General features: G+C 65.5%; 54 protein-coding genes (2 of these 54 running past the window's edge). 27 read left to right on the top strand and 27 right to left on the bottom strand.

Going from position 1 to position 56,322, the window contains the following annotated elements; translation table 11 throughout:
- From EDE08_RS35055 to EDE08_RS35035, 5 genes are all read left to right on the top strand, one after another.
- On the top strand, positions 1-397 hold the end of the coding sequence (locus EDE08_RS35055) for a murein hydrolase activator EnvC family protein (protein WP_131874095.1). Its footprint begins 941 nt before the window's first position; 397 of the gene's 1,338 nt are visible here — the last part of the coding sequence; its start codon lies beyond the left edge, outside the window; its stop codon occupies positions 395-397.
- On the top strand, positions 394-1,755 hold the full coding sequence (locus EDE08_RS35050; protein WP_131874097.1) for a S41 family peptidase: 1,362 nt from the start codon (positions 394-396) through the stop codon (positions 1,753-1,755). The genes EDE08_RS35055 and EDE08_RS35050 overlap by 4 nt, the downstream gene beginning before the upstream one ends.
- Before the next feature lie 145 nt (positions 1,756-1,900).
- On the top strand, positions 1,901-3,124 hold the full coding sequence (locus EDE08_RS35045) for a divergent polysaccharide deacetylase family protein (protein ID WP_131874098.1): 1,224 nt from the start codon (positions 1,901-1,903) through the stop codon (positions 3,122-3,124).
- 76 nt (positions 3,125-3,200) lie between these two features.
- Positions 3,201-3,707, top strand: coding sequence for an RNA pyrophosphohydrolase (locus tag EDE08_RS35040; RefSeq protein WP_131874100.1), 507 nt, complete (start codon positions 3,201-3,203; stop codon positions 3,705-3,707).
- 106 nt (positions 3,708-3,813) lie between these two features.
- Positions 3,814-4,314, top strand: coding sequence for an RNA pyrophosphohydrolase (locus EDE08_RS35035; RefSeq protein WP_131874102.1), 501 nt, complete (start codon positions 3,814-3,816; stop codon positions 4,312-4,314).
- 170 nt (positions 4,315-4,484) lie between these two features.
- Here the strand turns inward: EDE08_RS35035 and EDE08_RS35030 are convergent, their stop codons facing one another.
- The 5 genes from EDE08_RS35030 to EDE08_RS35010 all read right to left on the bottom strand — a co-directional run bounded on the left by EDE08_RS35030 (position 4,485) and on the right by EDE08_RS35010 (position 9,601).
- Positions 4,485-4,892, bottom strand: a complete 408-nt coding sequence (locus EDE08_RS35030; RefSeq protein WP_131874104.1) for a F0F1 ATP synthase subunit epsilon — start codon at positions 4,890-4,892, stop codon at positions 4,485-4,487.
- An 87-nt stretch (positions 4,893-4,979) separates the two neighbouring features.
- Positions 4,980-6,413, bottom strand: coding sequence for a F0F1 ATP synthase subunit beta (gene atpD, locus EDE08_RS35025; RefSeq protein WP_131874106.1), 1,434 nt, complete (start codon positions 6,411-6,413; stop codon positions 4,980-4,982).
- 82 nt (positions 6,414-6,495) lie between these two features.
- Positions 6,496-7,368, bottom strand: a complete 873-nt coding sequence (locus EDE08_RS35020) for a F0F1 ATP synthase subunit gamma (RefSeq protein WP_061880208.1) — start codon at positions 7,366-7,368, stop codon at positions 6,496-6,498.
- A 143-nt stretch (positions 7,369-7,511) separates the two neighbouring features.
- Positions 7,512-9,041, bottom strand: a complete 1,530-nt coding sequence (gene atpA, locus EDE08_RS35015) for a F0F1 ATP synthase subunit alpha (RefSeq protein ID WP_131874108.1) — start codon at positions 9,039-9,041, stop codon at positions 7,512-7,514.
- Positions 9,041-9,601, bottom strand: coding sequence for a F0F1 ATP synthase subunit delta (locus EDE08_RS35010; protein ID WP_131874110.1), 561 nt, complete (start codon positions 9,599-9,601; stop codon positions 9,041-9,043). Before EDE08_RS35010 ends, atpA begins: the two co-directional genes overlap by 1 nt.
- Positions 9,602-10,252: 651 nt before the next feature.
- On the opposite strand from EDE08_RS35010, the gene EDE08_RS35005 reads away from it, so the two are divergent.
- Positions 10,253-10,756: a septal ring lytic transglycosylase RlpA family protein gene (locus EDE08_RS35005; RefSeq protein WP_131874112.1), complete on the top strand. Its 504-nt coding sequence runs from the start codon at positions 10,253-10,255 to the stop codon at positions 10,754-10,756.
- Positions 10,757-10,984: 228 nt separating this feature from the next.
- Here the strand turns inward: EDE08_RS35005 and EDE08_RS35000 are convergent, their stop codons facing one another.
- Positions 10,985-13,192 (bottom strand): primosomal protein N', encoded by a 2,208-nt coding sequence (locus EDE08_RS35000; protein ID WP_131874114.1) that lies wholly within the window; start codon positions 13,190-13,192, stop codon positions 10,985-10,987.
- Between the two features lie 111 nt (positions 13,193-13,303).
- Between EDE08_RS35000 and EDE08_RS34995 the strand changes: the two genes are divergently transcribed.
- On the top strand, positions 13,304-14,269 hold the full coding sequence (locus EDE08_RS34995; RefSeq protein ID WP_131874116.1) for a tyrosine recombinase XerC: 966 nt from the start codon (positions 13,304-13,306) through the stop codon (positions 14,267-14,269).
- Positions 14,270-14,273: 4 nt separating this feature from the next.
- Here EDE08_RS34995 and EDE08_RS34990 read toward each other — a convergent pair whose 3' ends face one another.
- Positions 14,274-14,783: a hypothetical protein gene (locus EDE08_RS34990; RefSeq protein ID WP_245524980.1), complete on the bottom strand. Its 510-nt coding sequence runs from the start codon at positions 14,781-14,783 to the stop codon at positions 14,274-14,276.
- Positions 14,784-14,959: 176 nt separating this feature from the next.
- Between EDE08_RS34990 and EDE08_RS34985 the strand changes: the two genes are divergently transcribed.
- Positions 14,960-15,553: a DUF4337 domain-containing protein gene (locus tag EDE08_RS34985; RefSeq protein WP_131874120.1), complete on the top strand. Its 594-nt coding sequence runs from the start codon at positions 14,960-14,962 to the stop codon at positions 15,551-15,553.
- Between the two features lie 103 nt (positions 15,554-15,656).
- Here the strand turns inward: EDE08_RS34985 and EDE08_RS34980 are convergent, their stop codons facing one another.
- The 10 genes from EDE08_RS34980 to zapE form a co-directional block, all read right to left on the bottom strand.
- Complete coding sequence (locus EDE08_RS34980; RefSeq protein WP_131874122.1) at positions 15,657-16,187, bottom strand: hypothetical protein; 531 nt, start codon at positions 16,185-16,187, stop codon at positions 15,657-15,659.
- 34 nt (positions 16,188-16,221) lie between these two features.
- Positions 16,222-17,622 carry a dihydrolipoyl dehydrogenase gene (gene lpdA / locus EDE08_RS34975; protein WP_131874124.1) on the bottom strand — a complete coding sequence of 467 codons (1,401 nt, stop codon included), beginning with the start codon at positions 17,620-17,622 and terminating at the stop codon, positions 16,222-16,224.
- Positions 17,623-17,680: 58 nt separating this feature from the next.
- Complete coding sequence (locus tag EDE08_RS34970) at positions 17,681-18,430, bottom strand: SDR family oxidoreductase (protein ID WP_165936336.1); 750 nt, start codon at positions 18,428-18,430, stop codon at positions 17,681-17,683.
- Positions 18,431-18,496: 66 nt separating this feature from the next.
- Positions 18,497-19,741, bottom strand: coding sequence for a 2-oxoglutarate dehydrogenase complex dihydrolipoyllysine-residue succinyltransferase (odhB, locus tag EDE08_RS34965; RefSeq protein ID WP_131874128.1), 1,245 nt, complete (start codon positions 19,739-19,741; stop codon positions 18,497-18,499).
- A 158-nt stretch (positions 19,742-19,899) separates the two neighbouring features.
- Entirely contained in the window at positions 19,900-22,869 is a 2,970-nt protein-coding gene (locus tag EDE08_RS34960) for a 2-oxoglutarate dehydrogenase E1 component (RefSeq protein ID WP_131874130.1), read from the bottom strand.
- Positions 22,870-23,006: 137 nt separating this feature from the next.
- Positions 23,007-23,891 (bottom strand): succinate--CoA ligase subunit alpha, encoded by an 885-nt coding sequence (sucD, locus tag EDE08_RS34955; protein ID WP_028177730.1) that lies wholly within the window; start codon positions 23,889-23,891, stop codon positions 23,007-23,009.
- A 33-nt stretch (positions 23,892-23,924) separates the two neighbouring features.
- Entirely contained in the window at positions 23,925-24,404 is a 480-nt protein-coding gene (locus EDE08_RS34950) for a DUF1579 family protein (RefSeq protein ID WP_131874132.1), read from the bottom strand.
- Between the two features lie 4 nt (positions 24,405-24,408).
- On the bottom strand, positions 24,409-25,605 hold the full coding sequence (gene sucC, locus EDE08_RS34945; protein WP_131874134.1) for an ADP-forming succinate--CoA ligase subunit beta: 1,197 nt from the start codon (positions 25,603-25,605) through the stop codon (positions 24,409-24,411).
- Between the two features lie 218 nt (positions 25,606-25,823).
- On the bottom strand, positions 25,824-26,792 hold the full coding sequence (gene mdh, locus EDE08_RS34940) for a malate dehydrogenase (protein WP_028177733.1): 969 nt from the start codon (positions 26,790-26,792) through the stop codon (positions 25,824-25,826).
- Positions 26,793-27,037: 245 nt separating this feature from the next.
- Positions 27,038-28,225, bottom strand: a complete 1,188-nt coding sequence (gene zapE / locus EDE08_RS34935) for a cell division protein ZapE (RefSeq protein WP_061880192.1) — start codon at positions 28,223-28,225, stop codon at positions 27,038-27,040.
- Between the two features lie 174 nt (positions 28,226-28,399).
- On the opposite strand from zapE, the gene EDE08_RS34930 reads away from it, so the two are divergent.
- Positions 28,400-28,654, top strand: coding sequence for a type II toxin-antitoxin system VapB family antitoxin (locus EDE08_RS34930; protein ID WP_131874136.1), 255 nt, complete (start codon positions 28,400-28,402; stop codon positions 28,652-28,654).
- Positions 28,654-29,058: a type II toxin-antitoxin system VapC family toxin gene (locus tag EDE08_RS34925; protein ID WP_131874138.1), complete on the top strand. Its 405-nt coding sequence runs from the start codon at positions 28,654-28,656 to the stop codon at positions 29,056-29,058. Before EDE08_RS34930 ends, EDE08_RS34925 begins: the two co-directional genes overlap by 1 nt.
- A 16-nt stretch (positions 29,059-29,074) precedes the next feature.
- Here EDE08_RS34925 and thpR read toward each other — a convergent pair whose 3' ends face one another.
- On the bottom strand, positions 29,075-29,611 hold the full coding sequence (gene thpR / locus EDE08_RS34920) for an RNA 2',3'-cyclic phosphodiesterase (protein ID WP_131874140.1): 537 nt from the start codon (positions 29,609-29,611) through the stop codon (positions 29,075-29,077).
- A 174-nt stretch (positions 29,612-29,785) separates the two neighbouring features.
- Positions 29,786-30,421 carry an arylesterase gene (locus tag EDE08_RS34915; protein ID WP_165936337.1) on the bottom strand — a complete coding sequence of 212 codons (636 nt, stop codon included), beginning with the start codon at positions 30,419-30,421 and terminating at the stop codon, positions 29,786-29,788.
- 55 nt (positions 30,422-30,476) lie between these two features.
- On the opposite strand from EDE08_RS34915, the gene EDE08_RS34910 reads away from it, so the two are divergent.
- The 4 genes from EDE08_RS34910 (at position 30,477) to EDE08_RS34895 (ending at position 35,626) form a co-directional block, all read left to right on the top strand.
- Positions 30,477-31,199 (top strand): ABC transporter ATP-binding protein, encoded by a 723-nt coding sequence (locus EDE08_RS34910; RefSeq protein WP_131874144.1) that lies wholly within the window; start codon positions 30,477-30,479, stop codon positions 31,197-31,199.
- Positions 31,196-33,766, top strand: a complete 2,571-nt coding sequence (locus tag EDE08_RS34905) for an ABC transporter permease (RefSeq protein ID WP_131874146.1) — start codon at positions 31,196-31,198, stop codon at positions 33,764-33,766. The genes EDE08_RS34910 and EDE08_RS34905 overlap by 4 nt, the downstream gene beginning before the upstream one ends.
- A gap of 269 nt (positions 33,767-34,035) precedes the next feature.
- Entirely contained in the window at positions 34,036-34,827 is a 792-nt protein-coding gene (locus EDE08_RS34900; RefSeq protein WP_061880287.1) for a Bax inhibitor-1/YccA family protein, read from the top strand.
- Between the two features lie 268 nt (positions 34,828-35,095).
- On the top strand, positions 35,096-35,626 hold the full coding sequence (locus EDE08_RS34895; protein WP_131874151.1) for a GNAT family N-acetyltransferase: 531 nt from the start codon (positions 35,096-35,098) through the stop codon (positions 35,624-35,626).
- 143 nt (positions 35,627-35,769) lie between these two features.
- Here EDE08_RS34895 and EDE08_RS34890 read toward each other — a convergent pair whose 3' ends face one another.
- The 3 genes from EDE08_RS34890 to acnA form a co-directional block, all read right to left on the bottom strand.
- A complete protein-coding gene (locus EDE08_RS34890) occupies positions 35,770-36,141 on the bottom strand; it encodes a DUF2794 domain-containing protein (RefSeq protein ID WP_131874153.1) in 372 nt (123 codons plus the stop codon).
- Between the two features lie 599 nt (positions 36,142-36,740).
- Positions 36,741-37,517, bottom strand: a complete 777-nt coding sequence (locus EDE08_RS34885; protein WP_131874155.1) for a DUF1223 domain-containing protein — start codon at positions 37,515-37,517, stop codon at positions 36,741-36,743.
- Between the two features lie 233 nt (positions 37,518-37,750).
- Positions 37,751-40,471, bottom strand: coding sequence for an aconitate hydratase AcnA (acnA, locus tag EDE08_RS34880; protein WP_131874157.1), 2,721 nt, complete (start codon positions 40,469-40,471; stop codon positions 37,751-37,753).
- A 241-nt stretch (positions 40,472-40,712) separates the two neighbouring features.
- Between acnA and ccmA the strand changes: the two genes are divergently transcribed.
- The 5 genes from ccmA (at position 40,713) to EDE08_RS34855 (ending at position 43,910) form a co-directional block, all read left to right on the top strand.
- The gene (gene ccmA / locus EDE08_RS34875; protein WP_131874159.1) at positions 40,713-41,315 is read left to right on the top strand and encodes a heme ABC exporter ATP-binding protein CcmA; all 603 of its coding nucleotides are present in this window, start codon (positions 40,713-40,715) and stop codon (positions 41,313-41,315) included.
- A 277-nt stretch (positions 41,316-41,592) separates the two neighbouring features.
- Entirely contained in the window at positions 41,593-42,261 is a 669-nt protein-coding gene (gene ccmB / locus EDE08_RS34870; RefSeq protein WP_061880182.1) for a heme exporter protein CcmB, read from the top strand.
- Positions 42,262-42,352: 91 nt separating this feature from the next.
- Positions 42,353-43,138 (top strand): heme ABC transporter permease, encoded by a 786-nt coding sequence (locus EDE08_RS34865; protein ID WP_061880181.1) that lies wholly within the window; start codon positions 42,353-42,355, stop codon positions 43,136-43,138.
- On the top strand, positions 43,135-43,320 hold the full coding sequence (ccmD, locus tag EDE08_RS34860; RefSeq protein WP_028177747.1) for a heme exporter protein CcmD: 186 nt from the start codon (positions 43,135-43,137) through the stop codon (positions 43,318-43,320). The genes EDE08_RS34865 and ccmD overlap by 4 nt, the downstream gene beginning before the upstream one ends.
- The gene (locus EDE08_RS34855) at positions 43,317-43,910 is read left to right on the top strand and encodes a DsbE family thiol:disulfide interchange protein (protein WP_131874161.1); all 594 of its coding nucleotides are present in this window, start codon (positions 43,317-43,319) and stop codon (positions 43,908-43,910) included. The genes ccmD and EDE08_RS34855 overlap by 4 nt, the downstream gene beginning before the upstream one ends.
- A 137-nt stretch (positions 43,911-44,047) precedes the next feature.
- Here EDE08_RS34855 and EDE08_RS34850 read toward each other — a convergent pair whose 3' ends face one another.
- A complete protein-coding gene (locus EDE08_RS34850; protein ID WP_028177749.1) occupies positions 44,048-44,650 on the bottom strand; it encodes a septation protein A in 603 nt (200 codons plus the stop codon).
- A gap of 127 nt (positions 44,651-44,777) precedes the next feature.
- Complete coding sequence (gene ftsY / locus EDE08_RS34840; RefSeq protein ID WP_131874163.1) at positions 44,778-45,725, bottom strand: signal recognition particle-docking protein FtsY; 948 nt, start codon at positions 45,723-45,725, stop codon at positions 44,778-44,780.
- A 44-nt stretch (positions 45,726-45,769) separates the two neighbouring features.
- Between ftsY and EDE08_RS34835 the strand changes: the two genes are divergently transcribed.
- Both EDE08_RS34835 and EDE08_RS34825 read left to right on the top strand, forming a co-directional pair.
- Positions 45,770-46,471, top strand: coding sequence for an RluA family pseudouridine synthase (locus tag EDE08_RS34835; protein ID WP_165936341.1), 702 nt, complete (start codon positions 45,770-45,772; stop codon positions 46,469-46,471).
- 303 nt (positions 46,472-46,774) lie between these two features.
- Positions 46,775-47,884, top strand: a complete 1,110-nt coding sequence (locus EDE08_RS34825; RefSeq protein WP_131874265.1) for a DUF2336 domain-containing protein — start codon at positions 46,775-46,777, stop codon at positions 47,882-47,884.
- A 216-nt stretch (positions 47,885-48,100) separates the two neighbouring features.
- Here the strand turns inward: EDE08_RS34825 and mtaB are convergent, their stop codons facing one another.
- Positions 48,101-49,354 carry a tRNA (N(6)-L-threonylcarbamoyladenosine(37)-C(2))-methylthiotransferase MtaB gene (gene mtaB, locus EDE08_RS34820; RefSeq protein WP_131874267.1) on the bottom strand — a complete coding sequence of 418 codons (1,254 nt, stop codon included), beginning with the start codon at positions 49,352-49,354 and terminating at the stop codon, positions 48,101-48,103.
- The gene (dapF, locus tag EDE08_RS34815; protein ID WP_131874167.1) at positions 49,354-50,229 is read right to left on the bottom strand and encodes a diaminopimelate epimerase; all 876 of its coding nucleotides are present in this window, start codon (positions 50,227-50,229) and stop codon (positions 49,354-49,356) included. The genes mtaB and dapF overlap by 1 nt, the downstream gene beginning before the upstream one ends.
- 250 nt (positions 50,230-50,479) lie before the next feature.
- On the opposite strand from dapF, the gene EDE08_RS34810 reads away from it, so the two are divergent.
- Positions 50,480-51,208 carry a GyrI-like domain-containing protein gene (locus EDE08_RS34810; protein ID WP_131874169.1) on the top strand — a complete coding sequence of 243 codons (729 nt, stop codon included), beginning with the start codon at positions 50,480-50,482 and terminating at the stop codon, positions 51,206-51,208.
- 5 nt (positions 51,209-51,213) lie between these two features.
- Entirely contained in the window at positions 51,214-51,918 is a 705-nt protein-coding gene (locus EDE08_RS34805; protein ID WP_165936338.1) for an SIMPL domain-containing protein, read from the top strand.
- Between the two features lie 246 nt (positions 51,919-52,164).
- Here the strand turns inward: EDE08_RS34805 and EDE08_RS34800 are convergent, their stop codons facing one another.
- Positions 52,165-53,145 (bottom strand): MBL fold metallo-hydrolase, encoded by a 981-nt coding sequence (locus tag EDE08_RS34800; RefSeq protein ID WP_165936339.1) that lies wholly within the window; start codon positions 53,143-53,145, stop codon positions 52,165-52,167.
- 502 nt (positions 53,146-53,647) lie between these two features.
- Here EDE08_RS34800 and ffh point away from each other — a divergent pair.
- The 4 genes from ffh to trmD all read left to right on the top strand — a co-directional run.
- Positions 53,648-55,195 (top strand): signal recognition particle protein, encoded by a 1,548-nt coding sequence (ffh, locus tag EDE08_RS34795; protein WP_131874173.1) that lies wholly within the window; start codon positions 53,648-53,650, stop codon positions 55,193-55,195.
- Between the two features lie 86 nt (positions 55,196-55,281).
- Positions 55,282-55,614 (top strand): 30S ribosomal protein S16, encoded by a 333-nt coding sequence (gene rpsP / locus EDE08_RS34790; RefSeq protein ID WP_061880170.1) that lies wholly within the window; start codon positions 55,282-55,284, stop codon positions 55,612-55,614.
- Positions 55,615-55,623: 9 nt separating this feature from the next.
- Positions 55,624-56,175 (top strand): ribosome maturation factor RimM, encoded by a 552-nt coding sequence (rimM, locus tag EDE08_RS34785; protein ID WP_131874175.1) that lies wholly within the window; start codon positions 55,624-55,626, stop codon positions 56,173-56,175.
- A gap of 126 nt (positions 56,176-56,301) precedes the next feature.
- A protein-coding gene (trmD, locus tag EDE08_RS34780; protein ID WP_131874177.1) for a tRNA (guanosine(37)-N1)-methyltransferase TrmD crosses the window boundary here: on the top strand, positions 56,302-56,322 show its start. It continues 735 nt past the right edge of the window; the window shows 21 of its 756 coding nt (coding positions 1-21); the start codon lies at positions 56,302-56,304; its stop codon lies off the right edge, out of view.

The raw sequence follows: 56,322 nt of genomic DNA, 5'->3' as shown, positions 1-56,322 counted from the left end.
TAACAAGATCAGGGATTTTGGCGGTTCCGACGGGGTTGGCGGGGTCCAGAAGGGGATTTCGCTGGCCACGAGGCCCGGCTCCCAGGTTACGACGCCGTGTGACGGCTGGGTGGTCTATGCCGGGCCGTTCCGCAGCTATGGACAACTCTTGATCCTAAACGCCGGTGGCGGGTATCATGTCCTGATCGCCGGGATGGAGCGCATTTCGGTCAACATCGGACAGTTTGTGCTCACGGGGGAGCCGGTCGCGACCATGGGGTCGACCTCTCAAGTCGCCTCCATTCTCGCCACGAACGCGAGTCAACCTGTGCTGTATGTCGAGTTCCGTAAAGACGGCACTCCAATCGATCCAGGCCCATGGTGGGCCGCAAATGAAGGCGAGAAGGTTCGCGGATGATGCGCAAGACTTCAGTAATCCTCCTCAGCGCCGCCACCGGTGCAGCGCTGACGCTGTTCGTGACCCAGCCGCGCGCGGTCTTCATGGGCTCCAGCGCGCGAGCCGCCACCGCGGACACCTATCGCCAGCTCAATCTGTTCGGCGACGTCTTCGAGCGCGTGCGCTCCGACTATGTCGAGAAGCCCGACGACACCAAGCTGATCGAATCCGCCATCAGCGGCATGCTCACCGGCCTCGATCCGCATTCGAGCTACATGGACGCCAAGAGCTTCCGCGACATGCAGGTGCAGACCCGCGGTGAGTTCGGCGGTCTCGGCATCGAGGTCACGATGGAAGACGGCCTGATCAAGGTGGTCTCGCCGATCGACGACACGCCCGCCTCGCGCGCCGGCGTCATGGCCAACGACATCATCACCAACCTCGACGACGAGGCGGTGCAGGGCCTGACGCTGAACCAGGCGGTCGAGAAGATGCGCGGCCCGGTCAACACCAAGATCAAGCTCAAGATCATCCGCAAGGGCCAGGACAATCCGATCGACGTCACGCTCGTGCGCGACAACATCCGCGTCCGCTCGGTGCGCGCGCGCGTCGAACAGGACGATATCGGCTACATCCGCATCACCACCTTCAACGAGCAGACCACCGAAGGCCTGAAGCGCGAGGTCGGCAACCTCACGAACCAGATCGGCGGCGACAAGCTCAAGGGCTTCATCATCGACCTGCGCAACAACCCGGGCGGCCTGCTCGAGGAGGCGGTCACCGTCTCGGACTCCTTCCTGGAGAAGGGCGAGATCGTCTCGACCCGCGGCCGCAATGCCGAGGAGACCCAGCGCCGCACCGCGCATGCGGGCGACCTCACCAAGGGCAAGCCGGTCATCGTGCTGGTCAATGGCGGCTCGGCCTCGGCGTCGGAAATCGTCGCCGGCGCACTGCAGGACCACAAGCGTGCGACCATCGTCGGCACGCGCTCGTTCGGCAAGGGTTCGGTGCAGACCATCATCCCGCTCGGAAGCGGCAACGGCGCGCTGCGGTTGACCACGGCCCGCTACTACACGCCGTCGGGCAAGTCGATCCAGGCCAAGGGCATCGTGCCCGACATCGAGGTGCTGCAGGACGTGCCGGACGAGCTGAAGTCGCGCACCGACACCAAGGGCGAGGCCTCGCTGCGCGGCCATCTGAAGAACGACGGCGACGAGAAGACCGGCTCGCAGTCCTACGTCCCGCCTGATGCCAAGGACGACAAGGCGCTCAAGCTCGCCGGCGACCTGCTCCACGGCATCAAGAACAGCGCGTCCGCGGCGCCGACGCCGGGCAACGACAACAAGGCCACGGCCGACAAGCCCAAGGCGGCGAACTGAGTCCTCGCATTCTGCGATCTGACGAAAAGGGCGGCTCCTGGAGCCGCCCTTTTTGCGTGGGGCTCCCGACCTCTCCGGCCTATCCCGGCCTGCCGCCGCTTGACCTCGGCATGGTATCGTCGGCTGGAGTGATTCGGGATCTCGCATGACTGAAACGGCCGATGATCTGAGCGCGCCGCTCGGACGGGACAAGCCGCGCCGGAAACGCCGGCTGCGGCTGCCGTTCACGGCCATGCAGCTGCTTGCCGTCCTGCTCGGACTCTTCCTCCTCACCTTTGCCGGCTTCGCCATCTTCAACAAGGATCCGCTCGGCGGCGAGCCGATGACCCGGATCGCGATCCGCGCTCCCGATGCCACGGACGAGAAGCCGGCGGCCTCCGGCCACGGCTCGGAGAGCAGGCCGGAGGGCAAGCACGAGACCAAGGAGACGCCGAAGCAGGCCGCCCCCGGCGAGCAGAAGACCATCACCATGATCGACGGCTCGACCGGCGCCCGCCACGACGTGGTGATCGGCGGAGGCGATGCCGCCGACAAGGGCGAAGCAGCATCCGCCCCGCCGCCCGTCATGGCCGGAATCAATCCGAAGCTCTTGGAGAAATCGCGCTACGGCATGATCCCGGTGGCCGCCGACGGGCTGAAGCCGTTCGACGTCTATGCGGCGGACGCCGACCGCGCCAAGGCCGCCAAGATGCCCGTGGTTGCGATCGTGATCGGCGGCCTCGGCGTCGGCGCCGCCAAGACCCTGGACGCGATCATGAAGCTGCCGGCGGCGGTGACGCTGGCCTTCACGCCCTACGGCGCCGACCCCGGCAAGCTCGCCGAGCGCGCCCGCGCCCAGCGCCACGAGATCTTCCTCCAGATCCCGATGGAGCCCTACGACTTCCCCGACAACGATCCGGGGCCGCAGACGCTGCTGACCTCGCTCAGCCCCGACCAGAACATGGACCGCCTGTACTGGCACCTCAGCCGGATGCAGGGCTATGCCGGCCTCACCAATTTCATGGGCGCGCGATTCATCGCGACCGAGCCGGCGATGCAGCCGATCATCCGCGAGGCGGCCAAGCGCGGCCTCGGCTTCTTCGACGACGGTTCCTCGCCCCGCAGCATTGCGCCCCAGGCCGCGGCGAACCAGGCCATGCCGTTCGGCAAGGGCGACATAGCCATCGACGTGGTGCCGACGCCGACCGAGATCGACCGCGCCCTCAACAAGCTCGAATCGACCGCACGCGAACGCGGCATCGCTGTCGGCACGGCCTCCGCCCTGCCCGTCTCGATCGAGCGCATCGGCGCCTGGACCAAGACATTGGGCGACCGAGGTATCCTTTTGGTGCCATTGACAACCGCGATGCTGAAATCAAAATCCAGCTAAATCAACGAATTGGTACGGCACGGCTCCCGCGGGGCCGCATCAAGCCGGACCTAGGGCATGCGAGAGGTCTGGCGGAATGGCGCGTTACGAGGATCTGCCCTACCGGACCTGCGTCGGTGTGATGCTGCTCAATCCAAAGGGACTGGTGTTCATCGGCCGCCGCGCCGGCGGCATCGAGCATGTCGACGACACCCATGTCTGGCAGATGCCGCAGGGCGGCGTCGACCCCGGCGAGGACACCTGGGAAGCCGCCAAGCGCGAGCTCTACGAGGAGACCAGCGTGCGCTCGGTCGAACGGCTCGGCGAGGTCCCGGACTGGCTCACTTACGACATTCCGCGCACGGTTGCGGGGCGCGCCTGGAAGGGCCGCTACCGCGGCCAGCGCCAGAAATGGTACGCGGTGCGCTTCACCGGCAAGGACAGCGAGATCAACGTCGAGAAGCCCGGCGGTGGCGGCCACAAGGCGGAATTCGTGAGCTGGCGCTGGGAGCCGATGCAGAATCTCACCGGGCTGATCATCCCCTTCAAGCGCCCGGTCTATGAGCGCGTGGTGAAGGAATTTTCTGCGCTGGCAGAGGTTTGAATGGTTGCCGTCGTTCCGGGGCGATGCGACAGCATCGAACCCGGAACCTCGAGATTCCGGGTTCGCGCTACGCGCGCCCCGGAATGACGACGAGAGAGATTTGCAAGTGACCAATGAAAAGCCCTACCGTCCCAACGTGGGCATCGCGCTGTTCAACACCGACGGCCGAGTGCTGATCGGCCACCGCTTCAAGGGCGACGGGCCGGAGATCATCCTGCCGGGGCTCGACTGGCAGATGCCGCAGGGCGGCGTCGACGAGGGCGAGGATCTGCGCGATGCGGCGATGCGCGAGCTCTGGGAGGAGACCAATGTCGTGAGCGCCGACTTTCTCGGCGAAACCGATTGGTTGGCCTACGAGTTCCCACCCTACGACGGGCCGCAGACGCACCGGCTGGCGAAATTCCGAGGCCAGCGCCAGAAATGGTTCGCGCTGCGCTTCACCGGCCGCGACGACGAGATCGATCCGCTGACACCGCGCAACGGGCAGCCCGCGGAGTTCGACGCCTGGCGCTGGGAGCGCCTCGACCGTGTCGTCGATCTCGTGGTGCCATTCCGCCGCGACGTGTACCGCGCCGTGGCGCGAGAGTTTGCTGCCTTCGGAAACTGAAGGTGCGAAAACAACCCCATGCACAGTAGCGAAGTGTTTGACACGTCACGATAAAATCGGCGGCAGCTCCAGCGATCCCGCAATAAAGTTTCAACGCCCGCCACTTCCGTGACGAGCGCTGAACCTGTTCAGGAATCTGGAGCTTGAGCCCCGGAGCGGTGCCCCGGGGCTTAGTGCATAGCCGTGGAGCTGAGCTGCTGCTGGATGCTCTTGAAGTGGTCGAGCCGCTCAATGGCGTGATCGAGCTCGCCGCCTTCGTGCTCCTTCAGTCCCTCTTCCATCTCCGCGATCGTCTCGGCGAACTGCGCACGGTCGAGCTCGTCCAGCGAGGTCGCGACGTCGGCGAGCACGGTCAGGCCCTTGTCGGAGACCTCGGCGATGCCGCCGAGCACGATGATCTTCTCGTGCCTTCCCCCGGCGGTCACCGTGAGAATGCCCGGCCGGATCGCAGCCACGACCGGCGCATGCCCTGCCAGCACGCCGAAGTCACCCTCGACGCCGGGAATGTCGACCTGGTCGACCTCACCCGAGAAGGCGAGCTTTTCCGGAGAGACAAGATCGAAATGGAAAGTGGCCATTGAGAACCTGCGAATGGTGAGTAGCGAATGGCGAGTGGCTGAAACAGGGAGCAGCTATTCGCCACTCCCTATTCGCTGTTCGCCAGCTTACGCCGCTTCAGCGGCGAGCTTCTTGCCCTTCTCGACCGCTTCTTCGATAGTCCCGACCATGTAGAAGGCGGCCTCCGGCAGGTGATCGTACTTGCCTTCGACCAGGCCCTTGAAGCCCTTGATGGTGTCGGCGAGCTCGACGAACTTGCCCGGCGATCCCGTGAAGATTTCGGCGACGTGGAACGGCTGCGACATGAAGCGCTCGACCTTGCGGGCGCGGGCCACGGTCAGCTTGTCCTCTTCCGAAAGCTCGTCCATGCCGAGAATGGCGATGATGTCCTGGAGCGCCTTGTAGCGCTGCAGCACCTGCTGGACCTGACGGGCGACCGCGTAGTGCTCCTCGCCGACGACCAGCGGGGAGAGCATGCGCGAGGTCGAGTCGAGCGGGTCCACCGCCGGGTAGATGCCCTTTTCGGCGATCGAGCGCGACAGCGTCGTGGTCGCGTCAAGATGCGCGAACGAGGTCGCCGGCGCCGGGTCGGTCAAGTCGTCGGCCGGAACGTAGATGGCCTGCACCGAGGTGATCGAGCCCTTCTGCGTGGTGGTGATGCGCTCCTGCAGCGCGCCCATGTCGGTCGCGAGCGTCGGCTGATAACCCACGGCCGAAGGAATACGACCCAAGAGCGCCGACACTTCCGAGCCGGCCTGGGTGAAGCGGAAGATGTTGTCGACGAAGAACAGCACGTCCTGGCCCTTGTCGCGGAAGTCTTCCGCGATGGTGAGGCCCGTGAGCGCGACGCGGGCGCGGGCGCCCGGCGGTTCGTTCATCTGGCCGAACACCAGCGCGCACTTCGACTTCACGCTCGGATCCGGATTCTTCGGATCGGCGTTGACCTTGGACTCGATGAACTCGTGATAGAGGTCGTTGCCCTCGCGGGTACGCTCGCCGACACCGGCAAACACGGAGTAGCCGCCGTGCGCCTTCGCGACGTTGTTGATCAATTCCTGAATCAGCACGGTCTTGCCGACGCCGGCGCCGCCGAACAGGCCGATCTTGCCGCCCTTGGCGTAGGGCGCGAGCAGGTCGACGACCTTGATGCCGGTGACGAGAATTTCAGCTTCGGTCGACTGGTCGGTGTAGCTCGGCGCTTCCTGGTGGATGGCGCGCAGGCCTTCCGACTTGACCGGGCCGGCCTCGTCGATCGGCTCGCCGATGACGTTGATGATGCGGCCCAGCGTGCCTTCGCCGACGGGAACGCGGATCGGAGCGCCGGTGTCGGTCACTTCCTGGCCGCGGACCAGACCTTCGGTGGTGTCCATCGCGATCGTGCGCACGGTAGATTCGCCGAGATGCTGGGCGACTTCGAGCACCAGGCGGTTGCCGCCGTTCTTGGTCTCGAGCGAATTGAGAATGGCCGGGAGGTGGCCTTCGAACTGCACGTCGACGACGGCGCCGATGACCTGGGTGACGCGACCGACCTGGGCTGCCATTGAATGTCTCCTTCGATCCGAACTTCTAGACCACGGTCAGTGACCGGGATGTTTGCGTATGGTGGGTGCCGACGCGCCTTGATCAGACGGCCTCGGCGCCCGAGATGATTTCGATCAGTTCCTTGGTGATCTGCGCCTGACGCGTGCGGTTGTAGACCAGCGTCTGCTTGCGGATCATTTCACCGGCGTTGCGCGTCGCGTTGTCCATCGCGCTCATCTGCGCACCGTAGAACGAGGCGTTGTTCTCGAGCAGCGCGCGGAAGATCTGGACCGCGAGGTTGCGCGGCAGAAGGCGGGTGAGGATCTCGTCCTCTTCAGGCTCGTATTCGTAGGACGTGGTGCTCGCAGCAGCGCTCTCCTCGACGACCAGCGGGATCACCTGCTGGGCGGTCGGGATCTGCGCGATCACCGACTTGAAGCGCGAATAGAACAGCGTGCAGACGTCGAACTCGCCGGCCTCGAAACGGGCCAGGACCTTCTTGGCAATGTCCTCGGCGTTGACGAAGCCGAGCTGGCGGACACTGCGCAGATCGAGATGCTCGACGATCTGCTTGTCGAACTGGCGGCGCAGCTGCTCGTAGCCCTTGCGGCCGACGCAGAAGAACTTCACGTCCTTGCCCTGCGCCATCAGCGCCAGGGCGCGCTCGCGGGCGAGACGCACGATCGAGGAGTTGAAGGCGCCGGACAGGCCGCGCTCGCCGGTGCAGACCAGCAGCAGATGCACCTGATCCCTGCCGGTGCCGGCCAGCAGAACCGGCGCGCCGGGCGAGCCCGCGGCGGCGCTGGCGATGTTGGAGATCACCGCGCTCATCTTGTCGGCATAGGGACGCGCCGCTTCCGCGGCGGTCTGCGCACGGCGCAGCTTGGAGGCTGCGACCATCTGCATGGCCTTGGTGATCTTCTGCGTCGCCTTGGTGGAGGCGATGCGGACGCGCATGTCTTTAAGTGACGCCATTCTTCGTCCCCAGCGATCAGCCTATGGCTCAACCGCGACCCTATCCTCTCGTCATGCCCGGGCCTGTCCCGGGCATCCACGTCTTCTGCCCCCACGCGGTGACGCGTGGACGGCCGGGACGAGCCCAGCCATGACGGGCACTCTTAAGCGAAGCTCTTCGCGAAACCTTCGACCACCGACTTCAGCTTGGCAGCGGTGTCGTCGGAGAGATCGCGGCTGTCGCGGATCGCGTTGAGGATGTCGACGTGCTTGCCGCGCAGCAGCGAGAGCAGGCCGTCCTCGAACGCACGCACCTTGTTGAGCGGGAGCGGATCGAGATAGCCGTTGGTGCCGGCCCAGATCACGCAGACCTGCTCTTCCATCTTCAGCGGCGAGAACTGCGGCTGCTTCAAGAGCTCGGTCAGGCGCGAACCGCGGTTGAGCAGGCGCTGGGTCGAGGCGTCGAGGTCGGAGCCGAACTGCGCGAACGCCGCCATTTCGCGGTACTGCGCGAGCTCGCCCTTGATCTTGCCGGCAACCTTCTTGGTGGCCTTGGTCTGCGCCGACGAGCCGACGCGCGACACCGACAGACCGACGTTCACGGCAGGACGAATGCCCTGGAAGAACAGGTCGGTTTCCAGGAAGATCTGGCCGTCGGTGATCGAGATGACGTTGGTCGGGATGTAGGCCGACACGTCGTTGGCCTGGGTCTCGATGACCGGCAGCGCGGTCAGCGAGCCCGAGCCCTGGTCCTTGTTCAGCTTCGCCGCGCGCTCAAGCAGGCGGGAGTGCAGATAGAACACGTCGCCGGGATAGGCTTCGCGGCCCGGCGGGCGGCGCAGCAGCAGCGACATCTGGCGATAGGCGACGGCCTGCTTGGACAAGTCGTCATAGATGATGACCGCGTGCATGCCGTTGTCGCGGAAGTACTCGCCCATGGTGCAGCCGGTGAAGGGCGCGATGTACTGCATCGGCGCCGGATCGGATGCGGTGGCGGCGACGACGATCGAGTATTCGAGCGCGCCCTGCTCTTCCAGCACCTTCACGAACTGGGCGACGGTCGAACGCTTCTGGCCGACGGCGACGTAGACGCAGTACAGCTTGATGTTCTCGTCGGGCTGCGCGTTGAGCGGCTTCTGGTTCAGGATGGTGTCGAGCGCGATCGCGGTCTTGCCGGTCTGGCGGTCGCCGATGATCAGCTCGCGCTGGCCGCGGCCGATCGGGATCAGGGCGTCGATGGCCTTGAGGCCGGTCGCCATCGGCTCGCTCACCGACTTGCGCGGAATGATGCCGGGCGCCTTGACGTCGACGCGCATGCGCTTCTCGGCCTGGATCGGACCCTTGCCGTCGATCGGGTTGCCGAGCGCGTCGACGACGCGGCCGAGCAGCCCCTTGCCGACCGGCGCGTCCACGATGGCGCGGGTACGCTTGACGGTCTGGCCTTCCTTGATCTCGCGGTCGGCACCGAAAATAACGACGCCGACGTTGTCGGTTTCGAGGTTCAGCGCCATGCCGCGGGTGCCGTTCTCGAACTCGACCATTTCACCGGCCTGGACGTTGTCCAGACCGTAGACGCGGGCGATACCGTCGCCGACGGACAGCACCTGTCCGACTTCGGAGACTTCAGCTTCCTGGCCGAAATTCTTGATCTGGTCCTTGAGGATCGCGGAAATTTCCGCGGCGCGGATGTCCATCAGCCTGCCTCTTTCATCGCGTGCTTGATCGAATTGAGTTTGGTGCGAAGCGAACCATCCACCATGCGGCTGCCCAGCTTGACGACGAGGCCACCGATGATCGAGGGATCGACTTTCACGTTCAGCGCGACGTCCTTGCCGGTCACCGACTTCAGGGCAACCTTGAGGGCATCGAGATTCTTGTCCGAGAGCGCTTCCGCCACGGTGACGTCGGCCGTCGTCTCGCCCTTGAACTTGGCGACGAGGGCGCGGTAGCCGCGGATGACGTCGGCCACCACGAACAGGCGGCGGTTGGCGGTCAGCACCTTGAGGAAGTTGGCGGAGATGCCGGCGATGCCGGCCTTGGCCAGCACGGCCGAGAGGGCCCGAGACTGGGCGTCGGCCGCGAACACCGGGCTGCGGACGAGGCGCTTGAGATCCGCGCTTTCGTTCAGCAAGGCATCGAATTTGTCGAGATCGGCTTTGACCTCGTCGACCACTTTCTGGTCGCGGGCCAGTTCAAACAAGGCCGTTGCATAACGGCCGGACACACCTGAAACGGACGTATCTTCTGCAGCCACAGACGCGCTCTTTTTGCTGTCAAACTCGCAAGGGAAAAACCGTCGCCACGAAGCGGCGCCTAGCGATCCAAGCCCTTGGAATTCAAGCGGGACTTCGATTTTCGACCAGCACGGGAGGTGCCGGGCTCGTTAAAATCGCGGCTTTGCTAACATAGCAGGCGCGCACGTGCAACATGACGCCAAATTAAAGGCACGAGGTTCTCTCGCCAGTTCGTCGCAGCGGACGACGCCACGAGGGCGTCGCTGACGCGCTCGGGCGGATGACTCCCGCGTTGCGGAAATTGCCGGGAGCCTGCCCCGGCGGTTGGTTCCCGCCCCTAGCGCATGGCGGCCATGAACACGGATCGCTGAGGCGTGATTTCGAAGTCGCCGGTTCCACTGGCCGAATACTTACCGAATTCTGAACAATCGAAGCAATCACTTCGCTTTACAGTATTACGAAGTAATCATGCGGTTAATGAATCGTTAAAGCCGAAGATTAAGGAACATCCTCTGATTATCGCACAACGGTAACAAGATGTTTCATGACGAAACATACCCGATTTACTGCCCAATTCACGCCTCATTGGGAATCGAAACGCCAAACCGCTCACAAACTGATGGGGGCTCCACTAGCCACACATGTGGCAATACTAGCTTAGGGACCAATAAATGCTGTCTTTGAAGACGCTGGGCTCCGTGACCCGGCCGCGTACGGCGATCGCTTTCGTCGCCGCAACCCTTCTCATCGGTGGAACCGCCACCGAAGCGTCCGCCAAATCCCGGCATCACCGGCACCATCATCATCACCGCCACCACGCCCAGACCGACACCAACGCGACCTCCGATTGGCGCAACGCCAATGCGTCGATGACGCCGACCTCCGGGACGGGCCGCAGCTTCTCCGGCATGGCTTCCTTTTACGGCAACGAATCCGGCAGCCGGACGGCGTCGGGCCAGCGCTTCAACCAGAACGCCATGACTGCGGCGCACCGTTCGCTGCCGTTCGGCACCAAGCTGCGCGTCACCCATGGCAGCCAGAGCGTCATCGTCACCATCAACGATCGTGGCCCGTTCATTCGCGGGCGTGTGCTCGACCTCTCCACGGGTGCCGCCCGCGCCATTGGCCTCACCAGCCGCGGCGTCGGCCGCGTCACCGCGGAAGTCGTTTCCTAAAGGGGCGCTTCAGCGCCTCTCCTCACACGCGCAGTTTTCATCAGTTTGCTGCGCGCGTGAGACAAGCCCGTGGTCTTGGGGGACCGCGGGCTTTTTTTGTCGTCATTCCGGGGCGCGCGCAGCGCGAGCCCGGAATCCATCGCGCGGCAGAGTTGGTGGAAGAATGGATTCCGGGCTCGCGCTGCGCGCGCCCCGGAATGACGACCAAGCGTTTGGTGACAGTGGCGCCTACAAGAAGCTCTGCGGATCGACGTCCACTTCGAGCTTCTGATTGCCCGTCGGCTTCGGGCACACCGCGAGCCAGCTGCGCAGGTAATCCGACAGATCGAAGCCCCGCGCCGATTTCACCAGGATGCGGAAGCGGTAGCGGCCCTTGATGACGGCGAGCGGCGCTTCCGCCGGCCCCAGCACCACGACACGCTCGTCGCGCGGCGCCAGCGCGACGAGCTTGCGGCCAAAACCCTCCGCGCTCGGGCGGTCGCCTGCCGAGATGATCAGGCTCGCGAGCCGGCCGAACGGCGGATAGAGCGTCTTCTCGCGCAGGTCGATCTCGCTGTCGTAGAAGGCCTCGCGGTCGCAGGCGATCAGCGCCTTCATCACGGGATGATCGGGCTGATGGGTCTGGAGGTAGCCGACGCCGCGGCCCTGCTCGCGGCCGGCGCGGCCGATCACCTGATTGAGCAATTGCCAGGTGCGCTCCGCCGCCCGCGGATCGCCGTTGCTGAGGCCAAGATCCGCATCGACCACGCCGACCAGATTGAGCCGCGGGAAATTGTGGCCTTTTGCGACGAGCTGCGTGCCGATGATGATGTCGACGCGGCCCTCCGCGATCTCGGCGAGCTCGCTTCGCATCGTCTCGATCGAAGTGATGAGATCGCTCGACAGCACCATGGTGCGCGCTTCCGGGAACAGCGCCGCCGCCTCCTCCTGCAGGCGCTCGACACCGGGCCCGACCGCGACCAGCGATTCCTCGGCCGAGCAGTTCGGGCAGATGTGCGGGCGCGGCATCGAGAAGCCGCAATGGTGGCAGACCAGCCGCTGGCGAAAACGGTGATCGACCAGCCAGGCATCGCAGATGGTGCAGGCGAAGCGATGGCCGCAGGCACGGCACAAGGTCAGCGGTGCATAGCCACGCCGGTTGAGGAACAGCAGCGCCTGCTCGCGCCGCTCGATGGCCGTCCTGATCTCGCCGGCAAGCCGCGGCGAGATGAAGCGGCCGCGCGCGGGCGGCTCGCGGCGCAGATCGATCGCCTCGATATGCGGCATGTGCTGGCCGCCGAAGCGCGAGGGCAGCGCGATGCGCTGGTAGCGGCTCTTGCGCGCATTGACCTCGGACTCCACCGACGGCGTCGCGGAGGCCAGCACGACCGGGATTTTTGCGATATGCCCGCGCACCACCGCCATGTCGCGGGCGTGATAGTGCACGCCGTCGTCCTGCTTGTAGGCCTGGTCGTGCTCCTCATCGACGACGATCAGGCCGAGATCGGCATAGGGCAGAAACAGCGCCGAGCGAGCGCCGACCACGACCGGCGCGGTGCCGCTGGAGATCGCGGCCCAATTGCGCGCGCGGGTGCGCGGCGTCAATTCAGAATGCCATTCGATCGGCCGCACGCCGAAACGCTGCGCGAAGCGGTCGAGGAACTGACCGGTCAGCGCGATCTCCGGCATCAGGATCAGCGACTGCTTTCCGCGACGGATCACCTCGGCCACGGCTTCGAAATAGACCTCGGTCTTGCCCGAGCCGGTGACGCCGTCGAGCAGCGCGACATGGAAGGTGCCGTTGGCCGCGAGCGCGCGCATCGCATCCACGCCGGCACGTTGCAGCGGCGAGAAATCCGGCCGGCCGAAATCCGGATCGGGCGCGGGCGGCGGCGGGGCCGGCGGCATCGGCTCGACCGTGAGCGTGCCTTCGTCGACGAGGCCGTCGATCACGCCTGAGGAGACGCCCGCTTCCTTGGCCGCCTCGGACTTGCCGTGCAGCAGCCGATCGGACAGCACCGCGATCAGGCGCTGCCGTGCCGGCGTCAGGCGCTTCGGGGGATCGCCGACCAGACGAACGCCGGCGCGCACCCGCTCCGGGCCGAGATTCTCGCCCATGCGCAGGCACATGCGCAGCACCATGCCGCGCGGACTCAGCGTGTAATTGGCGACCCAGTCGACCACCGAGCGCAGCTCGGGCTTCAGCGGTGGGATATCGAGCTTCTCGCTGACCTCCTTGAGGCGATTGTGCAGGCGCGGATCGGGATTGGCATTCTCGCCCCACACCACGGCGAGCACCTCGCGCGGGCCCAGCGGCACACTGATGAGATCGCCCGCCTTCAGCTCCATGCCGCGCGGCACCTTGTAGGAATAGGTCTGGTCGAGCGCGACCGGCACCAGCACGTCGACCATGCCGGTCGCGTGGGCGGAGGCGGTGCTGCGCGGTGTGTGATCCATGGGTGGAGAATCGGAACTCGGGGACTTCAGGCTAGCGCCGCGGGCCGGCCTTAGCGAACGATAAACGAGTGTGATGCGATATACTGCGTGGAATCACCACGTCCAGAGCGCATGAGCAAAGCGGCCGCCCCAAGACTCGAGCTCGCCAGCGCCGATCCCTCGATCGCGCAGGAGATGGCACGCTGGCTGTCGCATCTCGGCGCCGAGCGGCGGCTGTCGCCGAAGACGCTGGAGGCCTATGGCCGCGACTTGCGGCAGTGCCTGGATTTCCTCAGCAATCATTGGGGCGAGCGCGTCACGCTGGCGCGCTTCGCGGCGCTGGAGGCCACCGACATCCGCGCCTTCATGGCGATGCGCAGGGCCGACGACATTGCCGGCCGCAGCCTGATGCGCGCGCTGGCGGGCCTGCGCTCGTTCGGTCGCTTCCTCGAACGCGAGGGCAAGGGCAAGGTCGGTGCATTGTCCGTAATCCGTGCGCCAAAAGTTGCGAAGAGTCTGCCGAAACCGCTGCCGATGGCCTCCGCAAAACGCCTGGCCGACGCCGACGAGCGCGCCGGCGAGGACCGCGAGACCTGGATCCTGGCGCGCGACGCTGCGGTGATGGCGCTGCTGTATGGCTCGGGCCTGCGCATCTCCGAAGCGCTCGGCCTGAAGCGCCGCGAGGTGCCGCGTCCCGGCGAAGGCGACGTGCTGGTCGTGACAGGCAAAGGCAACAAGACCCGCATGGTGCCGGTGCTGCAAAACGTACTGGAGCTGGTGCAGGAGTACGTTTCGATGTGCCCGTATCCGCTACCCGCGGAGGGGGCGATCTTCGTCGGCGCGCGCGGCGGGCCCCTGAGCCCGCGCATCATCCAGCTCGCGATGGAGCGGCTGCGCGGCGCGCTCGGCCTGCCCGACAGCGCCACGCCGCACGCGCTCCGGCACTCCTTCGCCACACACCTGCTCTCGCGCGGCGGCGACCTGCGCGCGATCCAGGAATTGCTCGGCCATTCCTCGCTCTCGACCACGCAGATCTATACCGGCATCGATTCCGAGCGGCTTCTCGAAGTCTATGCGAGCGCGCATCCGCGGCGATGACGCTTCAGTTGGCGAGATACTCGATATCGTAGACGTAGTTCGAGCCGCGTCCGACCTCGACACGAACTATCGGCCTGAATTTCTCCAGCCGTTCGTAAAGCGGCGCGGTCACCTTGACCGTTCGTCCACCGATGTCGACGAGATAGTCAGTTCTGCGGCTGCCTGACGTCCTTGGCTTTTCGACGCGGCCTTCGATCACGAGCCGGGGCGAGAGGAAGTCGAGATAAAGCATCCGCCCGGTCATCCAGATCAATCCTCCACCGAGGGCCATGGTCAAGATCATCACGCCAAGCGCTTTCATCTTGTCCTGCCATGAGCCTTGAAGGTCCAAGATGAAAAGCCGATGGCCCAAGATAGCCAAGCCCAGAACGACTCCGCCGATATGGACGTCGTTCACCGCGATCACCGAGCTCTTGCCATAAAATATCAGCAGGACAGCGTAGATGACGGCAATGGCGACTACGAGCTGTGCAATGAACCCCGCTGCACCGGTGTTGCGGACCTTCCAGAGCACGAGCACAGCAACGACGACGAAAGGCCAGAAGCAAGCTGCGATGAATTCCGCTGTTGTCATATAACAGAGCTAGAACAGTCTGAGCGCAAAACCCTTAATTGCAAACGCCACGGGTGCTGGCACTTGCGCCTGTCGCGCGGTTCGGTCAATCGTTGGTAAACAGTCAGGAGAGATTGATGGGCGCCCACGAAAGCATGGAGCACGCCGAGCACGCTGAGCACGCGTCCGGCTCGAACAAGAAGATCGCGCTTCTGATCGCTGTGCTGGCGCTGTTCCTGGCGATCTCCGAGACGCTCGGCAAGGGCGCCCAGACCGAATCGATCAGCAAGAACGTCGAGGCCGCCAATCTCTGGGCATTCTTCCAGGCCAAGAGCATCCGCCGCACCGTGGTGATCACTGCGGCCGAGCAGGGCAAGCTGACGCTGGGTTCGCTGGCCGACGACGCCGCCATGAAGCCGGCGGTGCAGAAGCAGATCGACGACTGGACCAAGACCGCACAGCGCTACCGCTCCGAGCCGGAGACCGGCGAAGGCACCGAGCAGCTCGCCGAGAAGGCCAAGCACGCCGAGCATGCGCGCGACGAGGCGACCGCGAAATACCACCATTTCGAGCTGGCGTCAGCGGCGTTCCAGATCGGCATCGTGCTGGCGTCGGCCACCATCATCACCGGCATGCTAGCGCTGGCTTACGTCAGCGGCGTGCTGACGATCGCCGGCCTGTTCATGACCGCGCTCGGCCTGTGGTGGCCGCATCTGTTGCATTTGCATTGAGGTTGTAGCCCGGATGAGCGCAGCGATATCCGGGAAGCCACGGCGGAAGACCCCGGATGTCGCTGCGCTCATCCGGGCTACCTGAGCGTCATGATGGCGCAGCTCACCGCGCCTGGTGCACGCTCCTGCGGAAGCGCTGGATCATGCGCAGCGTGCGGTAGGACCATCCCTCTCCGCCGCCGGCGATCAGCTCGCGAATGCGGCGCTTGATCGGATCGACCAGTTCGGCGGCCTTGGCGCGCACCTTCAGCACCAGATCGTAGATCCGCTCGAACCAGTGCATCTCCAGCAGCTTGTGGCGCGTGACGTCGAACACGAAGGCGGTGACGCCGACGCCGACGAGCTTTCCGAACACGATCGTGAAGAACGCGCCGGTCCAATATTCATGCGCGAGCAGCCAGAGGCCGACCAGCTTGAGTGGAAACAGCGGGACGACGGGGACCGCGAACACGATCAGCGTCATGGCCGGCGACAGCGCATCGACGCGCTCCGTCAGCCAATGCTTGAACCGCGCCAGCGGGATGGCCGCGACGACCTTGGCAACGATCGGCTCGAGATGGTCCCACAGCCAGGCTTCGATCAGGAAGATGATCGCGAGCAGGACCCAGACCGGTTGAAGAAGGCGGCGCAGCATATGTCTCCCGCCCGATTCGGTGCTGGGCACATCGTTACATATGGATGGCCCGCTTGCCGACCGCAAGCGCGGCTTCCTTGACGGCCTCCGAGCGGGTCGGATGGGCGTGGCAGGTGCGCGCGAGATCCTCCGCACTGCCGCCGAATTCCATGAGAACGCAGGCTTCATGGATCATTTCGCCGGCTTCGCGGCCGATGATGTGCACGCCGAGCACGCGATCGGTCTTCGTATCTGCGAGAATCTTCACAAAGCCGTCAGTGGTCTGGTTGACCTTGGAGCGGCCATTGGCGGTGAACGGAAACTTTCCGACGGCGTAACCGATGCCCGCCTGCTTCAGTTCCTCCTCGGTCTTGCCGACGGAGGACACTTCCGGCGTGGTATACACGACGCCCGGGATGACATCGTAGTTCACGTGGCCGGCTTGTCCGGCAATGATCTCGGCGACGGCAACGCCTTCATCCTCGGCCTTGTGCGCGAGCATCGGGCCCGCGACGACGTCGCCGATGGCGTAGACGCCCTTCAGGCTGGTGGCAAAATGCGGATCGATCTGCACGCGGCCGCGCGCGTCGAGCGCGACGCCGGCTTCCTTCAGGCCGAGACCGTCGGTGTAGGGCACGCGGCCGATGCAGACCAGCACGACGTCGGCTTCCAGCGTCTCGGCCGCGCCGCCGGCGGCGGGCTCGATCGTCGCCTTCAGCGTCTTGCCCGAGGTGTCGACCGCGGTGACCTTGGCCCCCAATTTGAACGCAAAGCCCTGCTTCTCGAGGATGCGCTGGAATTGCTTGGCGATCTCGCCGTCCATGCCGGGCAGGATGCGATCGAGGAATTCGACCACGACGACGTCCGCACCGAGACGATGCCAGACCGAGCCGAGCTCGAGGCCGATCACGCCGGCGCCGACGATCAGGAGCTTGCCGGGGACCTTGTCGAGCGACAGCGCGCCGGTGGACGACACGATGCGCTTCTCGTCGATCTCGACGCCCTTGAGGCGCGCGATGTCGGAGCCGGTGGCGATCACGATGTTCTTGGTCTCGATGACCTGCGACTTGCCGTCGGCGGAGACCTCGACCTTGCCGGTGCCGAGGATCTTGCCGGTGCCCTTGAGCACGTCGATCTTGTTCTTCTTCATCAGGAACTCGACGCCCTTGACGTTGCCGTCGATGCCCTGCTGCTTGAAGTTCATCATCGCCGGCAGATCGAGCTTCGGCGACGAGACCGACACGCCCATCTTCGCGAAGGAATGGCCGGCTTCCTCGAACATCTCGGAAGCGTGCAGCAGCGCCTTCGACGGCATGCAGCCGACATTGAGGCAGGTGCCGCCGAGCGTGGCGTTCTTTTCGACCACGGCGACTTTCATGCCGAGCTGGGCCGCGCGCACCGCGCAGACGTAACCGCCCGGTCCGGTGCCGATGACGACGAGATCGTAGGTAGCCATGAGAGAAAGTCCCGTGAGGTTTGGCGTGATGAGGATGTGTCAGCGTCCGCGCGGTGCGTCAGCGACCGCCGGACACATCGAGAATGGCTGAAGTGACGTAGGAGGCCTCGTCCGACATCAGCCAGACGATGGCATTGGCGATTTCCTCGGCGGTGCCGACGCGCTTCATCGGCACCATGTGGGCCAGGCGATGGGCGCGATCGGGCTCGCCGCCGGCAGCGTGGATCTCGGTGTCGATCAGGCCGGGACGGATGGCGGCAACGCGGATGCCTTCGCCCGCGACCTCGTAGCCGAGGCCGACGGTGAAGGAATCCACCGCGCCCTTGGACGCGGCGTAATCGACATAGGTGTTGGGTGCGCCGAGCCTGGCAGCAACGGACGAGAGGTTGACGATGACGCCGCCCTCGCCGCCGTGCCTGGTCGACATCCGCTTGATGGCTTCGCGCGCGCAGAGGATGGAGCCGGTGACGTTGACCGCCATCACGCGCTGGATGCGCTCGGCCGACATTTCGTCGACGCGCACGCCGCTCTTGCCGACGATGCCGCCATTGTTGACGAGCGCGCCAAGCGTGCCCAGCTTGTCGGCTTCCTTGAACAGGGCGAGGATGTCGCTTTCCTCGGCGACATCGCATTTCACCGCGATGGCCTTGCCGCCCTTGGCCTCGATCTGCGCGACCACCTCGTCGGCGGCCTTCTTGTTGCTGGCATAGCCGACCACGACGCGATAGCCGCGCGCGGCCGCCGCGATCGCGGTCGCCCGCCCGATGCCGCGGCTGCCGCCGGTGATGACAACGACCTTATCCGTCATGCGCACCTCCATGGTTCGACACGCGCCGCCGCGTTGATCGCGACGGCGCTCGCAAAGCGACAGGGATCAGAGATCGAGCACCAACCGCGCCGGATCTTCCAGGCTCTCCTTGACGCGGACCAGGAAGGTGACGGCTTCCTTGCCGTCGATGACGCGGTGATCGTAGGACAGGGCCAGATACATCATCGGGCGAACCTCGATCTTGCCGCCGACGACCATCGGCCGCTCCTGGATCTTGTGCATGCCGAGGATGCCGGACTGCGGTGCGTTCAGGATCGGGGTCGACATCAGCGAGCCATAGATGCCGCCATTGGTGATGGTGAAGGTGCCGCCCTGCATCTCGTCGATCTTGAGCTGGCCGTCACGGGCGCGGCGGCCGAAATCGGCGATGCTCTTCTCGATGTCGGAGATCGACTTGTGGTCGCAGTCGCGCACCACGGGCACGACGAGACCCTTGTCGGTGCCGACGGCGACGCCGATGTGGTAGTAGTTCTTGTAGATCAGGTCGGTGCCGTCGATCTCGGCGTTGACCGCCGGGATGTCCTTCAGCGCCTGCACGACGGCCTTGGTGAAGAAGCCCATGAAACCGAGCTTGGCGCCGTGCTTCTTCTCGAACGCGTCCTTGTAGTGCGCGCGCAGCGCCATGACGTTGGTCATGTCGACCTCGTTGAAGGTCGTCAGCATGGCCGCGGTGTTCTGCACGTCCTTGAGGCGGCGCGCGATGGTCTGGCGCAGGCGGGTCATCTTGACGCGCTCTTCGCGGGCGGCGTCATCGGCCGGCGAAGGCGCGCGGACCTGAACCGCGGCAGCCGGCTGGTTGACCGGGGTCGGCGCGGACGCAGCGCGCTCGATCGCAGCCAGCATGTCGCCCTTGGTGACGCGGCCGTCCTTGCCGGAGCCCGGAACGGTCGAGGCGTCGATGCCGGTCTCGGCCGACAGTTTTCGCACGGAAGGCGCGAGTGGGGCGTCGGCCGGCGGCGTCTTCGGCGCAGCGGCAGCGGCAGCAGGAGCCGCAGCGGCGGCAGCCGGAGCAGCGGCAGCCTTGGCCGGCGCGGCGGCCGGCTTGGCTGCACCGGCACCTTCCGTGATCTGGCCGAGCAACGCGCCGACCGCAACGGTCGCACCGTCGGCCGCGATGATCTCGCTCAAGGTGCCGGCGGAAGGCGCGGGGACTTCGATGGTGACCTTGTCGGTCTCGAGCTCCACCAGGGGCTCGTCGACGGCGACGGGATCGCCGGCCTTCTTGAACCAGCGGCCGATAGTGGCCTCGGTGACGGATTCGCCGAGCGTCGGCACACGAATTTCAGTCATGGTCTCTTCCTTAAGGGATCGCCAATGCGGTCATGAATTCAATACGTCATTGCCCGCGAAGGCGGGCAATCCAGTACGCCGTGACCTTCGTGATAAAAACGAACGCCGCGGAGTACTGGATGCCCCGCCTTCGCGGGGCATGACAAAGTCCTAGTTTCTCAGCTCAGTGCTTCGTCCAGGAACGCCTTCAGCTGCGCCTGATGCTTGGACATCAGACCCGTGGCGGTCGCGGCGGAAGCGGCGCGGCCGACATAACGCGGACGCCGGCTCACGCCGTTCACCTGGTTCAGCACCCATTCCAGATAGGGCTCGATGAAGTGCCATGCACCCATGTTGCGGGGCTCTTCCTGGCACCACACCATCTCGGCCTTCTTGAATCGCGAGAGCTCGGCGACCAGCGCCTTCAGCGGCACAGGATAGAGCTGCTCGACGCGCATCAGGTAGATGTCGTCGATGCCGCGCTTCTCGCGCTCCTCGTAGAGGTCGTAATAGACCTTGCCGGAGCAGAGCACGATGCGGCGGATCTTCTCGTCCGGAGCGAGCTTGATCGCCTCGCTGGGCAGCATCTGGGCGTCATCGTACAGGATGCGGTGGAAGGTCGTTCCCTTCGCCAGCTCTTCGAGACGCGACACCGCCCGCTTGTGACGAAGCAGCGACTTCGGCGTCATCATGATCAGCGGCTTGCGGATCTCGCGATGGAGCTGGCGGCGCAACGCATGGAAGTAGTTCGCCGGCGTGGTCGGATAGACCACCTGCATGTTGTCTTCCGCGCACATCTGCAGGAAGCGCTCGAGGCGCGCCGAGGAGTGCTCCGGCCCCTGGCCCTCATAGCCGTGCGGCAGCAGGCAGACGAGACCGGACATGCGCAGCCATTTGCGCTCGCCCGAGGAGATGAACTGGTCGAACACGACCTGCGCACCGTTGGCGAAGTCGCCGAACTGGGCTTCCCACAGCGTCAGCGTGTTCGGCTCGGCGAGCGAATAGCCGTATTCGAAGCCGAGCACGGCTTCTTCCGACAGCAGCGAGTTGATGACCTCGTAGTGGCCCTGCTGGCTGCCGAGATGGTTGAACGGCGTGTAGCGGCTCTCGTCTTCCTGGTCGATCAGGACCGAGTGGCGCTGCGAGAAGGTACCGCGCTCGGAGTCCTGTCCGGACAGGCGGACGTGGTGGTTTTCGTTGAGCAGCGAGCAGAACGCCAGCGCCTCGCCGGTCGCCCAGTCGATGCCGACGCCGTTGTCGATCGCCTTGGCGCGATTATCGAGGAAGCGCTGAATGGTGCGGTGGACGCGGAAGCCGTCCGGCACCTTGGTGATCTTGCGGCCGATGTCTTTCAGGATTGGCAGGTCGACGCCGGTGACGCCGCGGCGCGCATCCTCTTCCTGGTCGGCGATCTTGAAGCCCGCCCATTTGCCGTCGAGCCAGTCGGCCTTGTTCGGCTTGTAGGAGGTGCCGGCCTCGAACTCGGCATCGAGCCGGGCGCGCCAGTCGGCCTTCAGCTTGTCGACCTCGCCCTCGGTAACCACGCCTTCGGCGATCAGGCGCTTGGAGTACAGCGTGAGGGTCGACGGATGGGCCGCGATCCGCTTGTACATCACCGGCTGGGTGAACGCCGGCTCGTCGCCCTCATTGTGGCCGTAGCGGCGGTAGCACCACATGTCGATGACGACGGGCTTGTGGAACTTCTGCCGGAATTCGGTCGCGACCTTGGCCGCGAACACGACGGCCTCCGGATCGTCGCCGTTGACGTGGAAGATCGGCGCGTCGATCATCTTCGCCACATCGGATGGATAGGGCGAGGAGCGCGAGTAGCGCGGATAGGTCGTGAAGCCGATCTGGTTGTTGACGATGAAGTGCACGGAGCCGCCGGTGCGGTAGCCCTTCAGGTCCGACAGGCCGAAGCACTCGGCGACCACGCCCTGGCCGGCGAACGCGGCGTCGCCATGCATCAGGAGCGGCATGACGGAGATACGCATGTCCGGCGGATCGCCGTGCTGGTCCTGCTTCGCACGCACCTTGCCGAGCACGACGGGATCGACGATCTCGAGATGCGAGGGGTTGGCGGTCAACGACAGATGGATCCGGTTGCCGTCGAATTCGCGGTCCGAGGAGGCGCCGAGGTGATATTTGACGTCGCCGGAGCCTTCAACCGCGTCGGGATTGGCCGAGCCGCCCTTGAATTCGTGGAACAGCGCGCGGTGTGCCTTGCCCATCACCTGGGTCAGCACGTTGAGGCGGCCGCGATGCGGCATGCCCAGCACGATCTCCTTCACGCCGAGATTGCCGCCACGCTTGATGATCTGCTCCAGCGCGGGGATCAGCGATTCGCCGCCATCAAGGCCGAAGCGCTTGGTGCCGGTGAACTTGGTATCGCAAAACTTCTCGAAGCCTTCGGCTTCGATCAGCTTCATCAGGATGGCTCTGCGGCCTTCGCGGGTGAACGAGATCTCCTTGTCGGGTCCCTCGATGCGCTCCTGGATCCAGGCCTTCTGCGCGGCATTGCTGATATGCATGAACTCGACGCCGAGCGTCTGACAGTAGGTGCGCTCGCAGATCGCGGTGATCTCGCGCAAGCTGCCGTATTCGAGCCCGAGCACGTGATCGAGGAAGATCTTGCGGTCGAAATCGGCTTCGCTGAAGCCGTAGGTGCGCGGGTCGAGCTCTTCACGGTTGCGCTGGGCCTCGATGCCGAGCGGATCGAGCTTGGCGTGGAAGTGGCCGCGCATGCGGTAGGAGCGGATCAGCATCAGGGCGCGAACGGAGTCGCGCGTCGCCTGGAGCAGGTCGGCGGAGGAAATGTCGCCTCCCTTATCGCCGCCCTTGGCCTGCGCCCTGGCGGCGATCTTGGCACCGACCGCCTTCTCGACCTCGGCCCAGTTGCCGTCGAGGGCGGAGGTCAGATCATCCTTCGGCGTCAGCGGCCAGTTGTCCCGCTCCCAAGACGGCCCTTCCGCGTTCTTGCTGATGTCGGCGGGCGCGTCGTTCAGGCTCTTGAAGAACTCCTGCCACTCGGCATCGACCGAGGACGGGTCCTTCTCGTAGCGGGCGTAGATTTCGTCGATATAGGTGGCGTTGGTGCCCTGCAAAAAGGAAGACAAGGCAAAGGCTGCGTTCGCGTCCTGGCGAGACATACTGGAGTTCCTGGCGATTTCGGTTCGCGCATAACAAACGGCGCTGGCGCCGAGCTCCCCGGCAGAGGCTCGGCGCGACAGGCACCCTTTACCCTATTTGCTGCGAAACTTCGCCCGGAAAAGCACGAAGGAGTGAATTAGCCTTTCAACTTTTCGGCAAGCGTATGGCCGAGGCGCGCGGGCGACGGGGACACTGTAATCCCAGCCGATTTCATTGCTTCGGTCTTGGAACCGGCATCGCCCTTGCCGCCCGAGATGATCGCGCCGGCATGGCCCATGCGGCGGCCGGGAGGGGCGGTGACACCGGCGATGAAACCGACCATCGGCTTCTTGCGACCGCGCTTGGCCTCGTCCTTGAGGAACTGGGCGGCGTCCTCCTCGGCGGAACCGCCGATCTCGCCGATCATGATGATCGATTCGGTCTTGGGATCGGCGAGCAGCATCTCCAGCACGTCGATGAACTCGGTGCCCTTGACCGGGTCGCCACCGATGCCGACCGCGGTGGTCTGGCCGAGGCCTTCCTGGGAGGTCTGGAACACGGCCTCATAGGTCAGCGTGCCCGAGCGGGAGACGATGCCCACCGAGCCGGTCTTGAAGATGTTGGCCGGCATGATGCCGATCTTGCACTCGCCGGCGGTCATGACGCCGGGGCAGTTCGGCCCGATCAGGCGCGACTTGGAGCCGGCCAGCGAACGCTTCACCCGCACCATGTCGAGAACAGGAATGCCCTCGGTGATGCAGACGATCAGCGGGATCTCGGCGTCGATGGCTTCGCAGATCGCGTCCGCCGCGCCCGGCGGCGGCACGTAGATCACCGACGCATCGGCACCGGTCTTCTCACGCGCCTCGCGCACGGTGTCGAACACCGGCAGGCCCAGATGCGTCGAGCCGCCTTTGCCGGGCGAAGTGCCGCCGACCATCTTGGTGCCGTAGGCGATCGCAGCCTCGGAATGAAAGGTGCCGTTCTTGCCGGTGAAGCCCTGGCAGATGACCTTGGTGTTCTTGTCGATCAGGATGGACATGAGGTCTGCTTTCGCGAACTAACGAGTGAGAGGTCAGTGGATGCGGCGGTAGACGCCGGTGAGGACGTCGGCCCAGCCTTCCGCGTCCGGCGAGAACTGGATCTTCAACGAATAGGAATCGTCGTCGATGATCTCGTAGACGTGGCGCGCATTGCCGCGGAGCGAGCCGCGCACCAGCGTGAGGGTGTTGCCGGCCCACCCGCCCGAGGCGGGCGAGGGCGGCGTGTAGCCGAGCGAGTCGTACCAGAACAATTTGTAGGTCCGGTCGTCACGATCGTAGGTGAAGATGCCGTGAGTGGCGAAGACCTGTTTGCCGTCGCGCATCTGAACCGAGTCCTGGATCAAGTAGAACCCGTTGAGGTCCATGCGGGCGACGACGCGAGAGGTCGCCGGCCCGCCCTCGGTCCAGCGCGACGGGAAGACCATCTCTTCGCCATTCCATTCGCCGGCGAACGCGGCGAGACGCGCGTGCTCGGGAAGCGGAGATGATGCGGCGAGATGGTCCTGGGCCATGGCCTTAGCCTCCCTTGACGGCCTTCACGATCTTCTGCGCGGAATCGTCGAGATTGTCGCCCGCAACGACGTTCAGCCCGGATTCATCGATGATCTTCTTGCCGAGCTCGACATTGGTGCCTTCGAGGCGAACCACCAGCGGCACGTTGAGGCCGACCTCGCGAACCGCCGCCGTGACGCCCTCGGCAATCACGTCGCACTTCATGATGCCGCCGAAGATGTTGACCAGGATGCCCTTCACGTTGGGATCCGCGGTGATGATCTTGAAGGCGGCCGCGACCTTCTCCTTGCTGGCGCTGCCGCCGACGTCGAGGAAGTTGGCCGGCGACATGCCGTAGAGCTTGATGATGTCCATCGTCGCCATGGCAAGTCCGGCGCCGTTGACCATGCAGCCGATGTTGCCGTCGAGCGTGACGTAGTTGAGGTCGTACTTGGACGCCTCGATTTCCTTGGCGTCTTCCTCGGTCTCGTCGCGCAGCGCGAGCACCTCGGGGTGACGGAACAGCGCGTTGTCGTCGAACGACACCTTGGCGTCGAGCACGCGGAGCTGGCCCTGCCTGGTCACCACCAGCGGGTTGATCTCCAGCATCGACATGTCCTTGGCGACGAAGGCGGCGTAGAGCTGCGCGGTGAGCTTCTCGGCCTGCTTGGCGAGATCGCCGGAGAGCTTCAGCGCGTTGGCGACGGTGCGGCCGTGATGGCCCATGATGCCGGTGGCGGGATCGACCGAGAAGGTGACGATCTTCTCGGGCGTGTTGTGCGCGACGTCCTCGATGTTGACACCGCCCTCGGTCGACACGACGAAGGAGACGCGCGAGGTCTCGCGGTCGACCAGGATCGAGAGGTAGAACTCCTTGTCGATGTCGGAGCCGTCTTCGACGTAGAGGCGGTTGACCTGCTTGCCGGCCGGGCCGGTCTGCACGGTCACCAGCGTCGCGCCCAGCATCTGCTTGGCGAATTCGGCGACCTCGGCGGCCGACTTGGCGATGCGGACACCGCCCTTGTCGCCGGCAGAGGCTTCCTTGAACTTGCCCTTGCCGCGGCCGCCGGCATGGATCTGGCTCTTCACCACCCAGACCGGGCCAGGCAGCGCCTTGGCCGCAGCTTCAGCGTCGGCGACTTTGAGGACCGGGACGCCCTTGGAGATCGGCACGCCGAACTCGCCCAGCAGCGCTTTGGCCTGATATTCATGGATATTCATATGGTCGCTCCCTGAACCCGCGGGCGGTGACCTCATGGGCCCACCTCAGTCTTGTGGCTGGCATACCATATACCACAGGAACTGCAACCTGGATTCTTTGACTTCGAGATCTGGACTGCGCCGGAACCCGCCAGCCTTCGACAAGTCAGTCAGCCGGGCTCCGGAAGTGAAACCGCCGAAGACCGGGTTTCGATCTTCGGCGGGGTATTGCTTGCGGCTTAGCGGCCGAGAAGATCGGGGGCGATCTTCTTGCAGGCATCGACCAGGCCCTGCACGGCGCCGACCGACTTGTCGAAGGCCTCGCGGTCCTTGCCGGCGAGCTCGATCTCGACCACGCGCTCGACGCCCTTGGACCCGATCACGACGGGGACGCCGACATACATGTCCTTCACGCTGTACTCGCCGTTGAGATAGGCGGCGCAGGGCAGCACGCGCTTCTTGTCCTTGAGATAGCTCTCGGCCATCGCGATCGCGGACGCGGCCGGGGCATAGAAGGCCGAGCCGGTCTTGAGCAGGTTGACGATCTCGGCGCCGCCGTTACGGGTGCGGTCGACGATCTCGTCGAGGCGCGCCTGCGAGGTCCAGCCCATCTTGACGAGGTCGGGCAGCGGGATACCGGCGACGGTGGAGTACTTCACCAGCGGCACCATGGTGTCGCCATGGCCGCCGAGCACGAAGGCGGTGACGTCCTCGACCGAGACGTTGAACTCGTCCGCCAGGAAGTAGCGGAAGCGGGCCGAATCCAGCACGCCGGCCATGCCGACGACCTTCTTGTGCGGCAGGCCCGAGGCCTTCTGCAGCGCCCAGACCATGGCGTCGAGCGGGTTGGTGATGCAGATGACGAAGGCGTCGGGCGCGTACTTCTTGATGCCGGCGCCGACCTGCTCCATGACCTTGAGGTTGATGGAGAGGAGGTCGTCGCGGCTCATGCCGGGCTTGCGCGGCACGCCGGCGGTCACGATGCAGACCTTGGCGTTGTCGAGTGCCTCGTAGGAATTCGCGCCGCTGTAGTGTGCGTCGAAGCCGTCGACCGGCGAAGATTGCGCGATGTCGAGCGCCTTGCCCTGCGGCACGCCCTCGGCGATGTCGAACATCACCACGTCGCCCAGCTCTTTCAGGCCGATGAGATGAGCCAGCGTTCCGCCGATCTGACCGGAGCCAATCAAAGCAATCTTGTCGCGCGCCATGTGAACCTGTCCTTTAGACACGTAAGGAGGGGAAAACTGAGACGGGTGGTTATCCCTTTCGCCTCCCCCGTTCAAGTCGCCGAATGCCCAATTGTCGGGCTTGGCGCGGCCACGGGCACGCAGCCCTGTCATTCCGGGGCGAGCGGAGCACGAACCCGGAATCCATCGGACGGCAGAGTTCGTGGCGCAATGGATTCCGGGCCTGCGCCTGTCGGCGCATCCCGGAATGACGGCGTGGATAGGACTTAAGTCTCGACCAGGCCCTTGGTCGACCCGCTGGCGGTGGAATCCTTGCGGCCGTGAGCCAGCGCCAGATAGGATTCCGAGCTCATCTCGATCAGACGCGAGGCGGTCCGCTTGAACTCCATGGCCTCGACGCCCTCATGGGCGAGGTACAGCGAGATCGGGTTGGCGTCGGCCGAGGCCATCAGCTTCACCGCATTGTCATAGAGCGTGTCGATCAGCGTGATGAAACGCTTGGCGGCGTTGCGCTGGGAGACGTCCATCACTGGAATATGATCGACCAGGATGGTGTGGTAGTCGTGCGCTAGCCTGAGGTAATCCGATGCGCCGAGCGGCTTCTCGCAGAGATCGGCGAAGGTGAACCGCGCCACGCCGTGGGCCGAGCACGGCACGTGCAAGGTACGGCCCTTGATGGTGATGTCGCGCGACTTGCATTTGGCGTTGCCGGTCATCTTGGCCCAGGCGCGGTCGAGCGCGGCGTCCGCATCGCCGTCGGCCGGCGTCAGCCACATCGGCACGCCCTGGAGCTTTTCGAGCCGGAAGTCGGTGCGCGCATCGAGTCGCGCGACGTCCATGTGGTCGGTGATCTGCTTGATGAAGGGCAGGAACAACGACCGATTCAGGCCGCCTTTGTAGAGATCGTCGGGCGCGACGTTGGAGGTCGCGACCACCACGGTGCCGAGCTCGAACAATTTCGCGAACAGGCGCCCCAGGATCATCGCGTCCGCGATGTCGGTGACGTGGAATTCGTCGAAGCAGAGCAGCCAGCTCTCCTCGAAGATCGCGTTCGCGGTCAGCGCGATGACGTCGGCGTCGGCGATCTCGCCGCGCGCGATGCTCTGGCGGTAGTCGTAGATGCGCTCATGCACGTCGGCCATGAATTCGTGGAAATGCGCGCGGCGCTTGTGCTCGACATCGGAGTGCTGGAAGAACAGATCCATCAGCATGGTCTTGCCGCGGCCGACCTCGCCATGGATGTAGAGCCCGCGCGGCACATCGTCCCTGTCACCACCGCCGAACAGGCGGCTGAGCAGGCCCTGCTTGCGCTTGGGGCTGTAATTCGCAAGCCGCAGGTCCAGCGCCGCATAGGCCTCGGCGACCTCGGCCTGCGCAGCGTCCGGCTCGATCGCGCCGGAGGCGATCTGGGCCTGATAGGCTTCGCTGAAGGGGGAACTGGGGGTCGAGAGCATGGCCCTTTACCGCCAGAGACCGGCGGAAATTGCAACCGCGTATTGTCGCAACGGCTTATGCGCGCCCTTCTCCGGCAGAAACTCCCATATGGCGGGGCGCGGGTCCGTCGTCCAAATGGAACTTGCAGCGCTCCGAGGTAGAATATACCTATTCAGGAACCAAGGAGCCGCGATATGGCGCTGAGCATCAAGGACCCCGAAACTGAGCAGTTGGCGCGGCGTCTGGCGCAATTGACTGGCGAGAACATCACGACCGCGACGAGGCGCGCCATCGAGGAGCGATTGCGCCGGCTCAATGCTCAAACGAGCAAGGACGCGCTGCTCGAAGATCTGGCCGAAATCAGGCGGCGCTGGAGCGAAATGCGCGTCGTGGACGACCGCACGCCGGAGGAAATTCTCGGATATGACGAGCATGGATTGCCACGCTGATGGTGATCGATACGTCGGCGATCGTGGCAATCGCTCTGAACGAAGCCGATGCAGGCGATATTGAACGCTTGATTGTAGACGATCCGATCCGTTTGATCTCTGCAGCGACTGTGGTTGAAGCGACGATGGTGATCGAGACGCGGCTTGGGGAAGCAGGCGGGCGTGAATTCGATCTCTGGCTCGTCAAGATGGGCGCGGAGATCGTTGCCGTCGATGCCGCGCAAGCCGATGCAGCGCGGCGGGCCTGGCGGCGCTACGGAAAGGAACGACACGCCGCGTCGCTCAACTACGGTGATTGCTTCTCTTATGCGCTGGCTATGACCCGCGGCGAACCCTTGCTGTTCAAAGGTGAGGACTTCGCAAAGACCGGCATCAGGCGAGCAGGCGCGGCGCTGCCGCGGTAATGCCGCCGAGTTGGGCCTACTCACACAGCTCGTAGGCGTCCTCGACCACATACGGTCCGCCGCCCGTCGATGCGCGCGACGAGAACAGCACGAAGCGCTCGGCCATGAATGCCTTGCTCGGGAAGTAGCCGCGCAGCGACAGATAGTCGGCGACGTCGCGGTCGGAGGCGTCGTGCAGGCGCGCCAGCGTCACATGCGGGATGAACTTGCGCCCTTCCGGATCAAGGCCGATCCGCTGCATCATGCGTTCGAGCTCGGCCTGCAATTCCATCAGGGGCTTGCTCGGCGCGATGGTGGCGACCACCGCGCGCGGCTTGCGGCCGCCGAAGCTCGTGAGCCCCTGCACCTTCACCTCGAACGGCTTGCGGTCGACGCGAAACAGCAAGGAGGCGATCTCGTTGGCGGAGACGCCGTCGATATCGCCGATGAAGCGCAAGGTGACGTGATAATTTTCGGGATCGATCCAGCGGGCGCCGGGGAGGCCGCCCCTCAAGTTGGAAAGCGACTGGCCGATCTCGGCCGGAATTTCCAGACCCGTGAACAAACGCGGCATCGTTTCGCACTCCCGATGCTTGGGTACAGCCCTTAAGGCAAGGACCATATCCAAATTAGAGCCGGCGACGAATCACCGGTACCCTGATTCCTATCGCAGTTGTGTGACTCTGCGAAGCATCGCTCGCCTCACTCCGGTAAAACCCTGGGAATTAGGGTTAGCGCTGCCTGCTTTTCAACGCCGCTGCTCAGCGATCGTGCCAAGAAATGCCTCCACGGTGGGCATGATGTTGCCGACGATGATGTCGACGCCTTCAGCCGTCGGATGAATGCCGTCGGCCTGGTTGAGCCTGGCGTCGGCGGCAACGCCTTCGAGGAAGAACGGATAGAGCGGCACGTCGAATTTTTTCGCCAGATCCGGATAAATCGAATTGAAGCGCGCGGCATAGTCGGCGCCGTAATTCGGCGGCGCCAGCATGCCGCAGAGCATCACCGCGATGTTGCGCGCCTTGAGCCGCTGGATGATGTCGGTTAGCGCGGCGCGCGTCAGGTCGGGATCGATGCCGCGCAACGCATCGTTGGCGCCGAGCTCGACGATGACGCCATCGGTTCCATCGGGCACCGACCAGTCGAGCCGGTCGCGGCCGCCGGAGGAGGTGTCGCCGGACACCCCGGCATTGATCATGTCGACCTCTATGCCTTTGGCCTGCAAAGCTTTTTTCAGCTTCTGGGGGAACGCCTCCTGGGCCGGGAGGCCGAGACCGGCGCTGAGGGAATCGCCGAGAACGACGAGTCTGATCGGCTTTGCGGCTTCCGCCCAGGCGGGGGGCGCGATCGTCATCAAAGCGAGCATCAACACGGCTATGTGCATGAACAATCCGTAACGCCCCTCGACCGCGCTATCGAAGTTGCCATATGACCGGACCATGGACACTCGCATCGACCCCTCTTCGCTCGCCGCTACCGCCGCGGACACCATCGCCATCTCCAACGTCAATCTCTCATTGGGCACGGGCGCGGCACGCGTTCACATCCTCAAGGATATCAGCCTGCGGGTCGCCTCGGGCCAGACGATCGGCCTGATCGGCCCGTCAGGCTCGGGCAAATCCACGCTGCTGATGGTGATGGCGGGGCTGGAGCGTCCTGATAGCGGAGAGGTGGTGGTCTCAGGCACGCCTTTCAATGCCCTCGACGAGGACGCGCTGGCCCGCTTCCGCGGCCGCCAGGTCGGCATCGTCTTCCAGTCCTTCCACCTGATTCCGACCATGACGGCGCTGGAGAACGTCGCCGTGCCGCTCGAGCTGGCCGGCAATCCCGATGCCGCGCGGCGCGCGGCACAGGAGCTGCAATCCGTCGGGCTCGGCGACCGCCTGCATCACTATCCGACGCAGCTCTCCGGCGGCGAGCAGCAGCGCGTTGCGCTCGCGCGCGCGCTGGCGCCCGATCCCGCGATCCTCGTCGCCGACGAGCCGACCGGCAATCTCGACGAGACAACCGGAAAGCAGATCGTCGATCTGCTGTTCAGCAAGCACGCCGAGCGCGGCATGACCCTGGTGCTGGTCACGCACGATTCCTCGCTCGCGCATCGCTGCGATCGCGTCATCCGCCTGCGCTCGGGGCGCATCGACACGCAGTCTGCGCCGGCATGAGCGCGGCGGTCGAACCATTCGCGAGGCCGGGCGGCGTCGCGCTGTCGCTGCGCTATGCCTTACGCGAATTGCGCGGGGGCCTGCGCGGCTTCTATGTCTTCATCGCCTGCATCGCGCTCGGCGTGATGGCGATCGCCGGCGTCGGCTCGGTGTCCGCGAGCCTCTCCGACGGCCTCGCGCGCGAAGGCCGCACGCTGCTCGGCGGCGACGTCTCCTTCGTATTGTTCCAGCGCGAGGCCAAGCCCGAAGAGGTCGCCTTCCTGCGCTCGCGCGGCACGCTGTCGACGGCGGCGACCTTGCGCGGCATGGCGCGCACGACCGACGGCAAGCTGGCGCTGGTCGAGATGAAGGCGGTCGACGACACCTATCCGTTGCTGGGACAGCTGACGCTGACGCCGCCCCTGCCGATGTCCGACCTGTTCGCGGAGCGTGACGGCGCGTTCGGCGCCGCCGCCGATCCGACGCTGCTGGCGCGGCTCTCGCTGAGGACCGGCGACCGCGTCACCATCGGCTCGGCGACCTTCCAGATCCGCTCGACGGTCGAGGCCGAGCCCGACAAGCTCGCCGGCGGCATCGGCTTCGGGCCGCGCTTCCTGATCAGCGAGGCGGCCTTGCGCGCCACCGGCCTGATCCAGCCCGGCAGCCTGGTGCGCTGGGTCTACCGGGTCAAGCTGCCCGATGCCGCGAACAGCGAGCGCGCCACCGAAGCCTTCATCGCGGACGCCCGCAACGCCGCGCCGCAGGCCGGCTGGGAGATCCGCAGCCGCTCCAATGCCTCGCCGCAGCTCGAGCGCAACATCAGCCGCTTCACGCAGTTCCTGACCCTGGTCGGCCTCGCCGCCCTTCTCGTCGGCGGCGTCGGCGTCGCCAATGCCGTGAAGAGCCATATCGACCGCCGGCTCGAGGTGATCGCGGCCCTCAAGGCCGTCGGCGCCACCGGGCGCGACGTCTTCGGCATCTATCTTGCGCAGGTCATGCTGCTCGCTTGCATCGGCTCGGTGATCGGCCTCGTGCTCGGCGCCGCCATGCCGTTTGCGATCGTCGGCCTGTTCGGCAAGCTGCTCCCGCTGCCCGTGGTGCCGGCCGTGCATGCCGACGAGCTCGCGCTGTCCTTCGTCTACGGCCTCTTGACCGCGCTGGCCTTCGGCCTGTGGCCGCTTGGCCGCGTGCACGACGTGCCGGTCGCCGCGCTGTTCCGCGACACCATCAGCTCGGAATGGCACCGGCCGCGCCTGGGCTATCTCCTGTTCATGGGGCTCGTGATCGCCCTGCTCATCGCGGTCGTGATCGGCCTCTCCTTCGACAAGCGCATCGCCGCGGTATTCGTCGCCTCTTCGGTCGTCGTGTTCGCCCTGCTGCGCGGCATCGCCGCCCTGCTGATGACGATCGCGCGGCGGCTGCCGCGGACGCGGCTGCCGATGCTGCGGCTTGCGATCGCCAACATCCACCGGCCCGGCGCGCTGACGCCCTCGGTCGTGCTGTCGCTGGGGCTCGGCCTCGCCGTGCTCGTCACCATCACCCAGATCGACGGCAATCTGCGCCGGCAGTTCCTCGCAGCTCTGCCCGATCAGGCGCCATCCTTTTTCTTCATCGACATTCCGAGCGCTCAGGCCGAGCAGTTCGACCTGTATCTGCGCCAGATCGCGCCCGGCGCGAAGGTCGAGGATGTGCCGATGCTGCGCGGGCGCATCGTCGCCGCGCGCGGCGTCCGCGCCGAAGAACTCAAGCCGACCACCGATTCCGAATGGGTGCTGCAGAGCGACCGCGGCCTGACCTACACCGGCGACCTGCCGAAAGGTTCCAAGGTGGTCGAGGGTGAATGGTGGAGCGCCGATTATTCCGGGCCGCCGCTGGTCTCGATGGAGAAGAAGATCGCCGACGGACTCGGCCTCAAGCTCGGCGACGAGATCGTGGTCAACGTGCTCGGCCGCGACATCCCGGCGAGAATCGGCAATCTGCGCACCATCGACTGGCAAGGGCTCGGCATCAACTTCGTCCTCGTCTTCTCGCCGAACGCCTTCAAGGGCGCCCCACATACCCATATCGCAACGCTGACCGAGGCCGGCGGCAATGCCGCGGGCGACGGCAAGATCATCAAGCAGGTGGCCGACGCCTATCCGATGGTGACGAGCGTGCGCGTGCGCGAGGTGATGGAGACGGTCGGCTCGGTGGTGACCAACCTGGCGCTGGCGATCCGCGGCGCCAGTGCCGTCACCCTGATCTCAGCGATCCTGGTGCTGGGCGGGGCGCTCGCAGCCGGCCACCGCCACCGGGTCTACGATGCGGTGATCCTGAAGACCCTGGGCGCGACGCGGCTGCGGCTGCTCGGCGCCTATGCCCTCGAATACCTGTTGATCGGGCTCGCCACCGCGGTGTTCGGCGTGATCGCCGGCAGCATCGCGGCCTGGATGATCGTGACGCGGCTGATGACGCTGAGCTTCGTCTGGCAGGCCGGCAGCGCGGCCAGCGTGGTCGCGGCCGCCCTCGTGGTCACCGTCGGGCTCGGACTCGCCGGCACGCTGCTGGCACTGAACAAAAAGCCCGCGACGGTGTTGCGGAATTTGTGACAAAATGTAGCGGGTCGCCGCACGGGAGCGGAATCGCACGATTCCTGCGATTAACCACGACTGCTCGTCTGGATTGTGGGTGAGGGCGACATTCGGCCGCGCGTGGACGGTTGCAGCGAATGTGTTAGTTTCCCACATATCGAATGGGTTCGGAGTCCCGATTGTTAGCCAGAATTTAGTCGGCTGGCATCGGTATCCGAGATAGAATTTGACGAACCGGCGGCATGGCGACCCTCATGCCGGACCGGCCAACCAGCGGGATTTCGACCATGTCGGACCTAGACCGTAACTACGCTTCTCCTTTCGGCAGGGCCGCCGGGCGTGTTGACGCCGCGACGGTCGATGCCGGCCTGCGCGCCTACATGCTGCGCATCTACAACTACATGACGATTGGCCTGGCCATCACTGGCCTTGCCGCCCTCGGCGTCTACATGGCCGCCGTGACCGACGTTGCGACCCCGGAGGCGGTCCGCGTCGGCAAGCTGTTCCTGACGCCGTTCGGCTACGCCATGTTCGTCAGCCCCCTGAAGTGGCTGTTCATGCTGGCGCCGCTCGCGATGGTGTTCGTGATCTCGGCGGGCATCAACCGTCTCGCCCCCTCGACCGCCCAGATCCTGTTCTGGGTGTTCTCGGCGCTGATGGGCATCTCGCTGTCGTCGATCTTCCTGGTGTTCACGCACACCTCGATCGTGCGGGTGTTCTTCATCACCGCGGCGACCTTCGGTGCGCTGAGCCTCTACGGCTACACCACCAAGCGTGACCTCACCGGGATGGGCTCGTTCCTGTTCATGGGCCTGATCGGCGTCGTCCTCGCCAGCCTGGTGAACCTGTTCCTGGCCAGCTCGATGCTGCAGTTCATCGTGTCGGTGGTCGGCGTGCTGGTGTTCTCGGGCCTCACCGCCTGGGATACGCAGCGGCTGAAGAACGACTACATCTACGGCTACGCCTCGGCCGGCGGTGACATCGCAGAGCGTGCGGCCATCACCGGCGCGCTGTCGCTGTACCTGAACTTCATCAACCTGTTCACGCTGCTGCTGCAGCTGCTCGGCCAGCGCGAGTAAGCTCTGAGACGAGAGACGGACACGAGCCCCGGCCGAGAGGCCGGGGTTTTTGTTTGGGCCGCGGTAGCAGCCACGCATCGGGTGTCATCGCCCGCGAAGGCGGGCGATCCAGTATTCCAGAGGCCGTCGTGATGACCGAGAGGCCGCGGCGTACTGGATTCCCCGCCTTCGCGGGGAATGACGGCGGAGGAGGTTACGCTAGCAATGACGAGTGTGCATGCGCCGAGTCCTCTTCCAGCGGCCTCGCGAAGCTTCTAATCTCCGCGCCATGTCCGCACCCGAAATCAGGCCCACCACCGAGGCCGACCTTCCCGCCATCACCGCCATCTACCAGCAGGCCGTCCGCGAGGGCACGGCGACGTTCGAGCTAGAGCCGCCCGACCTCGCCGAGATGACGCGTCGCTACCGCACGCTGATCGACGGCGGCTATCCCTATTTCGTCGCCATGCTCGACGGCAGCATTGCCGGCTACGCCTATGCCGGCGCCTACCGGCCGCGGCCGGCCTACCGCTTCACGGTGGAGAACTCGATCTATCTCGATCCCTCCTTCCACCGCCGCGGTGTCGGCTCGCTGCTGCTGGAACGGCTGATCACCGAATGCGAGGCGCGCGGTTTTCGCCAGATGATCGCGGTGATCGGCGATTCCGCCAACGCCGGATCGATTGGCCTGCACACCAGGTGCGGCTTCAAGATGATCGGCACGCATCCCAATGTCGGGCTGAAATTCGGTCGCTGGCTGGACACGGTGATGATGCAGCGGGAGCTCGGCGAGGGCGCAAGCACGGTGCCGGGGACGTAGGTTTATCCGTCATTCCGGGCGATGCGCAGCATCGAACCCGGAATCCAGAAGTTGTTTGCGAACGCGGACCGGGATTCTCAGGCGCGCAACTGCGCGCCGGAGTTCGCGACTTCGTCGCGCCCCGGAATGACGATCGAAGGTCGTCACACCACCGCCAGCTTCCGATCGATCACCAGCAATACCCGCTCGAGCTCATGGCCGCGGCGCAGGATCAGCCCGGTCGCCGAGATCACGCTGTACATGCCCTGCTTGCGCGCGAGCCGCGGGTCCTTCTCGATGCGATAGATCGGCACTTCCGAGGCGCGGCGATAGACCGAGAACACGGCGCGGTCCTTCAGGAAGTCGATGGCGTAGTCGCGCCATTCGCCGTCGGCGACCATGCGGCCGTAGAGATTGAGAATCCGGTGCAGCTCGAGCCGGTTGAACGTCACCCGGTTCGGCTGCGCATTCCCAGCGGCGGGGCGCGCCGCCGCGCGCTGCTCGCTCGGATCGGCATCCTCCGACATCAGGCTCATGGGAAGCGCCTCCTCATCGCATGCCATGACCGCGTCCGCGAAGACCGTCCCCGGAACCGCGCTCATGACAATTGCATGATTGCGCCAACCGTTCGGCGCCGCAAGGGGCTCAACCCACCGAATCGGCTGCGAGTCAGGGCACACGCAGGAGTGGAACTTTATCGCGGCAAACCGTCACGGGATCGTTAGCAGGAATCATAGTATCGCCGCTTTTCCGCCCACCGCCCGCCGCCCTGCACTGCGATATAGAGTCCCGTGCGTTGACCCGGTCCTTTCGGTTCCGGATTCCTCAGCCCCCAGCCCCCCGGGGTCGAACAGGATCGGGTCTGTACGCACGGCAAGGAGGGCCAACGCAAGTTGGTCCTTTTTTGTTTGTGTCGGGATGTGTCCGGCGCGGCCTCTCTCCGAAAATCCGGGCGACGACTCTCTCCCCTCATCCTGAGGGCCGCGCTCTTCGCGCGGCGTCGAAGGATGAAGGCCGAACTGCATCAGCGGGGCCTTTCATGGTTTCTCGCGGCGATGCGCAGCACCGTCCGTCGCGCGTAAGGGCGCGCTCCTCACCGTGAGAGTCGAGAGCAGAGTGCGACGCTAGAAAAATATCAATGCAGCGACGTGTACGCCGCACCCAGCATCGGGCCGGGCTTCTCCCGGCTGCCGTCCTGGACATAGACCACCGCGCCGTCGACGCCATCGCGCGTGAGGTTCTCGATCGGCACCGACCAGCTTTCCGGACGGCCGGTCCAGTCGCCGACCTTGAGCAGGTTGCGTACCACGTTGTGATAGGTGACCTGCTGTCCGCGATTCTCTCCGCGGGTGATCGCGATCGGCACCGACTTGGCGATCGAGCAGATCCAGACCTCGCCGTGCGAGACCGCGGGCTCCTTGCTTTCGGCCACCGAGACGTTGATGTGCTTGCCCGACAGTGACATCCTCACCGGCACGCTCATCACGCCACTGCCCTTGTCGGTCTTGCCGATCGCATTCTCGATGCCGGCGCGATCGCTGCCGATGACATGCGTGGAGCCGTTGACGACGGCCTGCGGCGTGTAGACCTCGCGGTCGCCACGCATGCGCGAATAGGCACGCTGCCGTGCAGAGAAGCGCGAGTCCGCCAGCGTGTCTTTCCAGCCGAGATAGTCCCAATAGTCGATCGGCATGCTCAACGCGATGATCGACGGGTCTTTCGAGAGATCGCCGATGATCTGGTCGGCGGGCGGGCAGGAGGAGCAGCCCTGCGAGGTGAACAATTCGACAACGGCGCGGGGATCAGCGTGCGCGGGGCGGATGACGGCGACGATCGCGCAGATGCCGAGAGCTCCCGTCCAGAGGGCATTGGACCAGCGCGAAATCGGATGAGAAGCCGTCATTGTCGTCATGTCGAACGCCGCACACCATTGCTCGTGGGAAGAGGAATCTTATCGCCGGATGGTCACCGTAGTCTTACGGGGCGCGGTACATTCGTCCGTCCAGCCAACCGTCCAAAGGAAGGTTTTCCGCCGGGCGGGCCCATCTGAAACGTACCGCAAACGCGCGAAGGCGGCCTTTGATAGGCCGCCTTCGTTTGGGCTTCTACTCACTTCGCAGTGAGCCATCGTTCACAAATCCGCGCTTACGCCGCGAGCTTGCGCAGCACGTAGTGCAGGATGCCGCCGTTGCGGTAGTAGTCGAGCTCGTCCAGCGTATCGATGCGGCAGAGCAGCGAAACGCGCTGCAGCGAACCGTCGCCGGAGACGATCTCAGCGGTCAGCTTCTGGCGCGGCTTGAGGTCGCCGACGAGGCCACGCAGCGTGACCTTCTCGTCGCCCTTCAGGCCCAGCGACGACCACGAGGTGCCTTCCTCGAAGGTCAGCGGCAGTACGCCCATGCCAACCAGATTGGAGCGGTGGATGCGCTCGAAGCTCTGGCAGATCACGGCGCGCACGCCGAGCAGACGCGTGCCCTTCGCCGCCCAGTCGCGCGAGGAGCCGTTGCCGTATTCGGCGCCGGCGAACACCACCAGCGGCACCTGCTCCTGCTGGTACTTCATCGCGGCGTCGTAGATCGACATCTGCTCGCCGTCGGGCCAGTGCTTGGTCAGGCCGCCTTCCGGAATGTTGCCGTCGGCGCCCTTCAGCATGAAGTTCTTGATGCGGATGTTGGCGAAGGTGCCGCGCATCATCACTTCATGGTTGCCGCGGCGCGTGCCGTACTGATTGAAGTCGGCCGGACGCACCTGGTGCTCGCTGAGATACTTGCCGGCGGGCGAGGTCAGCTTGATCGAACCGGCCGGCGAGATGTGGTCGGTGGTGATCTTGTCGCCGAACATGGCGAGGATGCGCGCCTCGACGATGTCGGTGACCGGCTCCGGCTCCTTCTTCATGCCGTCGAAATAAGGCGGGTTCTGCACATAGGTCGAGGACATGTTCCAGCGGTAGGTCTCGCTCTCGACCGTCTTGATCTTGCGCCAGTTGGTATCGCCCTTGAACACGTCGGCATACTTCTTCTTGAAGATCGACGCGGTCACGAACTTCTTCATGAAGGCGTTGATCTCCTTCGTCGTCGGCCAGATGTCCTTCAGGTACACCGGCTTGCCGTCCTTGCCCTCGCCGAGCGGCTCGGCGGCGAGGTTCTTGGTGACGCTGCCGGCAAGCGCGTAGGCGACGACCAGCGGCGGCGAGGCCAGGTAGTTCGCCTGCACGTCCGGCGAGACGCGGCCTTCGAAGTTGCGGTTGCCGGAGAGCACGGCGGCCGCGACGATGCCGTTGTCGTTGATCGATTTCGAGATCTCCTCCGGCAGCGGGCCGGAATTGCCGATGCAGGTTGTGCAGCCGAAGCCGACCAGGTTGAAGCCGACCTTGTCGAGATCAGCCTGAAGGCCGGAATTCGCGAGATATTCCGCAACCACCTGGCTGCCCGGGGCGAGCGAGGTCTTCACCCAGGGCTTGGCCTTCAGGCCCTTCTTCACCGCATTGCGGGCGAGCAGGCCGGCGCCGATCAGAACGCTCGGGTTCGAGGTGTTGGTGCAGGAGGTGATGGCCGCGATCACCACATCGCCATGACCGAGATCGAAGTTCTTGCCTTCGACCGTAAAGCGCTTCGCCGGCTCCTCGGCCTTCTTGTACTCGCTGGCGAGTGCGAGCGAAAAGCCGTCCGCGACCGTGGGCAGCGCGATGCGGCCTTCGGGCCGCTTCGGGCCGGCCAATGACGGCACGACGTCGCCGAGGTCGAGGGTCAGCGTTTCCGTGAACACGGGATCGGGCGACTTGGCGGTGCGGAACAGGCCCTGGGCCTTGGCATAGGCCTGCACCAGCGCGACGCGGGCCGAGGCACGGCCGGAGGTCTTGAGATAATCGAGCGCGGCGGCATCGACCGGGAAGAAGCCGCAGGTCGCGCCATATTCGGGTGCCATGTTGGCGATGGTGGCCTTGTCCGCGACCGAGAGATGGTCGAGGCCCGGGCCGAAGAACTCGACGAACTTGCCGACCACGCCGAGCTTGCGCAGCATCTGCGTCACGGTGAGCACGAGGTCGGTGGCGGTGACGCCTTCCTTCAGCGCGCCCTTCAGCTTGAAGCCGACGACGTTGGGCAGCAGCATCGACAGCGGCTGGCCGAGCATGCAGGCTTCCGCCTCGATGCCGCCGACGCCCCAGCCGAGCACGGCCAGACCGTTGACCATGGTGGTGTGCGAATCAGTGCCGACGAGCGAGTCGGGATAAGCCACCTCGAAGGTGCCGGTCTTCTTGCCGACGGTCATCTTCTCCTTCTTGGTCCAGACCGTCTGGGCCAGATATTCGAGGTTGACCTGGTGGCAGATGCCGGTGCCGGGCGGCACGACGGAGAAGTTCGAGAAGGCCTTCTGGCCCCACTTCAGGAACTCGTAGCGCTCCTGGTTCTGCTTGTATTCCTCGGTGACGTTCTTGCCGAAGGCCTTGTTGTCGCCGAAGAAGTTCACGATCACGGAGTGGTCGATGACGAGATCGACGGGGACCAGCGGGTTGATCTTCTCGGCATCGCCGCCGAGCTTCTGCATCGCGTTGCGCATCGCAGCGAGGTCGACCACCGCGGGCACGCCGGTGAAGTCCTGCATCAGGACGCGGGCGGGACGGAAGGCGATCTCATGCTCCAGCGACTTCTTGCGCAGCCATTTCGACACCGCGACGATGTCGTCCTTCTTGACCGAGCGGCCGTCCTCGTTGCGCAGGAGGTTCTCGAGCAGGACCTTCATCGAATAGGGAAGTTTCGAAATTCCCTTCAGACCATTCTTCTCGGCCGTGGGCAGGCTGTAATACACATAGGTCTTGGCGCCGACCTTGAGGGTCTTTTTGCATTTGAAGCTGTCGAGCGAGGTCATGTAGGAGATCCCAATTGTTAGTTATACCCGGCAGGGTATTTTAACACCGTCAGCGTATCAGGCTGGGCCGCTTGCAGGGGCAGGTTGAGTTGCTGCATCAAGTAGTTCCGGGCTTATAGAAGCTTTCTAACGGCGCCGCCACAGCCACAATCGTGCCGCAGCAATCCGCGAGCCAAAAATTCCCATGCGCTACCCCAAGATTTCCTGAGGCCTGGCTTTGAGCGGGTCGAAACGAGGCGAGATGCGGCTTTCAGGTCACGGGCTCAGATGCGTGCGGGGCGGACGCGAGGTGTTCGCCGGCCTCGAATTCGCGGCCGCCTCGGGCGAAGCCGTGGCGGTGACGGGTCGCAACGGATCGGGCAAGACCTCGCTGCTGCGGCTGATCGCGGGCCTGCTCGTTCCCGCGGCCGGGACGATCGCGCTGGACGGGGGCGGCGCCGAGCTGACGGTGCCGGAGCAGTGCCACTATCTCGGCCATCGCGATGCCCTCAAGCCGGCCCTCAGCGTGGCGGAAAATCTGGTCTTTTGGGCTGATTTCCTGGGCGGGGAGCGCAGTGACGCGGCTGAAAGCCTCGCCAAAGTCGGCCTCGACCATGCCACCCATTTGCCCGCCGGCTTCCTGTCCGCCGGCCAGCGCCGCCGGCTCTCGCTGGCCCGGCTGCTGGCCGTGCACCGCCCGGTCTGGCTCCTGGACGAGCCGACCAATGCGCTGGATGTGGCCGGCCAGGACATGTTCGGCAGCCTGATGCGCGAGCACCTGGCCGCCGGCGGCCTCATCGTCGCGGCCACCCACGCCCCGTTGGGGATCGAATCGCGGGAGCTGCGGATCGGGGGTGTGGCGTGATGCGGCCCCACCCTCAGCTTTCCAAGCGGCCGGGCTCCGGCCTCTCCGTTCCCTCCCCCCTTGTGGGGGAGGGCCAGGGAGGGGGGTGCCACACGGCAAGACCTCTCGGCTCTCGCGTTGAGACAGCGCGAGCGCTGTTGCTGGCGACGCCCCCCAAACAAACGTCTCGCCCGGGGCTACCCCCCACCCCACCCCTCCCCCACAAGTGGGGAGGGAGCACACTGGGCCCGCGGCTCGAGGCCATCAAACAATGTGATTCCGCCGGAAGTGCCACTCCATGACCGCCCTGTCCGCCCTGATTCGCCGGGACATCCGGATCGCGCTGCGCGTTGGCGGCGGGGCGCTGATCGGGGTGCTGTTCTTCCTGACCGTCGTGGTCCTGATGCCGTTCGCGGTGGGGCCGGATCTGGCGCTGCTGTCGCGGCTGGGGCCGGCGATCCTGTGGCTCGGCGCGCTGCTGGCGAGCCTGCTCACCCTCGACCGGCTGTTCATGGCCGATCATGAGGACGGCTCGCTCGACCTGATCACGATGAGCCGGACACCGCTGGAACTCGCCTGCGCCGCCAAGGCGCTGGCGCATTGGCTGGCCGCCGGCCTGCCGCTGATTGTCGCAACCCCCGTGCTCGGCCTCTTGCTCAACCTCGACATGGTCGCAACTGGCGCAGTGGCGCTGACGCTGCTGGCGGGCACGCCGGCCCTGACCTTCACCGGCATGATCGGCGCGGCATTGGCGGTGACGCTGCATCGCGGCGGGCTGCTGATGGCCGTTCTCGTGCTGCCGCTGTCGATTCCCGTGCTGATCTTCGGCGTTGCGGCCTCGCAGGCCGTGATCGTCGGTCCCATGACGTTCGGGGCGCCGTTCTCGATCCTCTGTGCGCTGTCCCTGGTCAGCCTCGTCGTCGGCCCGTTCGCGGCGGCGGCGAGCCTGCGCCATGGTCTCGATTGAGATGGGCTCGACCGACCTTGACTCCGATCAATTTTCGCTGCGGCCTTTCGTGCTGATTGCCTGAGCGGCCCCCGGTGATTATCAGGATACCATGACGCTGATCGACCTCGCCAATCCGACACGGTTCCTCGCCCTGACGGCGCGGGTGTTGCCGTGGCTCGCGGCCGCGACCGTCATCCTGCTCGCTATCGGCCTCTATCAATCCGCGCTCGCGCCCGACGACTACCAGCAGGGCGCGACCGTGAAGATCATGTTCATCCACGTGCCCAATGCATGGCTGTCGATGTTCGTCTGGGGCGTGATGAGCATCGCATCATTGGGCACGCTGGTGTGGCGGCATCCGCTCGCCGATGTCGCCGCGAAAGCGGCAGCTCCGATCGGCGCCAGCTTCACCTTCCTCGCGCTGCTCACGGGCTCGCTGTGGGGCCGGCCGATGTGGGGCACCTATTGGGAATGGGATGCGCGGCTGACCTCGGTGCTGATCCTGTTCCTGATGTATCTCGGCCTGATGGCGCTGTGGCGCGCGGTCGACGATCCCTCGCGCGCGGCACGCGCCGCGGCGGTGCTCACCCTGGTTGGTGCCATCAACCTGCCCATCATCAAGTTCTCGGTCGACTGGTGGAACACGCTGCACCAGCCGGCCTCGGTGATGCGGATGGGCGGCTCGGCCCTCGACAAGTCGTTCCTGATTCCGCTGCTGGTGATGGCGATCGCGTTCACGCTGCTGTTCGTCACGCTGCACCTGGCTGCGATGCGCAATGAGATTTTGCGCCGCCGCGTCCGCTCGCTGCAGATGATGCAGGCCAGCCGCATCGCGTTCTCGAGCGAAAGCGGTTCGCGTGGTGAAGGCGCTTCAAACGAAGTCGGGGCCGCTTGATCATGTCGCTCGGTCCCTACGCCTCCTTCATCGTGACGTCCTATGCCGCGGCGGCCGCCGTGGTCGCGATCCTGATCGGCTGGATCGTGCTCGATTATCGCAGCCAGACGCAGCGCCTGCGCGAACTGGAGGAGCGCGGCATCACCCGCCGTTCAGGCCGCAGCGCCACGGAGCTGCGATGAGCAATCAATCGACCTCCGCCCCGCCGCAGCGCCGCACCTTCCTGATGGTGCTGCCGCTGATCGCCTTCATCGGACTTGCGCTGCTGTTCTGGTTCCGGCTCGGCAGCGGCGATCCTTCGCGGATTCCCTCGGCGCTGATCGGTCGGCCGGCGCCGCAGACGGCGCTGCCGCCGCTGGAGGGATTGCAGGACAACGGCACCCAGGTGCCGGGGCTCGATCCCGCCGCGTTCAAGGGCAAGGTTAGCCTGGTCAACGTCTGGGCGTCCTGGTGCGTGCCGTGCCATGACGAGGCCCCGCTCCTGACCGAACTCGCCAAGGACAAGCGCTTCCAATTGGTCGGCATCAATTACAAGGACTCCTCCGACAATGCGCGCCGCTTCCTCGGCCGCTACGGCAACCCGTTCGGCCGCGTCGGCGTGGACGCGAACGGCCGCGCTTCGATCGAATGGGGCGTTTATGGCGTGCCGGAGACCTTCGTCGTCGGGCGCGAGGGCACCATCGTCTACAAGCTGGTGGGGCCGGTCACGCCGGACAATCTGCGGACGGTGCTGATGCCGCAGATGGAGAAGGCGCTGAAGGCGGGGTCGTAAGGCATCTCGTGCCCCGGACGCGGCGCAGCGCCCCCGGCGATGCGCTGCAGAGCCGGGGCCCATATCACCACGACGGCGCTGTTGGAGAGAGCACTGGGTCCCGGCTCGCGCTTCGCGCGTCCGGGACACGAGATCGACTACCCCTTGCTCACATCCCCCGCCTCCGCCTCGCTGGTCTCCAGCGATACCGGCGCGAGGTGGTAGCGCTTGGTCAGCGGCATCTGGGCGATGGCGAAGATCATCGTGATGGGCGTCACGCCGAACACCTTGAAGTTCACCCAGAAGTCGGTGCTCTGGGTGCGCCAGACGATCTCGTTCAGCACGGCCATGCCGGCGAAGAACAACGCCCAGCGCAGCGTGAGGATGCGCCAGCCCTGCGGGGTCAGGTTGAATACCTGGTCGAACATCACGGCAATGAAGGAGCGGCCGAACAACAGGCCGCCGCCGAGGATCGCGGCGAACAGGCCGTAGATGATGGTCGGCTTGACCTTGATGAAGGTCTCGTCGTGCAGCACCAGCGTCAGCGTGCCGAACACCAATACGATCACGCCCGTCACGATCGCCATGATCGGGATGTGGCGCGTCACCACATAGGAGGCGACCATCGCCACCACGATCGCGACCATGAATGCGCCGGTCGCGGCGAACAGATTGAACTTCGCATTGACGAAGAAGAACACGAGCAGCGGACCGAGCTCGGTCGCGAGCTTGAACAGCGGATGCGGCTGGGTCTTGTCCATTACCTGACCTTTGTTGCTGTCATGCCCCGCGCAGGCGGGGCATCCAGTACGCCGTGCCGCCGGTTGTAGACCACAGGCGGCGCGGAATACTGGATCCCCCGCCTTCGCGGGGGATGACGAAAGAAACCTACGACTCGATTCCGGCGATGGCGCGGGCGAAGTCACGCGCGGTGAACGGCGCGAGATCGTCGACGCCTTCGCCGACGCCGATGAAATGCACCGGCAGTTTGAATTTCTCCGCGAGCGCCACCAGGATGCCGCCGCGCGCCGTGCCGTCGAGCTTGGTCATCACGAGGCCGGTGACGCCGGCGGTGCGATGGAAGGCCTCGACCTGCGACAGCGCGTTCTGGCCGACGGTGGCGTCCAGCACCAGCAGCACCGCATGCGGCGCGGTTGCGTCCACCTTGCGGATGACGCGCACGACCTTTTCGAGCTCGTTCATCAGCTCGGCCTTGTTCTGCAGGCGGCCGGCCGTGTCGATCAGGAGCACGTCGATGTTCTGCTCCTTCGCCGCCGTCAGCGCGTTGAAGGCGAGGCTGGCCGAATCAGACCCCTGCGCACCTGATATGACGGGCGTCTTCGTCCGCTCGCCCCAGACCTTGAGCTGCTCGATCGCCGCTGCGCGAAACGTGTCGCCGGCGGCCAGCATCACCTTGCGGCCCTCGGACGCGAATTTCTGCGAGAGCTTTCCGATCGTGGTGGTCTTGCCGGAGCCGTTGACGCCGACGACGAGAATGACGAACGGCTTCTTGCCCGCATCGATCTCGAGCGGCTTTGCGACCGGCGCCAGCACCTTCTCGACCTCGGTCGCGACGACGTCCTTGACCTCGTCGGCCGAGATCGCCTTGTCATACCGCCCCGTGCCGACCGCGTCCGCGATCCGGACCGCGACCTGGGTGCCGAGGTCGGCGCGCAAGAGCACGTCCTCGATGTCGTCGAGCATGGCGCGGTCGAGCTTGCGCTTGGTGACGAGGTCGGCGACCGCGGTCCCCAGCGAGGACGACGTGCGCTTCAGCCCGTTGGACAGGCGGCGCCACCAGCTCAGCTTGGGGGTCTCGGAAGTGGTATCGTTCATGGAGGCGTGTTAGCCGTTCCCGCTTCCAAACGAAAGTCTTGCAATTGCTCGATGTTCCCGAATTGACCGCTGACGAGATCTTGAGCCGCGTGCTCCATCGCGACGGGCTGATGCTGGTCATCGATAAGCCGGCCGGCCTGCCGGTGCATCGCGGCCCCAAGGGTGGGCCGAACCTCGAGGATTCCTTCGACGCGCTCCGCTTCGGCCTGCCACGGCCGCCGGTGCTGGCTCACCGGCTCGACAAGGACACCTCCGGCTGCCTCGTGCTCGGCCGCCATCGCAAGGCCACCGCATCGCTCGGCCTGCTGTTCAAGCACGGCAAGATCGGCAAAACCTACTGGACCGTGGTCGAGGGCGGCCCCGCTGAAGACGAAGGCACCATCGACATGCCGCTCGGCCGGCTCAACGCCGAGCGCGGCTGGTGGCAGAAGCCCGACCCGGAGGGGCAGAAGGCCATCACCAACTGGAAGGTGATGGGCCGGGGCGAGGGCCTGACCTGGCTCGCCATGGAACCCGTCACCGGCCGGACCCACCAATTGCGGGTGCATTCGGCCGCGACCGGCTGGCCGATCTTCGGCGATAACATTTACGGCAACGGCCCGCGCTTCGGCGAGCCAAAGCTGCACCTGCATTCCCGCGAGATCGTGGTGCCGATCTCCCGGAACAAGGAGCCGATCCGCGTCGTGGCGCCGGCCCCGCCGCACATGCACGAGAAGCTCAGAGCCTGCGGGTGGAATGGGGAGTAGGCGCTGTTCACCTCTCCCGCTTGCGGGAGAGGTCGCGCCCACCGGGTCGCGCCGAAGGCGCGCCCGATGACAGGCTCCGGCGCGGGTGAGGGCTCTCTCCTCTGGGGGATCGTCCCGTTGTGGAGACACCCTCTCCCCAGCCCTCCCCCGCAGGCGGGGGAGGGAGCGCACCGCATTCGCAGCGGCATCTCGCTGCAACGACCGCGTCCCGGCCATGGTTTACCAAACCTTCAGCGCTCCTCTCTAATGATAGCGGTTGCTTAGAAAAAGCTTCCGTTAACCGCTCAGGACGAGCCGCGCGTGATGACCAAGGCCGGGCTATCGATCATCGACGAGGTCGAATCCGCACTTCGGATCGGCTCGCCGGAAAAGGGCCTGGAGACGGCGCGGCGCGTCACCGAGCTGTTCCTCGCCTCCGCCGGCAATTTCGACGACGAGCAGATCGCGCTGTTCGACGACGTGCTCGAGCGCCTGATCGGCACCATCGAGCTGCGCGCCATCGCCGATGTGGCCGCGCGCGTGGCGCTGGCCGAGATCAGCGCGCAGCTGGCGCCGGTCGCACAGGCGCCGCCGTCGGTGATCCGCCGCCTTGCCAACAGTGACGAGATCCGCATCGCCGGCCCCGTGCTGCAGGAATCCGCGCGCCTCGACGACGGCGAGCTGGTGAAGATCGCATCAGCCAAGGGCGAACCGCATCTGCTCGCGGTCGCCGGCCGCTGGTGGCTGAAGGAGATCGTCACCGACGCGCTGCTGGCGCGCCGCTATCCCAGCGTCAGCCGGCGGCTGGCCGCCAATCCCGGTGCGCGTGTCTCCGGAAAAGGATTTGCCATCATCATCGGCCAGGCCGAAAGCGATCCGGAGCTCGCGGTCAGCGTCGGCGTCCGCGTCGACCTCCCATCGGAGCTGCGCCGCCAATTGTTGCGCGCGGCGACGGACACCGTGCGCACCCGCCTCCTATCGCGCGCTCCGCCGCATCTGTTCGAGGAGATCCAGAGCGCGATCGCCGCCGTCACCATCGGCGTCGAGCGCGAGATGTCCGGCGTCCGTGATTTCGAAGGTGCCAAGCGCGCCATCGCGGGTCTCAAGGCGACCGGCCAGCTTGACGAGGCGGCGTTGCTCGGCTTCGCCAGACAACGGCGCTATGAGGAGACGGTGGCGACCCTTGCGGCGCTATCCGGGTCGACGGTCGAGGTGGTTCGCCCCCTGATGCAGAGCGTGCGCGAGGACGGCCTGCTGGTGCCATGCAAGGCCGCGCAGCTCAGCTGGGAGACGACGGGCGCCGTGCTCGAAAGCCGATTCGCGACGGGCGCGATGAAGCCGGCCGATCTCGCCAGGGCGCAGAATCATTTTGCGGGAATGACGACGGAGGACGCGCGGCGCACGCTGCGGTTCTGGCAGGTGCGGGCGTCGTAGGAACGCGCGTTCCAGTCACGGCGTATCCACACCCTCGGTGTCGTCCCTGCGCACGCAGGGACCCATAGCCACAGGGAGAAGTTTGGCGACGGCTGTCAGCTGCCCTGCTTCGCTGGGACGAGCACCGTATGGAACCGATAAATCACGCGGTATAGGTCCGTGCGTACGCAGGGACGACGTTGAAGATAGAACGCGGCGCAACTTACCGCAGCCTGACTATGTGGTGAGCCGCTCGCCATCGCTGCCCGCAATCACTCGTGGCACCACGCTGCCCACCCGCTCGCCCGCAACAGCCACCGGCAGATAATGCTCCGTGCGGCCCTGCCCCTCGCTCTCGATCAGCACATCGCGCGTTGCGCCGACCTCGGCTTGCAGCCGCTTCCGCAATGCGGCTTCACCGGCCGCACGCAACCGCCTCGCACGTTCCTTGATCGCTGCGCCCGCAACCTGCGGCATCCGCGCGGCCGGCGTGCCGGGCCGCGGCGAATAGGGAAAGACGTGGAGAAACGTCAGGCCGCATTCCTCGACGAGGTCGAGCGAGCGCGAGAACATCTCCTCCGTCTCGGTCGGAAAGCCCGCGATGATGTCGGCGCCGAAGGCGATGTCCGGGCGTAGACGGCGAACCTGGTCGCAGAACGCGATCGCATCCTGCCGCGAATGCCGCCGTTTCATGCGCTTCAGGATCATGTCGTCGCCCGATTGCAGCGACAGGTGCAGGTGCGGCATGAGCCGCGAATCGTCGGCGATGGCATCGAGCAGATCGCTGTCGGCCTCGATCGAATCGATCGAGGAGATGCGCAGGCGCTTCAGCTCCGGCACATGCCGCAAGATCTGCCTGGTCAGCATGCCGAGCTTCGGCGCTCCCGATAGATCGGTGCCGTAGCTGGTGAGGTCGACGCCGGTCAGCACGATCTCGGCATGACCACGCTCGACCAGTGTCCGGACCTGCTCCACCACGGCACCCATCGGCACCGAGCGCGAATTGCCGCGGCCGAACGGGATGATGCAGAAGGTGCAGCGATGGTCGCAGCCGTTCTGCACCTGGACGAACACGCGCGGCAGGCCGCTCGCATAGCCGTCGACGAGGTGCGGCGCCATCTCCCTGATAGCCATGATGTCGCCGACGGCGATCTTCCCGCCGGCGCCGACGGCGAACGCCGCCTGCGTCGCGCGCCACGCTTCGCCGCGCAGCTTGTCGTCATTGCCGACGACACGGTCGACCTCGGCCATGTCGGCGAACATCGCAGCTTGCGTCTGCGCGGCGCAGCCGGTGACGACGATGCGCGCACCGGGCCGCTCGCGCTTCAATTTGCGGATCGACTGGCGCGCCTGCGCCACTGCCTCGTTGGTGACGGCGCAGCTGTTGATGACGATGGTGTCGGAAAGGCCTGCGCCCTCCGCCTTGCTGCGGATCACCTCGGCCTCGAAGGCATTGAGGCGGCAGCCGAAGGTGACGACCTCGACGCCCATCACGTGACAGGCGCGAACAGCGCCGGATCAAAACGGCCCTCATATTCGAAGGTCGCCGTGCCCGTCATCAGCACGTGGTCGTCGCGCTCGCGCCATTCGATGCCGAGCCTGCCGCCGGGCAGCGTGATCTCGACCTTGCGCTCGGCGCGCTTCAGCCGCGCCGCGGCAACGGCCGTGGCACAGGCCGCCGACCCGCACGCCCTGGTCAGGCCGGCACCGCGTTCCCAGGTGCGGATCGTGATGTGCTTGTCATCGACGATATGGGCGAGCGTGATGTTGGCGCGCTCGGGGAAGATCGGATGGTTTTCCAGCAATGGGCCGAAGCGGCCGAGGTCATAGGCGTCGACGTCCTCGACCCAGAACACCGCATGCGGATTGCCCATGCTCACCACCGAGGGCGAATGCAGGATCGGATTGTCGATCGGCCCGATCTGCAATTCGATGTAGCGGGTGTCGCGAAACTCTTCCGCCAGCGGGATGTCCTGCCAGCCGAATTTCGGTACGCCCATGTCCACGGTGTAGAGATCGGCCGCGGGGCCCTGCCAGGCATTGAGCAGGCCCGCGGCCGTTTCGAAGGTCGCAGTGGTCTGCCCGGTCTTCTCGAAGATGCGGCGCACCACGCAGCGCATGCCGTTGCCGCAGGCGCCGGCCTCCGAGCCGTCATTGTTGTAGATGCGGATGAAGGCCTCGGTGCCGTCCAGCCGCGGCTTCTGCAGCACCATGAGCTGGTCATAGGCGATGCCGCCTTGCGCAGACGCCACCGCCCGCGCATCGTCCGGCGTCACCCGGCCTGCGGAATCGCGCATGTCGACAACGACGATCTCGTTGCCGATGCCGTTCATCTTGGCAAATGCGTGGTTGGCCAGCGCGCTCATGAAAATTCCCGAATTTCGCCCGCCTTATATGGCGATCCTTGGCCCTCTTGGCCAGTGATTTGCGGCCGCGAGCCAGGACATGGGCCATGACGCATCGGCCATGACGCATCTGTCATGGGACGAATTCGGCGCTCGCGTGTTAGAACGGCGCGGTTCGCGCGAGCCGGGACGCGCGGCCAGGTTGAGGCCTTGGTGGGTAAGGCCTTGATGAATTTGGGCCTTGGTAAATCCAGGCCTTGGGGAGAATAGAATGACCAGTTTTCGTCGTCTCGCTCTGGCCGCGCTGATCCCGGCGGCCATGTCGATTGGCCTGTCCGGGGCTCCGGCACAGACGCCCAGCCCGGCACCGGCCGCGTCGGCAAGCCCCTCGCCTGCGCCCTCGGCGGCACCCGCCCCCGCGGCAAGCGCTTCGCCAGCTCCTGCGGCAAGCCCGTCGCCGGCGGCCAGCGCTTCACCGTCCCCCGCCCCGACGGCCCCGCCCCCGGCGGCCGCCGCGACGCCCGCCCCGGTGCAGACCGCCGATCCCTTCGGCCTCGAGACCACGCTCGAGCCCAGGAAGGTCGTGATGGTCAAGGGCACTGCCAATTGGGACTCGGCCTTCGACACGCTGATCGACGCCTTCAAGGCCCTCAACACGCTGCTGGACAAGCAGGGCATCAAGCAAGCCGGCAATGCGATGATCGTCTACACCTCGACCGACGACACCGGCTTCACCTTCCTTGCCGAGATCCCGGTCGACCAGGATCCGAAGAACTTGTCCAAGGACATGAGCATCGGCAAATCGCCGGAGGGCAAAGCCCTGAAATTCGTCCATCGCGGCTCCTACGACAACATGGACAACACCTATGAGGCGATCACCAATCACCTCGACGACAAGAAGCTGGAAGCCAAGGACACCTTCATCGAGGAGTACCTCACCGATCCCCTGAAGACGGCCGAGGACAAGCTCGTGATCAATGTTTTCGTGCCGCTGAAGTGAGACCGATGAAAAAGCCTGCCCTGCTCGCCGCCGTATTCGCCACCGCACTGCTGGCGGCGCCCGCACGCGCCGATGATTTCCCGTCCGCCATTTCGGTGAGCGGCGAAGCCACGATTTCCGCAGCCCCCGATCTCGCGCAGATCGATGCCGGCGTCGCCAACGATGCCAAGACGGCGAAGGAAGCTGCTGACGCCAACAACGCCGCGATGGGCAAGGTGCTGCTGGCGCTGAAGGGCGCTGGGATCGCCGAGAAGGACTACCAGACATCGCGCTTGTCGCTGCAGCCGCAATACGGCCAGAACAAATCCACCGGCGCCTCGCCCGTGGTCGGCTTCCGCGCGAGCAACCGCGTCACCGTGAAGATTCGCGACGTGACCAAGGTCGCCAGCGTCATCGACACGCTGGTCAGCGCCGGCGCCAACGATATCGGCAATATCTCGTTCGAGGTGACGCAGGCGTCAAAGCTGCTCGACGATGCACGCGATCAGGCGATCGCCGATGCACGACGCAAGGCGGAGGTCTATGCCAAGGCCGCCGGCGTCACGCTGGGCGCGCCGCTCAGCATCACCGAGGGCGGCGGCCCGGTGCCGCTGTTCAAGGGCCGCATGGCAGCGCCAATGGCTGCAGCACCGCAGGCGGCGGTGGCACCCGGCGAGGAAACGCTATCGGTGACGGTGAATGTGAGCTGGGCGATCAAGCCGGGACAGTGAGGGCGGGCGTGTCAGAGCACGCTGGTGGCCGCAACTTCAGCCGTCGTCCCGGACAAGCGCGCCTCAAGCGCGCGCTGATCCGGGACCCATAACCACAGGAAGTGGTTGTCGCGCGAAGTCAGCAACTCCGAGTCTTCGCCAAACATCTCCCTGTGGTTATGGGTCCCGGATCAGCGCTCCGCTTCGCTGCGCTCGTCCGGGACGACGAGCTGTATGTGTGGTGACAGCGGAGTAGATCGCGCGCCGCTAAATCTCCACGACCTGCCCGGGCTTCATCGCCACGAACCGCTCCTGCGGAATCTTTGCGGCATCGAGCGCTTCGACCAAGGCTTTCGCCGGCGCGTCGATCGCTTCATCCGTCAGCTGGAACGTGCCGTGATGGTGCCCGAGCGCTTGCTCGGCACCGCAGTCGAGCAACGCCTTCACCGCATCTTCCGGGTTCATGTGCTGGTCGCGCATGAACCAGCGCGGCTCGTAGGCGCCGATCGGGAGGATCGCGAGGCGCAGTGGCCCGTGCTTGTCGGCGACGCGGCGGAAGTGCCGGCCGTCGCCATAGCCGGAATCGCAGACGACGTAGATCCGGCCTGCCGGCGTCTCCAGCACGAAGCTCGCCCACAGCGCCTTGTTGCGATCGAACATGCCGCGCGCCGTCCAGTGCCGCGTCGGCACCAGATGCACGGCGATGCCGCCGCCGAGCTCGACGCGGTCGTGCCAGTCGAAGGCCTCTACCTTGATCGTGGAATCCCGGCTGCGCATCGTGACGTCATTGCCGAGCGGGGTGACGATACGCGGGGCGAAATTCTTGGTGAGCCGCGACAGCGTCGCGATATCCAGATGATCGTAATGCCCGTGCGAGACCAGCACGACATCGATCTTCGGCAGCTTCTCGAAGGCGATGCCGGGATCGTTGTGCCGCTTCGGCCCGGCCCAGGCGACCGGGGAGACCCGCATCGACCAGACCGGATCGACCAGGATGTTGAGGCCGCCGGTCTGGATCAGCCAGCTGGCGTGGCCGACGAAGGAGAGCCGCACTTTGTCGCCGTCGATGCGCTCCGGCGGGATGTCGGCATGCGGGCTCGGCGCCCACTCCGGCCATTTCGCGCGCTGCCGTCCGCCGCCGAATTGCCAGCGCAGCACCTCGCGAAGCGATTTCGGCGGCGCCCCGTCCGGATCGAAGAAGTGCAGGCCGTTGAAATGGTCGGAGGCGGGGCCGTCATAGGTTTTCATGCGGAGGATCCAGCGCGAGGACGCCGACCAGGGCACCGGCCCCGGCGAGCGGCCCCAAAGTCGGGTGACCGGCAGGCTCGTAGTGATAGTCGGGCGGTAAGACATCACCGGCTATATGGGCGGGCCTGGCAGAAAAGGAACCCATGGCCAAAAATGTCACATTTTCAGTACCTTGCCTTATCAAGGTCGCCCCGGCACCCTAACTTTCCTTGACTTTTGGGCGGGAGCGGCGTTTAACCCCGCCACTTTCTCGGAAAGGCTTTCTTTTCGACCCGCCGACCGGCCCTGAGGCCGGAGGTCAACGCCCGACAGCGCTGTGCGCCCTCGGGCGCAAAGGTGTTTGGTTTTCTGCTCCCTCGCCCCGCCCTTGCGGGGAGAGGGTCGGGGTGAGGGGCTCTCTCCGCGCATGGTGCGCGTAGATGGACCCGTACCCCCTCACCCGCCGCCAAGAGGGCGGCGACCTCTCCCCGCAGGCAGGGAGAGGTAAAAGAGGACAACGGCATTGTTCGACAATCTGTCGGAACGGCTTGGCGGCATTCTCGATCGTCTGACGGGGCGCGGCGCGCTGACCGAAAAGGACGTCGACGCCGCGATGCGCGAGGTGCGGCGCGCGCTGCTGGAGGCCGACGTCGCACTCGAGGTGGTGCGCAGCTTCACCGAGCGCGTCCGCGAGCAGGCGATCGGCGCCACCGTCGTCAAGTCGGTCACACCCGGCCAGATGGTGGTCAAGATCGTCCATGACGAGCTGATCAACACGCTCGGCGCCGAAGGCCAGACCATCGACGTCAATTCCGTGCCGCCGGTGCCGATCATGATGGTCGGCCTGCAAGGTTCCGGCAAGACCACCACCACCGCAAAGCTCGCCCGCCGCCTGGTCCAGCGCGACAAGCGCAAGGTGCTGATGGCCTCGCTCGACGTCTACCGCCCGGCGGCGATGGAGCAGCTCGCCGTGCTCGGCCGCGACCTCGACATTCCGACCCTGCCGATCGTCGCCGGCCAGCAGCCGCCGCAGATCGCGAAGCGCGCGCTGGAGGCCGGCAAGCTCGGCGGCTACGACGTCGTGCTGCTCGACACTGCCGGCCGCACCACGCTCGACGAAGACATGATGGCGGAGGCGGCCGCGATCAAAGCCGCGGCCAACCCGCATGAAGTGCTGCTCGTCGCCGACAGTCTCACCGGCCAGGACGCCGTGAACCTCGCCCGCTCGTTCGATCAGCGCGTCGGCCTCACCGGCATCGTGCTGACCCGCGTCGACGGCGACGGCCGCGGCGGCGCCGCGCTGTCGATGCGCGCTGTCACCGGCAAGCCGATCAAGCTGCTCGGCACCGGCGAAAAGACCGACGCGCTGGAGGATTTCCATCCCGATCGTATCGCCGGCCGCATCCTCGGCATGGGCGACGTGGTGTCGCTGGTCGAGCGCGCCGCCGCCAACATCGACGCCGAAAAGGCCGCACGCACCGCCGAGCGCATGCGCAAGGGTCAGTTCGACCTCAACGACATGCGCGAGCAGCTGCTGCAGATGGCGAACATGGGCGGCATCAGCGGCCTGATGGGCATGATGCCCGGCATCTCCAAGATGAAGAACCAGATCGCGGCGGCCGGCATCGACGACAAGATCCTGAAGCGCCAGGTGGCGATCATCGATTCCATGACGCGCGACGAGCGCCGGCATCCGGACGTGTTGAAAGCCAGCCGCAAGAAGCGCATCGCCGCCGGCAGCGGCCAGAACGTCGAGCAAGTGAACAAGCTGCTCAAGATGCACCGGAACATGGCCGACGTGATGAAGGCCATGGGCTCGGGCAAGCGCGGCCCGCTCGCCGGCATCGCGCAGGCTATGGGCTTCGGCGGCGGCATGAAGATGCCCTCGCCTGAAGAGATGAAGGCTCTTCAGGAGAAGATGCAGAGCGGCGGCGGACAAGGCCTGCCCAATCTGCCGAAGGATCTGCCGCCCGGTCTTCGCTCAGGCCTACCGAATGTGCCGGGGCTTACCGGCCTCAGCGGCAAGCCGACCCTTCCGGGGCTCGGCGGTTTTCCCGGCAAGAAAAAATGAGGAATTCGTCGCGGGGGACCGCACCGGTCCCGCGCAACGCGAGAATACCGATCAACCGAACAAAACGTACTTTGAAGGAGAACTGAATGTCCGTCGTTATCCGCCTCGCCCGCGCAGGCACCAAGAAGCGTCCCGTCTATCACGTCGTCGTTGCCGACTCGCGCTTTCCGCGCGACGGCCGCTTCATCGAGCGTCTGGGCTATTTCAATCCGCTGCTGCCGAAGGACAACGAGGCGCGCCTCAAGCTCGACCTGGAGAAGGTGAAGGCCTGGGTCGCCAAGGGCGCGCAGCCGTCGGACCGCGTGGCGCGTTTCCTCGACGCTGCCGGCGTCAAGAAGCGCGAAGCGCGCAACAACCCGGAGAAGGCCGTGCCGCGCAAGGAGCGCAAGGCGCAGGCCGAAGCTGCCGCCAAGAGCTAAGGCCAGATCATGTCGGCGCTGGTCTGCGTCGCGCGGATCGGCGCCGCGCATGGTGTGCGCGGTGCGGTCAAGCTGTGGACCTTCACCGAGGATCCCTTCGCCGTCAGGCGCTACGGTCCGCTGCTGTCCAAGGACGGCAAGCGCCAGTTCGAGGTCGCTACGGCGCGCGAGGCAAAAGATCATCTGGTCGCGACGTTCAAGGGCGTCACGACCCGTGATGACGCCGAGCGCCTCAACGGCATCGAGCTCTACGTCGCGCGCGACAAGCTGCCCGCGACGGACGAGGACGAATATTACCACACCGACCTGATCGGCCTCGCCGCCGTCGCCACCGATGGCGAGCCGCTCGGCCGCGTGCTCGCGATCCACAATTTCGGCGCCGGCGACATCATCGAGATCGCACCGCCCAAGGGCCCGACACTGCTGCTGCCGTTCTCCAACGCGGTGGTACCGGAGGTCGACCTCGAGGGCGGCCGCGTCGTGATCGCGCTGCCACAGGAAATCGAGGGCGACGACAACGATGCCTCCGCGAGTCGTCCCCGCGAACGCGGGGACCCATAACCACCGACTACAATTTTGGCTAAGCTGATCGCTCCAGCCATCGCAAAACTGGCTGCAGTGGTTATGGGTCCCGGATCTGCGCGCGCTTCAGGCGCGCTTGTCCGGGACGACGAGAACTGAGATCCGATGACCCACCCCTCACCCTGG

It is taken from the genome of Bradyrhizobium sp. R2.2-H (genome assembly GCF_004346455.1).
In the GTDB taxonomy this organism is placed as follows: Bacteria; Pseudomonadota; Alphaproteobacteria; order Rhizobiales; family Xanthobacteraceae; genus Bradyrhizobium; species Bradyrhizobium diversitatis.
The sequence above is the reverse complement of the archived record's forward strand: the minus strand, read 5'-3'. Positions and strand labels throughout refer to the sequence as shown.

Excerpts from the sequence above, each read along its gene's own strand:
- EDE08_RS35050 (WP_131874097.1), top strand. The coding sequence starts at position 394 with ATGATGCGCAAGACTTCAGTAATCCTCCTCAGCGCCGCCACCGGTGCA.
- EDE08_RS35045 (WP_131874098.1), top strand. The coding sequence starts at position 1,901 with ATGACTGAAACGGCCGATGATCTGAGCGCGCCGCTCGGACGGGACAAG.
- EDE08_RS35040 (WP_131874100.1), top strand. The coding sequence starts at position 3,201 with ATGGCGCGTTACGAGGATCTGCCCTACCGGACCTGCGTCGGTGTGATG.
- EDE08_RS35030 (WP_131874104.1), bottom strand. The coding sequence starts at position 4,892 with ATGGCCACTTTCCATTTCGATCTTGTCTCTCCGGAAAAGCTCGCCTTC.
- atpD (WP_131874106.1), bottom strand. The coding sequence starts at position 6,413 with ATGGCAGCCCAGGTCGGTCGCGTCACCCAGGTCATCGGCGCCGTCGTC.
- EDE08_RS35020 (WP_061880208.1), bottom strand. The coding sequence starts at position 7,368 with ATGGCGTCACTTAAAGACATGCGCGTCCGCATCGCCTCCACCAAGGCG.
- atpA (WP_131874108.1), bottom strand. The coding sequence starts at position 9,041 with ATGGACATCCGCGCCGCGGAAATTTCCGCGATCCTCAAGGACCAGATC.
- EDE08_RS35005 (WP_131874112.1), top strand. The coding sequence starts at position 10,253 with ATGCTGTCTTTGAAGACGCTGGGCTCCGTGACCCGGCCGCGTACGGCG.
- EDE08_RS35000 (WP_131874114.1), bottom strand. The coding sequence starts at position 13,192 with ATGGATCACACACCGCGCAGCACCGCCTCCGCCCACGCGACCGGCATG.
- EDE08_RS34995 (WP_131874116.1), top strand. The coding sequence starts at position 13,304 with ATGAGCAAAGCGGCCGCCCCAAGACTCGAGCTCGCCAGCGCCGATCCC.
- EDE08_RS34985 (WP_131874120.1), top strand. The coding sequence starts at position 14,960 with ATGGGCGCCCACGAAAGCATGGAGCACGCCGAGCACGCTGAGCACGCG.
- EDE08_RS34980 (WP_131874122.1), bottom strand. The coding sequence starts at position 16,187 with ATGCTGCGCCGCCTTCTTCAACCGGTCTGGGTCCTGCTCGCGATCATC.
- lpdA (WP_131874124.1), bottom strand. The coding sequence starts at position 17,622 with ATGGCTACCTACGATCTCGTCGTCATCGGCACCGGACCGGGCGGTTAC.
- EDE08_RS34970 (WP_165936336.1), bottom strand. The coding sequence starts at position 18,430 with ATGACGGATAAGGTCGTTGTCATCACCGGCGGCAGCCGCGGCATCGGG.
- odhB (WP_131874128.1), bottom strand. The coding sequence starts at position 19,741 with ATGACTGAAATTCGTGTGCCGACGCTCGGCGAATCCGTCACCGAGGCC.
- EDE08_RS34960 (WP_131874130.1), bottom strand. The coding sequence starts at position 22,869 with ATGTCTCGCCAGGACGCGAACGCAGCCTTTGCCTTGTCTTCCTTTTTG.
- sucD (WP_028177730.1), bottom strand. The coding sequence starts at position 23,891 with ATGTCCATCCTGATCGACAAGAACACCAAGGTCATCTGCCAGGGCTTC.
- EDE08_RS34950 (WP_131874132.1), bottom strand. The coding sequence starts at position 24,404 with ATGGCCCAGGACCATCTCGCCGCATCATCTCCGCTTCCCGAGCACGCG.
- sucC (WP_131874134.1), bottom strand. The coding sequence starts at position 25,605 with ATGAATATCCATGAATATCAGGCCAAAGCGCTGCTGGGCGAGTTCGGC.
- mdh (WP_028177733.1), bottom strand. The coding sequence starts at position 26,792 with ATGGCGCGCGACAAGATTGCTTTGATTGGCTCCGGTCAGATCGGCGGA.
- zapE (WP_061880192.1), bottom strand. The coding sequence starts at position 28,225 with ATGCTCTCGACCCCCAGTTCCCCCTTCAGCGAAGCCTATCAGGCCCAG.
- EDE08_RS34930 (WP_131874136.1), top strand. The coding sequence starts at position 28,400 with ATGGCGCTGAGCATCAAGGACCCCGAAACTGAGCAGTTGGCGCGGCGT.
- EDE08_RS34925 (WP_131874138.1), top strand. The coding sequence starts at position 28,654 with ATGGTGATCGATACGTCGGCGATCGTGGCAATCGCTCTGAACGAAGCC.
- thpR (WP_131874140.1), bottom strand. The coding sequence starts at position 29,611 with ATGCCGCGTTTGTTCACGGGTCTGGAAATTCCGGCCGAGATCGGCCAG.
- EDE08_RS34915 (WP_165936337.1), bottom strand. The coding sequence starts at position 30,421 with ATGCACATAGCCGTGTTGATGCTCGCTTTGATGACGATCGCGCCCCCC.
- EDE08_RS34910 (WP_131874144.1), top strand. The coding sequence starts at position 30,477 with ATGGACACTCGCATCGACCCCTCTTCGCTCGCCGCTACCGCCGCGGAC.
- EDE08_RS34905 (WP_131874146.1), top strand. The coding sequence starts at position 31,196 with ATGAGCGCGGCGGTCGAACCATTCGCGAGGCCGGGCGGCGTCGCGCTG.
- EDE08_RS34900 (WP_061880287.1), top strand. The coding sequence starts at position 34,036 with ATGTCGGACCTAGACCGTAACTACGCTTCTCCTTTCGGCAGGGCCGCC.
- EDE08_RS34895 (WP_131874151.1), top strand. The coding sequence starts at position 35,096 with ATGTCCGCACCCGAAATCAGGCCCACCACCGAGGCCGACCTTCCCGCC.
- EDE08_RS34890 (WP_131874153.1), bottom strand. The coding sequence starts at position 36,141 with ATGAGCCTGATGTCGGAGGATGCCGATCCGAGCGAGCAGCGCGCGGCG.
- EDE08_RS34885 (WP_131874155.1), bottom strand. The coding sequence starts at position 37,517 with ATGACGACAATGACGGCTTCTCATCCGATTTCGCGCTGGTCCAATGCC.
- acnA (WP_131874157.1), bottom strand. The coding sequence starts at position 40,471 with ATGACCTCGCTCGACAGCTTCAAATGCAAAAAGACCCTCAAGGTCGGC.
- ccmA (WP_131874159.1), top strand. The coding sequence starts at position 40,713 with ATGCGGCTTTCAGGTCACGGGCTCAGATGCGTGCGGGGCGGACGCGAG.
- ccmB (WP_061880182.1), top strand. The coding sequence starts at position 41,593 with ATGACCGCCCTGTCCGCCCTGATTCGCCGGGACATCCGGATCGCGCTG.
- EDE08_RS34865 (WP_061880181.1), top strand. The coding sequence starts at position 42,353 with ATGACGCTGATCGACCTCGCCAATCCGACACGGTTCCTCGCCCTGACG.
- EDE08_RS34855 (WP_131874161.1), top strand. The coding sequence starts at position 43,317 with ATGAGCAATCAATCGACCTCCGCCCCGCCGCAGCGCCGCACCTTCCTG.
- EDE08_RS34850 (WP_028177749.1), bottom strand. The coding sequence starts at position 44,650 with ATGGACAAGACCCAGCCGCATCCGCTGTTCAAGCTCGCGACCGAGCTC.
- ftsY (WP_131874163.1), bottom strand. The coding sequence starts at position 45,725 with ATGAACGATACCACTTCCGAGACCCCCAAGCTGAGCTGGTGGCGCCGC.
- EDE08_RS34825 (WP_131874265.1), top strand. The coding sequence starts at position 46,775 with ATGACCAAGGCCGGGCTATCGATCATCGACGAGGTCGAATCCGCACTT.
- mtaB (WP_131874267.1), bottom strand. The coding sequence starts at position 49,354 with ATGGGCGTCGAGGTCGTCACCTTCGGCTGCCGCCTCAATGCCTTCGAG.
- dapF (WP_131874167.1), bottom strand. The coding sequence starts at position 50,229 with ATGAGCGCGCTGGCCAACCACGCATTTGCCAAGATGAACGGCATCGGC.
- EDE08_RS34810 (WP_131874169.1), top strand. The coding sequence starts at position 50,480 with ATGACCAGTTTTCGTCGTCTCGCTCTGGCCGCGCTGATCCCGGCGGCC.
- EDE08_RS34805 (WP_165936338.1), top strand. The coding sequence starts at position 51,214 with ATGAAAAAGCCTGCCCTGCTCGCCGCCGTATTCGCCACCGCACTGCTG.
- EDE08_RS34800 (WP_165936339.1), bottom strand. The coding sequence starts at position 53,145 with ATGAAAACCTATGACGGCCCCGCCTCCGACCATTTCAACGGCCTGCAC.
- rpsP (WP_061880170.1), top strand. The coding sequence starts at position 55,282 with ATGTCCGTCGTTATCCGCCTCGCCCGCGCAGGCACCAAGAAGCGTCCC.
- rimM (WP_131874175.1), top strand. The coding sequence starts at position 55,624 with ATGTCGGCGCTGGTCTGCGTCGCGCGGATCGGCGCCGCGCATGGTGTG.